Here is a 54391-nt window from a genome sequence, read left to right on the forward strand (position 1 = left end):
ACAAGGCGGATCTGCGCATCGAAAACGGCGTCATCGCGGAAATCGGCCCGAATCTGACCGGCGATCAGGAACTGGACGCCACCGGATGTTACGTGATGCCGGGGGGGATCGACCCGCATACGCATCTGGAAATGCCCTTTATGGGCACCTATTCCAGCGACGATTTCGAAAGCGGCACCCGCGCGGCTCTGGCCGGGGGAACCACCATGGTGGTGGATTTCGCCCTGCCCAACCCGCAAGAGGGGCTGCTGGACGCGCTGAAGCGCTGGGACAATAAATCGACCCGCGCCAATTGCGACTATTCCTTTCACATGGCGGTGACCTGGTGGGGCGAGCAGGTGTTCAACGAGATGGAAACCGTGGTGCGCGAGCGCGGCATCAACACCTTCAAGCATTTCATGGCCTACAAGGGCGCGCTGATGGTGAATGACGACGAGATGTATGCCTCGTTCCAGCGCCTGGCCGAGCTGGGCGGCATCGCGCTGGTGCATGCCGAGAACGGCGACGTGGTGGCGGAACTGTCGGCCAAGCTGCTGGCCCAGGGCAATACCGGCCCCGAAGCGCATGCCTATTCCCGACCGCCGCAGGTCGAGGGCGAGGCCACCAACCGCGCCATCATGATCGCCGACATGGCCGGCGTGCCGCTCTATGTCGTGCATACCAGTTGCGAGGACAGTCACGAAGCGATCCGCCGGGCGCGGATGCAGGGCAAGCGGGTCTGGGGCGAACCGCTGATCCAGCATCTGACCTTGGATGAAAGCGAGTATTTCAACCCCGACTGGGATCACGCCGCCCGCCGGGTGATGAGCCCGCCCTTCCGCAACAAGCAGCATCAGGACAGCCTGTGGGCCGGGCTGCAATCCGGCAGCCTGTCGGTGGTGGCCACCGATCACTGCGCCTTTACCACCGAACAGAAACGCTTTGGCGTGGGCGATTTCACCAAGATCCCCAATGGCACCGGCGGGCTCGAGGACCGGATGCCGATGCTGTGGACCCATGGCGTGGCCACCGGGCGGCTGACCCCGAACGAATTCGTCGCCGTGACATCAACAAACATCGCCAAGATACTGAATTGCTATCCGAAAAAAGGCGCCGTTCTGGTCGGGGCGGATGCCGATCTGGTGGTGTGGGACCCGGAAAAGGAAAAGACCATCACCGCTGCCAGCCAGCAATCCTCGATCGACTACAACGTGTTTGAGGGCAAGCACGTCAAGGGTCTGCCGCGCTTTACCCTGACGCGTGGCCATGTGGCGGTGCACGACGGCGAGATCCGAACCCAGGAGGGCCATGGCAAATTCATCAAGCGTGAGCCCAATGGTACGGTCAACAGGGCGCTGAGCAGTTGGAAAGAATTGACCGCACCGCGTCCGGTCGAACGGTCGGGTATTCCGGCAACCGGTGTATAGCGCATGACGAGAGCGGCACCGGTCGTGGGGGGCGGCAGCGGCATGGGTGCGGGCGCGGCCCGGCAGTTGCATGCGGACGGTTATCAGATCGGGATCCTGTCGTCGCCAGGTAAGGGCGAGGCGCTTGCCAAGGAATTGGGCGGCATCGGTGTGACCGGATCGCATCGGTCGAACAATGAAATGCAAGGCATTGTTTTAAAGTCCATTCTGGCTGTGATCTGCATCGGTATGTTGGTCAATTCCGCGGGCCATGGGCCGCGCGATGAGATAAATGCCGTGCGCGCAGCCGCGCTGGTGACGCCTGCGATGGCGGCGCAAAAACAGGGGACGATCATCAACTTCTCGACTTTCGCCGCCTTTGAACCAGACCCGGTGTGTCCCATTTCAGCTGTGTTCCGCGCGGGCCTTGCGGCCCATACCAAGTTGTTTGCCGACAAGCATTCGGCCGACAATGTACGCATGAACAATATTCTGCCGGGGTTTATCGACAGTCTTGCAGAGAAAGATGAGGTCCGCGACCGGATCCCGATGCCGCGCTATGGCCGGGTGGATGAGATCGCTGCGACGATCAGCTTTCCGGCATCTGCGGGCGGCGGCTACATCACCGGGCAGAACATCCGTGTCGATGGAGGTATCACAAGATCGGTATGACCAGCCAACCTGTTGTCGAGGCACATGATCTCGATCTGACCTTTCAGACCAATGATGGGCCGGTACAGGCGCTCAAGGACGTGAGCCTGACCATCGGCAAGGGCGATTTTGTCAGTTTCATCGGACCGTCCGGCTGCGGCAAGACCACCTTTCTGCGCGTACTCGCGGCGTTGGAACAGCCGACCGGCGGCACCGTTACGGTCAACGGCATGTCCCCGGACGAGGCGCGGCGGCAGCGCGCCTATGGCTATGTGTTCCAGGCCGCGGGCCTGTATCCTTGGCGCACCATCGCCGGCAATATCAGGCTGCCGCTGGAAATCATGGGGTTTTCCCGCGCGGAACAGGAAAAGCGCGTCCGCGATGTGCTGCAACTTGTTGATCTGGAAGGGTTCGGCAGCAAGTTTCCCTGGCAGTTGTCGGGTGGCATGCAGCAGCGGGCCAGCATCGCGCGGGCCTTGGGATTCGATGCCGGGATCCTGTTGATGGACGAGCCGTTCGGCGCGCTGGACGAGATCGTGCGCGACCATCTGAACGAACAGCTGCTGGCGCTCTGGGCGCGCACCGGCAAGACCATAGGCTTTGTTACCCATTCGATCCCCGAAGCGGTCTATCTGAGCACCCGGATCGTGGTGATGAGTCCGCGCCCGGGGCGGATCACGGACGTGATCGACAGCCCTTTGCCGCGCGAACGGCCGCTGGAGATCCGCGACACGCCGGCCTTTATCGAGATCGCGCACCGGGTGCGCGAGGGGCTGAGGGCGGGCCATGGCGATGATTGAGCGATCTGCGGGGCATTGCACCGGCCAGAGGCGGCCGCGATGAGAGCGGCCGTGCCGGTTTTGACCGTTGTCACTGTGATCGTCGCTCTGTGGTACGCGGCCTGTGTGCCGATGAACATCAAGAGCGTTCTGAACGCGGCCGAACGCGCCGGAACGCCGGTCGCGCCCGAGGGAGCCAAGGCGCGGCGTGACATGTTCTCGATCGGGCTGGTTGCGCGGAACGGGTTCGCCATACCGGCGACCTGGGCACAGGAGCGCCCGCGTCTGCCGGCGCCGCACCAGGTGGCGATCGAGCTGTGGCAGACCACGGTGCTGAAAAAGATCGGCAGCAAGCGCAGTCTGGTCTATCACGGCTGGGTCACGCTCAGTGCCACGTTGCTGGGGTTCGCCATCGGCACCGGGCTGGGTATCCTGCTGGCCGTCGGTATCGTGCATTCCCGCGTCATGGACATGAGTGTGATGCCCTGGGCCATCGTCAGCCAGACCATCCCGATCATCGCGCTGGCGCCGATGATCATTGTGGTACTCTATTCGGTGGGGGTGCAGGGGATCATCCCCAAGGCCGTCATCAGCGCGTATCTCAGTTTTTTTCCGGTGGTCGTGGGCATGGTCAAGGGGTTGCGCAGCCCGGATGCGATGCAGTTGGATCTGTTGCGCACCTATCATGCGAGCAAGACGCAGGGGTTCTGGAAACTGCGACTGCCCGCCTCGATGCCCTATCTGTTTGCCTCGCTCAAGATCGGCATCGCCGCGTCGCTGGTGGGCGCCATCGTCGGCGAGTTGCCGACCGGTGCGGTGGCCGGACTGGGCGCGCGGCTGCTGGCCGGCAGCTATTATGGCCAGACCGTGCAGATCTGGTCGGCCCTGTTTGCCGCGGCCATTCTGGCGGCTGCGCTGGTGGGATTGCTGGGGCTGGTCGAGCGGCTGGTGCTGAAACGGATGGGGATGGCGTGACGGATCGGGTTACAGAATGGGGGCCAGCCCCCGTCGCGCAGGCGCGACTCCCCCGGGATATTTTCAGCAAGAGGAAGGGGGGCATGTCATGGTCATGGTGATGGGCGCGGTTCTCCTGTGGGGGCTGGGGTGGTGGATCAATGCGCGTCTGGCCGGCGGGCGGCACGCCGATGGCCGGGCCGCGCGACTGGCGGTGCCGGTGATCTTTGGACTGACCGTGTTGGCGGGCTGGGAACTTGTGGTGCGCGGGCTGGACGTGCCAATGGTGATCCTGCCGACGCCCAGCCTGATCGCGGCGCGGTTCGCGGACAGCTTGCCGGTGTTGTGGCAGGATTTCGTTCAGACCATTCTGAAAGGTGCGTTGTCAGGTTATGTGATCGGCTGTCTGTCCGCGGTTCTGGTGGCGGTTCTGGTGGATCGCAGCGACTTTCTGCGCCGCGGCCTGTTGCCGGTCGGCAGTTTTGTCGCCGCGTTGCCCATTGTCGGCACCGCGCCGATCCTGGTGATGTGGTTCGGCTTTGACTGGCACAGCAAGGCGGCCGTCGTGGTGGTGATGGTGTTCTTTCCGATGCTGATCAACACCGTCGCCGGGCTGGGCGAGGCCGGCGCCATGCAGCGCGACCTGATGCACACCTATGCGGCCAGTTATTGGCAGAGCTTTTTCAAGCTGCGCCTGCCGGCAGCGATGCCGTTCATTTTCAACGGTCTGAAAGTCTGTTCGACGCTGGCCCTGATCGGCGCGATCGTTGCCGAGTTTTTCGGATCACCCATCGTCGGGATGGGGTTTCGGATCTCGACCAGCGTCGGGCAGCTTGCGCTGGACATGGTATGGTCGGAGATCGTTGTCGCTGCCTTGGCGGGCACGCTGTTTTACGGCGCGATTGCCCTGGCAGAGCGAGCGGTAACATTCTGGCATCCGTCACAACGATAAAACCGGAGAATGGACGGGTGCGAATAACCAAGTTCAACAAGGAGTATCAACCATGAAAAAGACGATCGTAGGGGGCTTGCTTGCGCTGTCGCTGGGCAGTGTGCCGGCGCTGGCTGCGGATCAGGTTACGCTGCAGTTAAAATGGGTCACGCAGGCGCAGTTTGCCGGGTATTTCGTGGCTGAAGCCCGGGGGTTTTATGACGAAGAAGGGCTGGATGTAACGATCAAGTCCGGCGGCCCGGATATCGCGCCGGAACAGGTGATCGCGGGGGGCGGGGCGGATGTCATCACCACCTGGATGGCAGCAGGGCTGGCCGTGCGCGAACGCGGTGTGGCGCTGGTGAACATTGCCCAGCCGTTCAAGACCGGCGGGTTGCAGGTCAACTGCCTGAAATCCACCGGCGTACAGAGCCCCGACGATTTTCCCGGCCGAACCATGGGGGTCTGGTTCTATGGCAACGAATACCCGTTCTATGCCTGGATGGCGTCACTGGGGATCGGGACGGATGGGGCGGGCGACAACAGCGTGACCGTTCTGAAACAGGCGTTTTCGGCCGATCCGCTGATCCAAGGGCAGGCCGACTGCATCTCGACCATGACCTATAACGAGTATCGCCAGATTTTGCAGTCCGGAATTACCCCTGATGAGCTCGTAACCTTCAATTACCTCGACATGGGATTTGGGATGCTCGAGGATGGTCTATATGTGCTGGAGGAGCAACTGGAAGACCCGGCTTTTGTCGACAAGATGGTCCGTTTTGTACGGGCCAGCATGAAAGGGTGGAAATATGCCGAGGAAAACCAGGAAGAAGCGGCGGAAATCGTTCTGGATTTCGATGCGACCGGCGCGCAGACATTGGACCACCAGGTTTACATGATGGGAGAGGTGGCCAAGCTGACCGCGGGCAGCAATGGAGAGCTGGACCCGGCGGATTACGAGCAAACGGTCAAGACATTGCTGTCGGCGGTGTCTCCGGACAATCCGGCGATCACCAAGGAACCCGAAGGCGCCTGGACGCATCTGATCACGGATCAGGCGCTCAAGTGATCTGACACTGGCCGCTGGCCTGGTGTGGCGCGGCTCCCGATTGGGGGCCGCCATTTTTTCGCCGGCCCCGGTTTCGCCACGGGCCGGTTTTTGCGGATGACGCTGGCAATATTCTGTGACATAGTCCTGCATAAGATACGGAATTTACTCAAAAACAGAAAATAATGCAGGATTTTGCGCAAGAATTCATGATCGCGTTCGGCCTGATCCTGTACGGCGATTCCGAGTTGTGGGCCATCGTGCTGCTGTCGCTGCGGGTGTCACTGCTGGCGGTTCTGATCGCGGCCCTGATCGGGCTGCCGCTGGGGGCGGCGCTGGCGGTCGGGCGGTTCCCGGGGCGCCGTTTGGCGATCGTTCTGGTGAACGCGCTGATGGGGCTGCCACCGGTGGTGGTGGGCCTGATGGTCTATCTGATGCTGTCGCGCGCCGGGCCTCTGGGCCTGCTGGAGTTGCTTTATACCCCGGCGGCGATGATCGTGGCGCAGGTGGTGCTGGTGACGCCGATCATCGCGGCGCTGACTCGCCAGGCGGTCGAGACGCTGCAGGCGGAATATTCCGAACAGCTGCGTTCGCTGGGGGTGTCGCGGCTGGCGTCGGTGCCGACCCTGCTGTGGGACGGGCGCCTTGCGCTGCTGACGGCGCTGCTGGCCGGGTTCGGCCGCGCCATCGCCGAGGTCGGTGCGGTGATCATCGTCGGCGGCAATATCAACCACGTCACCCGGCTGATGACCACGACCATTGCGCTGGAAACCTCCAAGGGCAACCTGGCGCTGGCCCTGGCGCTGGGGGTGATCCTGATCGGTGTGGCTATCGGCGTCACCGGACTGGTCAGCCTGCTGACCCTGCGGGACGAGCGCGAGGCCCTGCGCCATGCGTGACCTCACCGAATTCGCGGCACAAACGCAGCCACTGCTCGAGGTCGAGGGGCTGCGGATCGGGCGCAGCGGGGGATCCCTGCTGGATGTGCCGCATCTGTTGTTGGGCGGGCCGGGTCCGACCGTGATCCTGGGCCCCAACGGGGCCGGCAAAAGCCTGTTGTTGCGCTGTCTGCACGGGCTGATCGCACCGGATCGGGGGCAGGTGCTGCAGGATGGCCGCGCCCTGGGCACAGCGGAACGCTCGGGGCAGGCCATGGTGTTCCAGAAACCGGTGCTGCTGCGCCGGTCGGTCGCGGCCAACCTGGATTTTGTTCTGCGACGGCAGCGTCTGGACCGGCGCAGCCGCAGGGCGCGGATTGCGGCGTTGCTGGCCGAGGCCGGTCTACAGGGCAAGGCCCGCCAGCCTGCGCGCAGCCTGTCCGGCGGCGAGGCGCAGCGTCTGGCGATCCTGCGGGCGCTGGCCTGTGCGCCGCGGATCCTGTTTCTGGATGAGCCGACCAGCGCGCTGGATCCGGCGGCGACGCAGCAGATCGAGGCGATGATCCTGTGCGCCGCCCGCCGCGGTACCCGCATCGTGATGGTCACTCATGACGTCGGCCAGGCCTATCGGCTGGGTCGCGACATCGTGCTGATGCAGGGCGGTCGGGTGGTCGAACAGGGGCTGGTTCCGGATTTCTTTGACGCGCCCCAAAGCCGCGCCGGACGGCAGTTTCTGGCCGGGGCGCTGGTTATTCAACGCGACAGGGAACGGAACGACCTCGCATGATCGGCGCATGGATCCGCTGTTTTGCCGTGGTGCTTGGCCTGGGGTTGGCCGGTTCGGTGCGGGCGTCCGAGCCGTTCATCGTGCTGCAATCGACCACATCGACGCAGAATTCCGGCCTGCTGGATGCGATCCTGCCGGAATTCCGCGCCCGCACCGGGATCGAGGTGCGGGTGGTCGCGGTCGGGACCGGGCAGGCGATCCGCAATGCCATGAACGGCGATGGTGACGTGTTGCTGGTGCATGCGCGGTCCGCCGAAGAGGCGTTTGTCGCCCAGGGCTGGGGCGTGTCGCGCCGGGATGTCATGTATAACGATTTCGTGCTGATCGGTCCCCGGGCGGATCCGGCCAGCGTGGCGGGAGGCACCGACATTGTGGCGGCGCTGCAAGCCGTCGCCCGGACCCGGGCGACGTTTGCGTCACGTGGCGACGACAGCGGTACCCACAAGGCCGAATTGGGTTTGTGGGCCGAGGCCGGGTTGGACGTGGCCGCAGAGTCCGGCGGCTGGTATCGCGAAACCGGGTCCGGCATGGGGGCGACGCTGAATGTTGCCGCGGGCATGCAAGCCTATGTGCTGAGCGACCGCGCGACCTGGCTGGCCTTTGGCAACAAGACGGGCATGGAAGTGCTGGTGCAGGGCGATCCGCGCCTGTTCAACCAGTATGGCGTGATCCTGGTGAACCCAGAGAGGCATGCCGGCGTGCGCGCCGCCGAGGCACAGACATTCATCGACTGGCTGACCGGTGCGGACGGCCAGGCGGCAATCGCGGGTTTTCTGCTGCAGGGGGAACAGCTGTTCTTTCCGAATGCGCAATAAATTTGCCCTGTCAGGGCAAATTGCCTGACCGGTTTCTTTGTTCCGGGCCGGAAGGGCAAGGGGCGGCGGGAGGTGAGTGGCCCGCCGCCCTATTGGTTTGGCGCCACTCGCCTGTGCCGGTTGCGGTTGGGGGTGCGGCGGCGCAGCGTTTCGGCGATGCCCGGCTCAGCCGCTGGCGCCGTTGTGATGTACGGTGCCCAACCCGCTCAGGTCATAGCCGGGCAATTCGGCGGCACGCGCAGCACAGGCCGGCGAGTCCAGAAACGCCATCAGTTTTTGCAGCGGCGGTTCGAACCAGGCGCGGCGCCAGACCGCCAGATCGAACCGTTCCACGCCGAGCGGTACGAATTCCAGCCCGTAAAGCCCGGCCAGCGCCCCCAGACCGAACCCGGCTTCGGCCTTGCCGTCATGCAGCGCGATTGCCAGTTCCTCTTCCGTACGGGCGCGGGTCGGCAGGGCGAGAATATCGTCATGTGACAGGCCGGCAGCCCCCAGCTGGGCGTCGAATTCGCGCTGGCTGGCGGCGCTGGACTGGCGCAGCACCACCCGCCGCCCGGCCAAATCGGCAAAGCCGTTGATCCCGCTCAGCCCCGGCGCCAGCAGCAGGCCACGCTGGCGCTGGGTGATCTCGACCAGCACGATGGCCGCTTCGCCGACGGCGGCGCGCAGGGCCGCCCGGTTCCAACCGCCGTCCTCGCGGATATGCACCCCGGCAGCCTGTGCCGATCGGGCGGCCAGCCGGTCGATGCCGTCATACGAGCCGTCATAGAAACTGGCCAGTCCCGACCGGCTTTCGCGCAGCGCCCAGTCCAGCAGTGGATCATGGCTGCCGGCGATGATCGGCGGCAGCGGCGGCTCGGCCACTTCGGGTCCGGTGCGCGAGGCCGCCAGCCAGGCGGTGATTTCGGCACGGGGAAACAACAGCTTGCCGACGGCGCGTACGCAGGGCACGTCGCCGCTGGCAGCCAGGTCATAGACCTTTCGTTCGCCGATGCGCAGCAATTCGGCCAGTTCACGGGTGGTCAGATATCCGGCCATTGTCAGGGCCGCCGGACCGAAAGGGCCAGCCCGTGCGGTGCCGGCCGGAACGATGCGCCGGCATTCTCATCGCGCCGCCACTGGCGCGGGGAAAAGGATTGCCGTCCGGTTACCATCCGCAAAGCTCCTCGCTCGTCTGCGCGTCCGGCCCGGGCGATGGACGCGCCGGACCGTATAAAGAACCCATGCGCCCGGCCGAATGTGCCAAACGCGTTTTCGCAATCATTGCCCCGATGCACTGGCGACCGCTCAGAGCGGCGGCGGGGCGGTCTCAGCCCCGCTGACCGGCAAAGCGGCTTTCCCAGTCTTCGCGCTGTTCGTCGCTGATCTTGGCGAACAGTACCTCGGGCACGGTGAATTCATGTCCCGCGGGCAGGGCGGTCAGGGCCGCGGCGACATCGTCGGGCCAGCTTGTGTCCAGCGTGTTCATGGCGCTCAGCATCCGGGCCGCCGCCTCGGGGACAAAGGGCGCGCCCAGCACCGCATAAAGACGGATCAGGTTCAGCCCCAGCCGCACCTGCGCGGCGGCGCGCTCGGGCTCGGTCTTGAATGTTGCCCAGGGGGCGGCGCTTTGCAGATACTCGTTGCCGGCAACCCAGATCGCGCGCAGTTCCTGCGCCGATTTGCGGACTTCCATGGCCTGCATATGGCCCTCATAGGCGCGGATACGTCCCGTCAGAGTTTCGATCAGCGCGGTCTCGTCAGGGCCAAACTCGCCGCCCGCAGGCACGGTCTCGCCGAACTTGCTGCGGCAGAACTTGGTGATCCGGCTGACGAAATTGCCCAGCACATCGGCCAGATCCTTGTTCACCGACTGCTGGAAATTCTCCCAGGTGAATTCGCTGTCGCTGCTTTCGGGCGCATGGCTCAACAGCCACCAGCGCCAGTAATCCGCCGGCAGGATGTCCAGCGCCTGATCCATGAACACGCCGCGCCCCTGGCTGGTGCTGAACTGGCCGCCGTCATAGTTGAGATAGTTAAAGGATTTCAGGTGATCGACCATCTTCCACGGTTCGCGCGAGCCCAGGATCGTGGCCGGAAAGGACAGGGTGTGGAACGGCACGTTGTCCTTGCCCATGAACTGGACATAGCGCACGTCATCCGCGCCCTTGTCGGTGCGCCACCAGCGTTCCCAGTCATTGCCGGTGGCCTCGGCCCATTCGGCGGCGCAGGCGATATATTCGATCGGCGCATCGAACCAGACATAGAACACCTTGCCCTGCATGCCCGGCCAGTCCTGATCGCCCTTTTTCACCGGAATGCCCCAGTCCAGATCGCGGGTAATGCCGCGGTCCTGCAGCCCGTCGCCGTCATGCAGCCATTTCTTGGCGATCGAGGTGGTCAGCACCGGCCAGTCGGATTTGGAGTCGATCCATTGGTCCAGATCGTCGCGCAGGGCGGACTGGCACAGATACAGATGCTTGGTCTCGCGCACCTCCAGGTCGGTGCTGCCCGACACGGCGCTGCGCGGCTCGATCAGGTCGGTCGGTTCCAGCTGTTTGGTGCAGTTCTCGCATTGATCGCCGCGGGCGCGCTCGTAGCCGCAATTCGGGCAGGTGCCCTCGATATAACGATCCGGCAGGAACCGGCCGTCTGCGTTGGAATAGACCTGTTTTTCGGTGACCTCTCGGATCAGCCCGTTTTCCGCCAGCTTGCCGGCAAAATGCTGGGTCAGCCTGTGGTTCTGCGGACTGGAAGAGCGGCCGAAATGATCGAAGCTCAGCCCGAACCGGCGGGCGATTTCGGCCTGCACCTCGTGCAGTTCGGCGCAGTATTCCGCCACCGGCTGACCGGTCTTTGCTGCCGCCAGTTCGGCCGGGGTGCCATGTTCGTCGGTGGCACAGAGAAATAGTACCTCGTGGCCGCGCGCGCGCATGTACCGGGCAAAGAGATCGGCGGGCAGCTGGCTGCCTACCAGATTGCCCAGATGTTTGATCCCGTTGATATAGGGAAGCGCCGAGGTGATGAGAATGCGTGCCATGTGGGTCTTGCCTTTGGTCGGTGTCCGCCTCGTTTAGATCATCGCGCGCGTCAGCGCCAGACAGAGTGCGCCGATCCCGCCTGCCTGCCGCGCCGCGGATGCCGGGCGGCCTTGGAAGGACCCGCAAATGACCGTTTTCGCGTCCGATTTCCGTCACGATCCGGCACCAGTGTCGCGGATGTCCGAGCAAGACCGATTGGGAGCCAGCATGTCCTTGGAAAGCAACCCGGCGATACGCCCCGAACCGGACCGGCCCGGGGCTGGTTTTGCCACCGGCAGCGGTGCCGCCGCCGCCGCCGAAACCGTCCGCCAGCAGGGCGCGCTTGGCCCGCTCAAGGCTGCCATCGCCGCGCAACAGCAGAAGAACCCGCAATTGCGCGCGCGCATCACGGGCCACGATCTAACGGAGCACCTTCTGACGACGTTGCCCGCCGGGCAGGCCGAAAGGGTCGATACTGTGCTGGCTGTGCTGGGGTCGCTGGCCGGGTTTTCAACCGTCTATGCGCTGGTCTTGCGGATCGAGGAGGGGGCGCCGGGGCTGCAGCCTCCCGAGATGCTGGAAATGACGCTGCCGGATGGCTCAAAGCGCTTTTTCGGCGGTTTTCTCACCGGGCGTCTGGCAGAGCAGCCGATTTCACTGTTCAATCTGACCGCCGGCATGGCGCAGCGCATGGGGGCGACCGAGTTTCCCGACCTGCACGAGCTGTTTGCGCGGGTGGCCAAATCGGTGCCATCCGCGGCCTTCGGGCAGCCGCGGCTGCCGGCCGGGGTGTGCATCGGTGACGGGCCGCAAGATTTCGTGCAGCGCCTTTTTGCCGGCTGCCTGCCGGTTCTGCGGCGCTATGATCTGCATCCGGACGACTATTTCGCCGCCTTTGGCCTGGCCATCCAGCAGGTGATCGGTCGCGCCGGTTCCCGGATCGATCCGGCGCTGGCGGTGTCCATCGTGATGGAATGCGCGGTGCCGATGTCCAAGCTCGATCCGCGCGACGTACTGGACGACCTTTAGGGCGCGGGCCGGGAGTCATCCGACCGGCGTCCGGTATCGCGTTGCCGGCGCGTCAGCCGTCCGATCAGGAACGAGGTTCTGGGGGAATAGACGTAGCGGGTGCGCCGGTCCGGGGCCGGACGGGCGCGCATGCGGGTCAGGCCAAAGACGACCAGCACCAGATGGCCGGCGGCGATCATGGTGAACATTGCGTGCGGACCGTAGCGTTCGATCAGGGTCGAGGCGACCGACGGCGCGGCAATGGCGCCGACCGCAAAAAAGAACATCAGCGCCGCCGAGAGTTCAACCCGTTCGCTGCTGTCGGCGAAATCATGGGCATGGGCCGCGGCCACCGAATAGATCGGAAAGGTGGTCGCGCCAAAGATCAGCGCACTGATCATCACGCCGCCTTGCCCCAGGCCCGGTGCCCCCAGGGTCAGCATCGAAGACAGGATCGCCGCCACCGACAGCCAGATCAGCACCCAGCGCCGGTCGAACCGGTCCGCCAGTCCGCCCACCGGGTATTGCGCCAGCGCCCCGCCCAGAACGAAGACGGCAAGAAACCAGCCGATCTGCCCGGCCGACAGGCCGACCTCCTGGCCATAGACCGGCCCGACCATCCGGAAACTGGCCGAGGACAGCGCCGCGACCACCACACCGGCTGCCGCCAGCGGTGATTTCTCGATTGCCAGCATCGGGCGCAGCCGCGGCGCCCCGTTGGTTTCGGGCTGTTGGACCCGGGTCAGGGCCATGGGGATCAGCGCCGCACAGCACAGGATGGCCAGCAGGTTGTAGCTGACATAGCTGGCCGGGGGCAGGACCGCGATCAGCAGCTGCGCCACCAGCGATCCGCTCATGTCCACGACCCGGTAGACCCCCATGGCCCGGCCGCGGGTCTCGTTGGTCACCTTGGCCTGCAGCCAGGCTTCGATCACCGTGTAACAGCCGGCCACGCACAGGCCGGACATCACCCGCATCAGGGCCCAGGCATAGGGATCGATCACCAGCATATGCGCCAGCAGCCCGATCGCGCCGGCGGCGGTAAAGGCGGCAAAGGCGCGGGAATGGCCGACGCTGCCCATCAGCCGCGGTGCCCACCAGCAGCCGATGAAGAACCCCAAAAAATGCGCCGAGCCCAGCAATCCGATCTGCGCCTTGGTAAAGGACAGATCCAGTCCCGACAGCGCATCCAGGGGGCCGACACCGCCGGTGGACAATTGCAGCAGGATTACGGACAGGAACAGGGCGGCAAAGGAAATCAACATGCGCATGACCGGCCCAGCATGACCGGTGCCGTGGGCGGGGCTTGGCCATTTTCGACGCGCGGGTGTCGTTTTCGTCCGGTGCTAACCGGCAACCCGGATCAGCGCGGTGATATCCAGCGTCACCCGGTCGCCGACCAGACGCGGGTATCCGGCGGCGCCATAGGCGGTCCGGCTGAGCTGTCCGCTGAGGCGGACGGTCAGAATGTCCAGGTCATCCGCCCTGGTGCCGCGGGGACGGTAGAGGCCGGCGTTCAGGGTGATCGGACGAGTCACCCCGCGCAGGGTCAGATGGCCACGGATACGCGCGCCGCCCGACAGGCGCCCGTCCCTGGACAACAGGATGGTTTTCGAGACGAAGCGGATCGTGGGAAAGCGCGCGGCGTCCAGCACTTCGGGGCTGAGCAACGCCTGTGTCGCAAAGCCCAAAGGCGTGCGGGCGCCGGCGACGTCCAGGGTGACATCGACGCGCGATGCCGCCAGGTTGGCGGGGTCGATGAAGATATCCGCGCGCTGCACCGGCATCGATCCGGTCTGGGAAACCCCGTTCAGAATGAACCGGAACCCGACAGTGGAGGCCGCCCGGTCCAGCGCATAGCGGGTGGGGGCGGCGGCTGACCGGGTCCCCAGTGCAAGGCAAGCAAGCGCGACCAGCATGTCGCGTCGGGTCGGCTGGATCATTTGGACCTCCTGGCACCGGTATAGGCTGTGTATTGTCAGGCGGTCGAGGTTTTTGCCGGTTTCACCGGATTGTCAGGCGCGTGAGAGCTGCATGCACGGGCACTTGTCGTTCGCAGCATGCCACGGGTGACGATCCAGCCCTGTGGCGCTCGGGTGCGGGCGCGGCGGCGTTCCAGCCGCCATTCCTGCGCGGTGCCGGAATGCGCCGGGACCATGTGCCAGCGGGTCCCGATCCCGTGGGCACCGCCCTCACAGGGGGTCGGCAACTGGCCGATCGGGCGATGCCCGCCCTGCGTCGGGCCGGGCCGCAGACCTCGTGCACGCAGGCCTGCGGCAGCGAGATTTCGGGGTGGGGCGTCAGGGCTGGCCGGTCGTGCTCCGGCGCGCGCGAAAGCAGGTGAGTCGGCCTGGTTCGAATATATTTGTTTGCCATTTGTTCTCAGCGGCAGTTTCGAATTGCCCCCGGCCGACCAGCCGCTAGGGTGCCAGAGGGCGAAGGACAAGGAGCAAACCGATGAAGATGAACCCGCTGGGCCGCACCGGCTTGACCGTCTCGGAACTGTGCCTGGGCACCATGACCTTTGGTACTCAGACCGACGAGGCCGAGGCGCATGCCCAGATCGAGCGGGCGCTGGCGGCGGAGATCAATTTTGTCGATACCGCCGAAATGTACCCGGTGAATCCGGTGCGCAAAGCGACCGTCGGACGCACCGAAGAGATCATCGGCGCCTGGAACGCGGCCAACCCGGCGCGCCGCGGCGATTACATCCTGGCCACCAAGCATTCCGGCGAAGGGCAGAAATTCGTGCGTGACGGCGCGCCGATCTCGTCGGCGACCATTCCCGCCACCATCGAAGGCTCGCTGCGGCGGCTGCGCACGGACTATATCGACCTCTACCAGCTGCACTGGCCCAATCGCGGCAGCTACATGTTTCGCCAGAACTGGAGCTATGACCCGTCGCGGCAGAACCGGGCCGAGACCCTCGCCAACATGCAGGATTGTCTGGGCGCGCTGCAGCAACAGGTGGACAAGGGCAATATCCGCCATTTCGGCCTGAGCAACGAAAGCGCCTGGGGCACGGCGCAGTGGCTGCGGCTGGCCGATGAGAGCGGCGGGCCGCGCGTGGCGTCGATCCAGAACGAATATTCGCTGCTCTGCCGGCTCTATGACACCGATCTGGCCGAGCTGAGCGTCAACGAAGACGTCGGGCTGCTGGCGTTCTCGCCGCTGGCGGCGGGGTTGCTGACCGGCAAGTATCAGGGGGGCGCCGTGCCGCCCGGATCGCGCAAGTCGCTCACCCCCAAGCTGGGGGGGCGCGAATCGCCGCGCGTGCATGGCGCGGTCGATGCCTATCTGGACATCGCCCGCCGGCACGGTCTGGACCCGGTGCACATGGCGCTGGCCTGGTGCCGCACCCGGCCGTTCATGACCTCGGCGATATTCGGCGCTACCCATCTGGATCAGCTCGACCGGGCGCTGGGCTCGGTCGAAACGGATCTGGACGACACGGTTCTGGCCGAGATCAACGCTGCGCACCGGGCGCATCCGATGCCCTACTGAGCGCCGTCCCGTCGCAGGCGGCGCGCGGAACAGCCATGCGCGGCCCGAAAGGCGCGGGCAAAGCCGGCCGCCGAGGCAAAGCCGGTGGCCAGGGCGATGTCCAGAACCGGCATGTCGGTATCGGTGATCAGGCGCCGGGCCTCGGCCAGGCGCAGCGCCAGGTAATGTGCCTTGGGCGTGGTGTTCAGATATCGGCGGAACTGCGCCTGCAGGGCGCGCGGGCTGGACCCGGCGCGGCGGGCCAGGTCCGGGATCGGCAGGGGCGCGTCCAGCGTCTGTTCCATCAGCCCGCTGACCCGGGCGGTCAGGCGGCTGTGCCCCGGGTCGCCGCCCCGGGTCTGGGCGCGCGCCGGATCGGCGGTGCTGTCATGGATAAAAGCGCCGGCGACACGGGCCGCCAGGGTCGCGCCGTGGCGGGCCCGGATCAGGTGCAGCATCATGTCGATGGCCGGCATCGCGCCGCCGCAGGTCATGCAGGCACCATCCACATGGAACCGGTCGCGCAAGGCAATGACCGCGGGAAACCGGGTGGCAAAGGTCTCCAGATCCTCCCAATGGGTGGTGGCGCGGTGCCCGTCCAGCAACCCGGCCTCGGCCAACAGCCAGGGTCCGCCGTCGATCCCGGCCAGCGACGCCCCGGTGGCGGCGATGCGGCGCAGGCTGGCGCGCAGCGCCGGGGTGGCATGCGATCGCAGCCCGAACCCGGCGACGACAAGCAACAGATCGCATCCCGGCAGGTGCCGCAGCGCCGGGCCGGGAACGCTGATACCGCTGGTCAGCCGCGCTGGCGCGCCGGTCGCGGTGATGAATTGCCAGTCGAACAACCGCTGCCCCGCCATGCGGTTGGCGGCGCGCATCGGATCGACCCCGGCGGCAAAGCTGAGCGTGTTGCAATCGCTCAGCACCAACACCGCGACGCGCAGCGTTCCGGTGGCGGGCTGCCAGATGTTTTTTGCGGGTTTCATCAAGTAACCGACATAAAGTGCAAATTCTGTTCTGCCAAGACGCGGCATGCTGCGGATCAGCAACCCGGAGGACCCGCAGATGCCACTGACCATGAACAAAGAGGTTTTCATCACCTGCGCGGTGACCGGTTCGGGCAGCACCCAGGACCGCAGCCCGCATGTGCCGCGCAGCCCGGCGCAGATCGCCGACAGCGCGATCGCCGCTGCCAAGGCCGGCGCGGCGGTGGTGCATTGTCATGTGCGCGATCCCGAGACCGGCGCCCCCAGTCGCCGGCTGGATCTCTATCGCGAGGTGACCGACCGCATCCGCGACGCCGATGTCGACGTGGTTCTGAACCTGACCGCCGGCATGGGCGGGGATATCGTCTTTGGCAGTCCCGACAGCCCGTTTCCGGTGGCCGAGGGCACCGACATGATCGGCGCCGCCGAACGGGTGGCGCATATCGCCGAATGCCGGCCCGAGATCTGCACCCTGGATTGCGGCACGATGAATTTCGCCGAGGCCGATTACGTGATGACCAACACGCCGGGCATGCTGACGGCGATGGGTGGCATGATGACCGAACTGGGCGTCAAACCCGAGATCGAGGCCTTTGACACCGGGCATCTGTGGTACGCCAAACAGCTGGTCGCCGATGGCGTGCTGGACGGCCCGGCGCTGGTGCAGCTGTGCATGGGGGTGCCGTGGGGGGCGCCGGACGATCTGAACACTTTCATGGCGATGGTCAACAACGTGCCCGAGGATTGGACCTTTTCGGCCTTTGCGCTGGGGCGCAACCAGATGGCCTATGTCGCCGCCGCGGTTCTGGCAGGCGGCAATGTGCGGGTCGGGCTTGAGGACAATCTGTGGCTGGACAAGGGCGTTCTGGCCGAGAACTGGCAACTGGTCGAGCGCGCCGGCAGCATCATTGAGAATATGGGCGCACGGGTGATCGGCCCCGACGAAGTGCGCACCAGGCTGGGGCTGGTGAAACGGGAACCGCAGTGAAGGCTGCGGCGCTGCTCCGGATGCGCCGGGGACCGCTGCGGCCCGTCCTTGCGCTGCTGGTCGGGGCGTTGGCGGTGTCGGCTTGCGCGGTTCCGTCCGGGTTTCGCGATCCGCGGGCGCCGTTTTCGGCCAGTACCCGGTTTGATGCGGCGCAGATGCGCGGCACCTGGGTCGTGCGGGCGCGGTTCGCCGCCGCCGATGACGATCTGGGCGGCAATCCCGAACGGTTCGAGATCGGCACGGTCAGCGGTGATGGCTTTGCCGTGACGTGGCACCACCTGACCTGCAATGCCTGGGAGTGCGTCGGCCTGACCGACGATCTGGTGGCCCGGATCACCGGACCCGGGCGGTTCACGCTGCCGCGCGGCGCTGACCCGGCGGCGGAACACTGGGTTTTGTGGACGGATTCGGGGTTTCGGGTGGCGGCTATCGGCACACCGAACGGGGATTTTGGCTGGATCATGACGCGCGGCGCCGTGCGCGACGACCTGATGGCGGCGGCGCGCGAGATTTTCGAATGGAACGGGTATGACCTGACCCGGTTGCAAGGAGTGCAGGAATGATTGCAGCAATCATTGGCGGCGGGGTGATCGGCGGCGGCTGGGCGGCGCGGTTCCTGCTGAACGGCTGGGACGTGCGGGTCTGTGACCCGGATGCCGAGGCCGCCCGCAAGGTCGGAGAGGTGCTGGACAATGCCCGCCGATCGCTGCCGGGACTCAGCGATGCGCCTCTGCCGCCCGAGGGCGCGCTGAGCTTTCACGGCGATCTGGCCGAGGCGGTACGGGGCGCGGCCTGGATTCAGGAAAGCGTGCCTGAACGGCTGGACCTGAAACGCAGCGTCTATGCGGAGATTCAGCGCGCCTGCGATGCGGATGCAATCATCGGCTCGTCCACCAGTGGTTTCAAACCGTCGGAGTTGCAGGAAAGCAGCGCCTGCCCGGAACAGATCGTGGTGGCGCACCCGTTCAACCCGGTCTACCTGTTGCCGCTGGTCGAACTGGTGGCCAGCGACGCGACCGGGGCGGACCGGATCGCTCGCGCCCGTGAAATCCTGACCGGCCTCGGGATGTATCCGCTGCATGTGAAACAGGAAATCGACGCGCATATCGCCGACCGGTTGCTGGAAGCGGTCTGGCGCGAGGCGCTGTGGCTGGTCCGGGATGGCGTCGCCAGCACCGGTGAGATCGACGACGCGATCCGCTATGGGTTCGGCATCCGCTGGGCGCAGATGGGCCTGTTCGAGACCTATCGCGTTGCCGGCGGCGAGGCAGGCATGAAGCATTTCATCGCCCAGTTCGGCCCGGCGCTGAAATGGCCCTGGACCAGGCTGATGGATGTGCCCGATCTGACCGACGATCTGGTGCAGCGCATCGCCGATCAGTCGGATGCGCAATCCGGTGCACATTCGATCCGCGAACTGGAACGCATCCGCGACAACAATCTTGTCGCCATGATGCGCGCGCTCAAGGGGCAGGATTGGGGCGCCGGGGCGCTGTTGAACGCGCAGGACCGGCGCCTGCGCGACGGCGGGCCGCTGGCCGGTGGGGTCGACGCGATCGCGGATCCGGCGCAGCCGATCCTGACCCTGGCGCGCGCGGTGCCGCTGGACTGGACGGACTATAACGGCCACATGAACGAGGCGAAATATCTCGAAGCCTTTGCGGCGGCGACCGACCGGTTCATGGAGATGATCGGCTGCGACGCCGACTATATCGCGCAGGGCGGCAGCTATTTCACCGCCGAAACCCATATCCGGCACCTGGACGAAGTGCATGCGGGGGCGCGGATTCGGGTCGAGACCCGGATGCTGCTGGGGCAGGGCAAGAAACTGCACCTGTTCCATTTCATGTATGAACAGGACCGGCTGCTGGCCACCGGCGAACATTTTCTGCTGCATGTCAGCCTGGCCAGCCGCAAGCCCTGTCCGCCGGGACCGGCGATCGAGGCGGCGCTGGCGCGGCTGACGCAGGCGCAGGCCGGCTTGCCCTGGCCCGAAGGGGCCGGCGCCGCGATCCGCAGACCGGCATGAGCCGTCGGGTTCTGATCACCGGCGGGGCATCGGGGATCGGGCTGGCCATGGGGCAGGGATTTGCCGCGGCGGGCTACCGGGTCTGGGTCAGCGATGTGGATGCGCTGGCGCTGACGCGGCTGCCGCCGGACTGGCGGAGCAGCCGGGTCGACGTCACCGACGCCGATGCCATGGCCGATCTGTTCACCTGTGTCGCCACGGATTGGGGCGGGCTGGACGTGCTCTGCGCCAATGCCGGAACCGCCGGGCCGACCGCGCCGGTCCAGGACGTGACGCCACAGGACTGGCGCGCCTGTCTGGCGGTGAATCTGGACGGCGCGTTTCTGGCGGCGAAACACGCCGCGCCGATGATGCAGCGCCAGCGGTCCGGCGCGATGATTCTGACCTCGTCCACCGCCGGGCAGCATGGCTATCCCAACCGTGCACCCTATGCGGCGGCGAAATGGGCGGTGATCGGGCTGATGAAAACGCTGGCGATGGAACTGGGGCCGCATGGGGTGCGCGCCAACGCGATCTGTCCCGGCGCGGTCGAAGGCCCGCGGATGGAGGCGGTTCTGGCGCGCGAGGCGGCCGTCAAGGGCATGACGCGCGATGCGGTCTATGCCGGCTATGCCGCAGGCACGTCGCTGCGCCGGTTCGTGACCGCGCGCGAGATCGCCGACATGGCGGTGTTTCTGGCCTCGGACGCGGCCCGGATGGTATCGGGCCAGGCGATCGCGGTGGATGGCCACACGGTCAATCCCGACCCCTGAAAGCCCGCAAATTGCGCCGCCTCCCTGTGTCAAACGATCCCGATTTGCGCGCAACGATTGCCATCTGCGAAACAATGCGCAACGTTTGGACCGTGAAGATCGAGGGAGAACAGGCTCGGATTGGGGGCGCCGGCGCGTCCGGCACAATCCTTTGTCGCCGCATCGGCGTCGCCACTCTGAGCCACATCGCTTTTGGCCCCTGTCCGGATCACGGCGCATTTCGGTATGCGCCGGGGCTGCGGTCGTTCCATTTCCTAAAGGCCCGATGAAAGGCGCCGGGTTCGCTATAACCCAGATCCGCGGCGATATCGGCGACCGGCAGTTCGGTTTGCCGCAACAGCGCCTGGGCGCGCCGGTTTCTGAGGTCGTCCTTGATCGCCGAATAGCTCTGACCCTCTTCGCGCAGACGCCGGCGCAAGGTCGCCGGGGCTATTCCCAGCGCTGTTGCCAGGGTTTCGAATACCGGCCAGCTCTGCGGCGGTGTCGCGCGCAGCAGCGTGCGGATGCGGCCCGCCCAGCCTTCGTCATGGCGATACCGGACCAGAATGTTCGCCGGGGCTTGGCGCAGGAACTCGACCAGCCCCTGTTCGGTGCGGATCGTCGGCAGATGCAGATAGGCGGCATCAAAGACCAGCCGGCTCTGCGGCCGGTCAAACTGTACGGGGGCGCCAAAGAACTGGCGGTAGTCGACACGGCTTTCCGGTTCCGCGCAGGCGAAATCGACATGGCGCAGGGCGATGCGCCGACCGATCAGCCAGCAGGAAATGCCCATCACGAACAACCAGAAGGTACGGTGCGCAAAGGCCCGGCGCGGTGTGTCGCGGTCCGTCAGCACGACATGGGCCTGGCCGTCCTGCACGATCAGCTTGCCGCTGGGATCGTCCAGCAGCACGCGAAAGAACCGCAGGATCTGGCGCAGGGCCTTTTCCAGCGTACCGGCATGCAATACCGCGTGGCAGACCAGATCGAAACTGCCCGGCCGCATCCGTCGCGTGCCCAGACCAAAGAATTCGTCGCCCGAGACCCGGGCCATTTCGCGCCACAACGCGCCATAGGCCTGATTGCTGATCGGTTCGGTTATGGACGCAGGCAAGCCCGCGGCGGCCAGAACCGGGATCTGATCGATGCCCTGGTCGCGCAGGCAGGCCAGGGCATCCTCGACAAAGCCGGGCGAGATCATGCGGTGTTCCATTTCGGCATAATGGCATTTTCGATCAGAAAGATCGACTTGGAATGTCATTGTTCGCCATGTTGCCTGCGTCTATCTACGGGGCATCGCGTTTTCCGACCCGAAGCCGCTTCCAGAAGGAGGAACCAGCCATGACAACCGCCCCGAATGCACAAGCCCGTACCCCTTATCAGCAGGCCGTCGATCTGTTTCGCATCGAGCACGCAATTGCCGATCTGCATGGCGATCTGGAGGCCGGGCTGAACGCCTGTGTCGAATGCTGCGACCGTCATGCGGGGCAGAACCGTGTTGCGCTGCGCTGGGTCTCGGCCGAGGGCAAGCGGCAGGATTTCACCTTTGAGCAGTTGCAGGAGATGTCCGCCCGGGCCGCCAACATGATGGCCGAGAACGGCGTGGGGCCGGGCGATGTGGTGTCGGGCCTGCTGCCGCGCCGGCCGGAGCTGTTTGCGACGATCCTGGGCGCCTGGCGGCTGGGCGCGGTCTATCAGCCGCTGTTCACCGCCTTTGGGCCCAAGGCGATCGAGCACCGCCTGAAGACCAGCAACGCCAAGCTGGTCGTGACCAACACCGGGCAACGGCCCAAGCTGGACGACGTGCCGAATTGTCCGGCGGTCGCTACGGTTCTGGCCGACGGCGAGACCCTGCCGGCGGGCGATATCGATTTCGAGGCGGCGCTGGCCGCCGCCGCGCCGGAATTCACGCCGGTGATGCGACAGGGGTCGGATCTGTTGATGATGATGTCCACCTCGGGCACGACCGGGCTGCCCAAGGGTGTGCCGGTGCCGTTGCGGGCGCTGCTGTCCTTTGCCGTCTACATGCGCGACGCGGTCGAACTGCGCCCGGATGACGTGTTCTGGAACATCGCCGATCCGGGCTGGGCCTATGGCATGTATTACATGGTCGCCGGCCCGCTTCTGCTGGGCCAGGCCACGACGATGTACGAGGGCGGTTTCACTGCCGAATCGACCTATGACATCATCGAGCGGCTGGGCGTGACCAACATGGCCGGGTCGCCCACCGCCTATCGCCTGCTGATCGCCGCAGGTCCTGAGATGGCCGAACGCCACAAGGGACGGCTGCGCGTGGTGTCCAGCGCTGGCGAGCCGTTGAACCCCGAGGTGATTCGCTGGTTTGAGGCCCATCTGGGGGCGCCGATCCACGACCATTACGGCCAGACCGAAACGGGCATGGTCGTCAATAACCACCACGGGCTGGACCACCCGGTGCGCGCCGGCTCGGCGGGCTATGCCATGCCCGGCTACCGCATCGCGGTTCTGGACGAGGCCGGCAAAGAGGTGGGGCCGAACCAGCCCGGCATCATGGCCGTGGATATCGAGAACTCGCCGCTCTTGTGGTTCACCGGCTATTGGCAGACCGAGACCAAGGCGATCGCGGACGGCTATTACCTGACCGGAGACAGCGTCGAGTTCGAACCCGACGGCTCGATCAGCTTTATCGGGCGGTCCGATGACGTGATCACCTCCTCCGGCTACCGCATCGGCCCGTTCGACGTGGAAAGCGCGCTGATGGAACACTCCTCGGTGACCGAGGTGGCCGTGGTCGGTGTGCCCGACCCCGAGCGGACCGAGAACGTCAAGGCCTTTGTCGTGCTGGCCAGCGGATACGAAGGCAGCGACACCCTGGCCGACACGCTGCGCCAGCACGTGCGCAAGCGGATGTCGGCGCATGCCTACCCGCGGGAAATCGATTTTGTCACCGACCTGCCCAAGACCCCCAGCGGCAAGATCCAGCGGTTCCTGCTGCGCAAGGCCGAAATCGAAAAACAGAACAACAGCTGAGAGGAGAGAACGACATGCAGATCAAGGACCGTGTGTTTCTGATAACCGGAGGCGGCTCCGGACTGGGGGCGGCCGTGGCCGACATGGTGGTGGCGCAGGGCGGCAAGGCCGTGCTGCTGGACGTGAACGCCGAGGCCGGCGAAGCCAAGGCGGCCGAATTGGGCGGGTCGGCCCTGTTCGTCAAGACCGACGTGACCGATGGCGCCGAAGGCGAAGCGGCGGTTGCGGCCGCGGTAAAGACCTTTGGCCAGGTCAACGCGATGATCAACTGCGCCGGCATCGCACCGGGCGAAAAGATCGCCGGCCGCGAGGGGCCGCACCGGCTGGACAGTTTTGCCCGCGCCGTCAGCATCAACCTGGTCGGCACGTTCAACATGCTGCGGCTGGCGGCCGACGCCATGGTCAAGCAGGAACCGGATGCCAGCGGCGAGCGCGGCGTGATCGTCAACACCGCCTCGATCGCGGCCTATGACGGGCAGATCGGCCAGGCGGCCTATGCCGCGTCCAAGGGCGGCGTGGTGTCGCTGACACTGCCGGCAGCGCGCGAACTGGCGCGGTTCGGCGTGCGCGTGGTGACCATCGCGCCGGGCATTTTCGGCACCCCGATGATGGCCGGACTGCCGCAAGAAGTGCAGGACTCGCTGGGCGCCAGCGTGCCGTTCCCGTCGCGTCTGGGCGATCCGGCGGAATATGCGAATCTGGTGCGCCATATCGTCGAAAACCAGATGCTGAATGGCGAGGTGATCCGTATCGACGGCGCGCTGCGCATGGCGGCCAAGTGATTGCGAAAGGAATTGAGCTATGAGTGAACATGATCCGATTGTCATCGTCGGCGCCTCGCGCACGGCCATGGGGGGATTTCAGGGAGCCTTTGACAGTGTCAACGCCAGCGATCTGGGCGCGGCCGCGATCAGGGCGGCCGTGACCGAGGCCGGCGTGGCGCCGGATGCGGTGGACGAGACCGTGTTTGGCTGCGTCCTGCCCGCGGGCCAGGGCCAGGCACCGGCGCGTCAGGCAGCCTTGGGCGCCGGGCTGTCGCTGGGTGTCGGCTGCACCACAATCAACAAGATGTGCGGCTCGGGCATGCGGGCGGCGATGTTCGCCCATGACATGCTGCTGGCCGGTACCGGTGACGTGATGGTCGCGGGCGGCATGGAAAGCATGTCGCGCGCCCCGTACCTGATGCCCAAGGCGCGCAGCGGCTATCGCATGGGACATGGTCAGGTCATTGACCACATGTTCCTGGACGGGCTCGAAGATGCCTATGACAAGGGCCGCCTGATGGGCACCTTTGCCGAGGATTGCGCGCAGAACTATCAGTTCACCCGCGAAGAACAGGACAATTTCGCCATCACCTCGCTGACCCGGGCGCAACAGGCAATCAATGACGGCAAGTTCGCCGGTCAGATCACCCCGGTCACCGTTCCGGGCCGCCGCGGCGATACCGTGGTCGAGATCGACGAACAGCCGGGCAAGGCGCAACTGGACAAGATCCCCGGTTTGCGCCCGGCCTTCCGCAAGGACGGCACGGTGACGGCGGCGAACTCGTCCTCGATCTCGGACGGGGCCGCGGCGATGGTTCTGATGCGCCGCTCGCAGGCCGAAAAGCTTGGCCTGACGCCGCGCGCGGTGATCGCCGGCCACACCACCCATGCCGACAAGCCCAACCTGTTTCCCACCGCGCCGATCGGCTCGATGGAAAAACTGGCCGACAAGACCGGCTGGTCGCTGAAGGACGTGGACCTGTTCGAGATCAACGAGGCCTTTGCGGTCGTCACCATGGCGGCGATGCGCGATCTGGACCTGCCGCATGACAAGGTCAACGTGCATGGCGGCGCCTGCGCGCTGGGTCACCCGATCGGGGCGTCCGGCGCCCGGATCATGGTGACGCTGCTGGCGGCGCTGGAAACCTATGACCTGAAACGCGGCGTTGCCTCGCTGTGTATCGGCGGTGGCGAAGCGACCGCAATTGCCATCGAAAGGGTATCGTGATGCTGCTGACCGAAGAACAGGAACAGATCCGCGACACCGCCCGCGATTTCGCCCGCGAACGGCTGGCGCCGGGGGCGGCGCAGCGCGACGCCGAGCATGCCTTTCCGCGCGAGGAACTGACCGAGATGGGCCAGCTGGGGTTCCTGGGCATGCTGATGCCCGAGGCCCATGGCGGCTCGGATACCGGCATGGTCTCGTATGCGCTGGCGCTGGAAGAGATCGCCGCCGGCGACGGCGCCTGCTCGACCATCCTGAGCGTGCACAGTTCGGTCGGTTGCGTGCCGATCCTGCGGTTCGGCAATGACGCGCAGAAACAGCGTTTTCTGCCGAAGATGTCCGCCGGGGAATGGATCGGCGGCTTTGCCTTGACCGAACCGCATGCGGGGTCCGATGCCGGGGCGCTGAAAACCCGCGCGGTGCGCGACGGCGACCATTACGTGCTGAACGGTGCCAAGCAGTTCATCACCTCGGGCAAGAACGGAAACGTGATCATCACCTTTGCGGTGACCGATCCCGAGGCCGGCAAGAAAGGCATCTCGGCCTTTATCGTGCCGACCGACACCCCGGGCTATGATGTGGTTACGGTCGAAAACAAGCTGGGGCAGCACAGTTCGGACACCTGCGCGCTGGCGTTCAACGACATGCGCATCCCGGTTGAGAACCGGCTGGGCGACGAGGGCGCGGGCTATCGTATCGCGCTGGCCAATCTCGAAGGCGGGCGCATCGGCATTGCCGCGCAATCGGTCGGGATGGCGCGCGCCGCCCTCGAGGCCGCCTGCGCCTATGCCCACGAGCGCACCAGTTTTGGCAAGCCGATCATGGAGCACCAGGCGGTCGGGTTCCGCCTGGCCGACATGGCCACCCGGGTCGAGGCCGCGCGGCAGATGTATCTGCACGCCGCCGCCCTGCGCGAGGCCGGGCGCCCCTGCCTGACCGAGGCGTCGATGGCCAAGCTGTTTGCCTCGGAAACCGCCGAAGCGGTCTGTTCGGCGGCGATCCAGACGCTAGGCGGTTATGGCTATCTGTCCGATTATCCGGTCGAGCGCATCTATCGCGACGTGCGGGTCTGCCAGATCTATGAAGGCACCAGCGACATCCAGCGTCTGGTGATCGCCCGCGGTCTCTGACAGCCGCTGGCACCTGTGCTTGCCCGTTCCGCCTGTGGCGGGGCGGGCCCGGGGCCGCTGATGTGCCTTCTGGTGGCTGCCTCAGGGGCAGTAACGTGATCGCACACCGGTCTGCAGATAGATCGTCGACCGGTTCGGTTGGGCCGGATCGGCCGTTCCGGGCGGTGCCGGCTCGCCCAGCAGAAAGGGCGCGCCGCCGGGCGGCCCAAAACGCGCGCGACCGCCGGTCGATTGGCCGCTGTGCGGTTGCGGATCCCGCACCAGTCGGGTGCGCAGCGACTGACAGATGAACAGGTCGGTGACCCAGACCGGTGCCTTGTCCCCGGCGGATCGAATTTCCACCAGATGTCCGGCCTTGATGCCGGGACCGCGCAGCGCAAAGGTCAGTGGCCGGGTCAGTTCGAGTGCGTCTGCACCAGCCCCGTCGCCGGGCGAAAAGCGCAGTCGGAACCGGCCCGGCGGGACCAGAACCCGAAAGAACGCGCCTCCCGCGACATAGGCCGCCAGCGCGGCATCCCCGGTTTCGGCATCGATCAGCGTCAGGACGAAATCCTGCCCGGCCGGAGACTTGACCTGCAGCGGAAAAACCGCGGGCAGGCCGCTGCGGTTCCAGATCAGCCCGGCCTGCCGGGCCGCCGGCGGATCGCCCGTTTCCATCGGAGCGGCCAGCACCGGCAGCGCGCAGATCAGCGCCAGCAGCAGCGGCCAGGCCGCGCGGCCTCCGATCCGGCCGGCACAGGTGCGATATGGTCGCGGCATCGGCTACCTCCTGTGATAGCGCGGAAAGTTTAGCACGCGTGCGGACCAAGCGCAGAGCTATAAAAAAGGGGCCGCAGATGCAGCCCCTTTCACCGGATCAATTGCCCAGGTCCTAGAACAGAAAATCGTTGGCCTGCAGGCTGGCTTCGGTGACGCCGGTCAGGGTCAGGGTGTTGCCTTGCCCGTCATCGATCACCAGGTTTCCGGCCACGTCTTCGGTGTGGTTGGCCCGCAGATCCGCATAGCTGGTGATGCTGGTGGACGCGCGCATGTCGATGCGGTCTGCCGTGTTGAAATCGGTGATCGTGTCGGTACCGGTCGAGAACACGAACGTGTCCGAACCCAGCCCGCCGGTCAGGATGTCGTTATGGGCGCCGCCATCCAGCCGGTCGTTGCCGCCGCCGCCCTTGAGCTGGTCATTGCCGTTGCCGCCCTTGACATCGTCCGCACCGTGCACGTTGTTCTGGCTGTGGTCATAAAAGATGTCGTCGCCATCGCCCAACCGCACGATGTCCTTGCCCTTGCCGCCCCAGACCTTGTCGTTGCCGTCACCACCATAGATCGTGTCGTAGCCGTCGCCCCCGTACAGGCGATCATTGCCGACACCGCCGCGGATCAGATCCATGCCGGCTTCGCCGTAAAAGATGTCGGCACCGCCGCCGCCATTGATCGTGTCATTGCCATTGCCGCCCCGGACGGTATCGGCGCCATGCACATTGTTCTGGCTATGGTCATAGAACGTGTCGTTGCCATCGCCCAGGAACGCCGTGTCCTTGCCCTTGCCGCCCCAGACCTTGTCATCGCCGGCCTCGCCATGGATGGTGTCGTATTCATCGCCGCCATACAGCTTGTCATTGCCGACACCGCCCCGGATCAGGTCCTCGCCACCTTCGCCATAAAAGATGTCAGCACCGCCGCCGCCANGTTGCCGTCACCACCATAGATCGTGTCGTAGCCGTCGCCCCCGTACAGGCGATCATTGCCGACACCGCCGCGGATCAGATCCATGCCGGCTTCGCCGTAAAAGATGTCGGCACCGCCGCCGCCATTGATCGTGTCATTGCCATTGCCGCCCCGGACGGTATCGGCGCCATGCACATTGTTCTGGCTATGGTCATAGAACGTGTCGTTGCCATCGCCCAGGAACGCCGTGTCCTTGCCCTTGCCGCCCCAGACCTTGTCATCGCCGGCCTCGCCATGGATGGTGTCGTATTCATCGCCGCCATACAGCTTGTCATTGCCGACACCGCCCCGGATCAGGTCCTCGCCACCTTCGCCATAAAAGATGTCAGCACCGCCGCCGCCATTGAACGTGTCATTGCCGTTGCCGCCCCGGACGGTAGCGCCGCCATGCACGTCGTTCTGGGCATTGTCGTGGAAGACGTCGTTACCGTCGCCCAGAAACACCTTGTCTTTGCCGTCGCCGCCCCGGACGGTAGCGCCGCCATGCACGTCGTTCTGGGCATTGTCGTGGAAGACGTCGTTACCGTCGCCCAGAAACACCTTGTCTTTGCCGTCGCCGCCCCGGACGGTAGCGCCGCCATGCACGTCGTTCTGGGCATTGTCGTTGAAGACGTCGTTACCGTCGCCCAGAAACACCTTGTCCTTGCCGTCGCCGCCCCAGACCTGGTCGTTGCCGGCCTCGCCATAGATCGTGTCGTACTAGCCGCCGCCATACAGCTTGTCCTTGCCGACACCGCCGCGGACCAGGTCCTCGCCAGCCTCGCCATAAAAGATGTCGGCACCGCCGCCGCCATTGAACGTGTCCTTGCCGTTGCCGCCCCGGACGGTAGCGCCGCCATGCACGTTGTTCTGGGCATTGTCGTGGAAGACGTCGTTACCGTCGCCCAGAAACACCTTGTCCTTGCCGTCGCCGCCCCAGACCTGGTCGTTGCCGGCCTCGCCATAGATCGTGTCGTACTGGCCGCCGCCATACAGCTTGTCATTGCCGACACCGCCGCGGATCAGGTCCTCGCCAGCCTCGCCGTAAAAGATGTCGGCACCGCCACCGCCATTGAAGGTGTCATTGCCGTTGCCGCCCCGGACGGTGTCGCCGCCATGCACGTTGTTCTGGGCATTGTCGTTGAAGACATCATCGCCATTGCCCAGGAACACCTTGTCTTTGCCGTTGCCGCCCCAGACCTGGTCGTTGCCGTCGCCGCCATGGATGGTGTCGTAGTCGTCGCCGCCATACAGCTTGTCATTGCCGGCCTCGCCCCGGATCGTGTCCCGGCCCGCGTCGCCGCGCAGCTGATCCGCGCCGGCCAGACCGTTGATCACGTCATTGCCCGCGCCGCCACTCAGCGTGTCATTGCCAGGCGTTCCGGTGATCACATCGTTTTCGGTCGAGCTGGAATTGGGCAGTCCGGCAAAGGAAATCGTCGCGCCCGGCGCAAAGGNACCGCCATTGAAGGTGTCATTGCCGTTGCCGCCCCAGACCTGGTCGTTGCCGGCGCCGCCATGGATGGTGTCGGAGTCGTCGCCGCCATACAGCTCGTCATTGCCGACACCGCCGCGGATCAGGTCCTCGCCAGCTTCGCCGTAAAAGATGTCGGCACCGCCACCGCCATTGAAGGTGTCATTGCCGTTGCCGCCCCAGACCTGGTCGTTGCCGGCGCCGCCATGGATGGTGTCGGAGTCGTCGCCGCCATACAGCTTGTCATTGCCGGCCTCGCCCCGGATCGTGTCCCGGCCCGCGTCGCCGCGCAGCTGATCCGCGCCGGCCAGACCGTTGATCACGTCATTGCCCGCGCCGCCACTCAGCGTGTCATTGCCAGGCGTTCCGGTGATCACATCGTTTTCGGTCGAGCTGGAATTGGGCAGTCCGGCAAAGGAAATCGTCGCGCCCGGCGCAAAGGGTCCGGACGTGACCGGCCCGATCGACGTGGCAGATTGCTCGAAATTCGCAAAGGCCTGGACCGGGTCGGCCTGGTTGGCGAAATCGGGCAGGGTGGCGCCGCCCAGCTGGAAATACCAGTCGGTCGGGGCCACCCCGATCGGCGGGTCGCTGGCAAAGGCCAGGATGACGCTGGTCTTGCCGTTCCAGACCACCTGACCCAGTTCGCTGATCGTGGAATCGGCGATGGCGCTGCCATCAATCGTGGCGTCGATAAAGTCACTGGCGGTGATGTCCACCTCGGGGATGTCATCGGGCGGGTTGGTTTCCAGCGAATACGTAAAGGTTCCATCGCTGGCCCCACCCAGGATGACTTTCAACGTCGTCGTGGTGATGCTCGCGATATCGTCGTTCAGGTCGTAGTTCACCCGGGTTCCCTGAAGCGTATATGTCGTCATGATTGCATCATCCTCTGCATGAATATCGTCACTGATCGTGGCTGCGGGCAAAACCCTAACGGGAGGTTAGCGAACAGGCAATTCTGAACTGGGATGCCCAAAAAAACCACCGCTTGGGTGAAATCGCGGGGTTCAAAAGCGATCTGGACCTGATGGCCCGGCCCGTCCGGTGCCGCACAGAGTACCGGATCGGGCTGGCCGAGGCCAGCGGCACGGCGGTGCGCCTGGCCGATTGCACTCAGTCCGAGCGGGGCAGCCGGTCGGCCTTTTTGCGCACCAGAACGCTGCGCAGATCGTGCATTGCCAGCAGCAGCGCGTCGGTGACCTGTTCCAGTTCGGCATCGCTGGCCCGGGACTGGGCCCAGTGCGCGGTGGCGTTCAGATGGTCCACCGTGCGGTGAATATCGTCGATGTCGCGCCGGGCCAGCAATGTCCGGCGCTCGTCCATCCAGTCCTTGATCCGGCTCTGATCGGCGTCGGTCAGGATACGGTCACCATGGGGTTTGATCTCGCCATTGCGGATATTCACCACGGCAATCTGATCCAGCGCGATCCGGCGCTGGCGGTTTTCGGTGTCGACGCGATAGACAAAGGCGCCATTGTCACGCACGCGAAAATAATAGTCGGGCAGTTCTGCGGTCATGGGCGATCCCCCCGAGATGAGGCGTCGCCGGTCACGTCAGCGCGGCGCAAAAGGACTGGATGCGGCGACAGGCTTCGGTCAGCGCCGTGTCCGACGTGGCATAGCTGACCCGGAAATTCGGGCTGAGACCGAAGGCCGCGCCAAACACCACCGCGACATTCGCTTCGTCCAGCAAGGCGGTGGCAAAGACTTCGTCGTCGCTGATGACCGTGCCCTTGGGGCTGGTCTTGCCGATCAGCCCGGCAATGGACGGATAGACGTAAAAGGCCCCCTCGGGCGTCGGACATTCGATGCCGTCGATTTGGGACAGCATCGACACCACCAGATCGCGACGCCGCTTGAACACCGCATTGTTGGCGGGCAGGAAATCCTGCGGCCCGTTCAGCGCCTCGACGGCAGCCCATTGGCTGACCGAGCAGGGGTTGGATGTGCTTTGGCTCTGGATCTTGCGCATCGCGGCGATCAGCGGTTCGGGGCCAGCAGCATAGCCGATGCGCCACCCGGTCATGGCATAGGCTTTCGAGACCCCGTTGCAGGTCAGGGTGCGATCGTACAGGCCCGGCTCGACCTGGGCCGGGGTAACGAATTCGAACCCGTCATAGGACAGGTGTTCATACATGTCGTCCGTCATGACCCAGACATGCGGATGCCGCATCAGAACATCGGTCAGTTCCTTTAACTCCTCGCGGGAATATCCCGCACCGGTGGGGTTGGACGGCGAATTAAAGATGAACCACTTGGTTTTCGGCGTGATCGCCGCGTCCAGCTGATCGGCGGTCAGCTTGAACCCGGTCTGGATCGATGTTTCGGCCACCACGGGCTCGCCGCCGGCCAGCAGCACCATGTCGGGATAGCTGACCCAATAGGGCGCGGGAATCACCACCTCGTCGCCGGGGTTCAGCGTCGCCATCAGGGCGTTGTACAGAATCTGCTTGCCACCGGTGCCGACACTGACCTGCGCCGGGACATAGTCCAGCCCGTTGTCGCGCCGCAGCTTGGTACAGATTGCCTGTTTCAGCTCGGGGATGCCATCGACGGCGGTGTATTTCGTGTGACCGGCCTCGATGGCGCGCACCGCGGCCGCCTTGATGTTGTCCGGCGTGTCGAAATCCGGTTCGCCCGCGCCCAGGCCGATGACATCGCGCCCGGCCTCCCTGAGTTCGCGCGCTTTGTTGGTCACCGCGATGGTCGGCGACGGTTTGACGCGGGACAGTGTCGCAGACAGAAAACTCATGGCGTCCTCGGTTTGTATCTTGGGTCCGACTGTCATAGGTTGCCGCCGACAACCGATCAAGCAGGATCGGGCTCGACGGAAAGGAGAGCGAACATGAATGACCAAGACACCGACTGGTACGGACCCGATGCGGCCACCTTTGGTGACCGGGTGGCCGGCGCGCGCGAAGCGGCGGGCATGAGCCAAACCCAGCTGGCGCGCCGGCTGGGCGTCAAGAAAGCGACCCTGACCGCCTGGGAGGACGACCTGTCCGAACCCCGCGCCAACAAGCTGTCGATGCTGGCGGGGTTGTTGAACGTCTCGATCAAATGGCTGTTGACCGGCGAAGGCGACGGCATGACGGCCCCCGTGGATGTTTCCGACACGCCGTCGGATTTTGCCGCCATCCTGTCCGAACTGCGCGAGATTCGCGCCGCCATGCGCACCAATGCCGAACGCGCCGCATTGGTCGAGAAAAAGCTGCGCCTGCTGGTGCAGGCCGAGGCATGAGCGAATCGCACGAACACCGCATCAAGCGTCTGAAAATGCGCTCGATGCGGCGGGGCATCAAAGAGATGGACCTGATTCTGGCGGCCTTTGCCGAGGCCAATCTTGCCGCGATGAACAGCGCCGAACTGGACCGCTATGACGCGCTGCTGCAGGAAAATGACCAGGATCTCTACCAATGGGTCACAGGGCGTGGAGATATCCCGGCACGCTATGCCGATCTGCTGTGTGACATCTCGCAAACGTTTCAAAAACAATAACAATTCCGTTTAACTGATTATTCGGTTTTTATCGTCAGTCTCAGGCTCAAGCAGTTCGAGTCGGAGAAACGGATGAGTATGGAAATGCAGATGGGTCCGGTGACCCGCAAAGGGTTCATGACCGGGTATCTTGAGGCGCTGGCGCTGGTGGAACGCCTGCATCGCCTGTTGCTGGATGTGATCAAGGACGAATTCGAGCGGGTTGGTGTGCTGGAGATCAACGCGGTTCAGGCGTTGCTGCTGTTCAATATCGGCGAGAATGAGGTGACCGCCGGTGAATTGAAGAGCCGCGGCTATTACCAGGGCAGCAATGTCAGCTACAACCTCAAGAAGCTGGTCGAGATGGGCTATATGCATCATCAGCGCTGCGAGATCGACCGCCGGTCGGTACGGGTCAAGCTGACTGCGCGGGGGCGCGAAATCCGCGATATCGTGGCTGCGCTGTTCTCGCGTCATGCCGAAGGGCTGGAAGGCAAGGGTGTGATCAGCGCCGAGGGGATCGAGGATATCACCGGCTCGCTGAAACGGGTCGAACGCTATTGGACCGATCAGATCCGTTATATCTATTAGAGATCCATTTGCGGTCGCCAGGCCGGGCCGGACCACCTGAAAGGGCGGGTATCCTCGGTACAGGCAGCAGGCTTTCGAGCAGAACGGGCGATACGGGCTCGTCAGGGTGTGAACCGCAAGGGTTCGCACCCTTTTCTCGGGTCGTGTACCGGGCGGTGGGTCACGAGCGACGGCGCTGCGGCGCAAAACATGTCGGACACGCGGTTTGGCCAGCTCTTGTGCCGTATGTGATGCGCTGAGCGTTTCGCGAATTCGGGCAAACGGTTTTGCGCCGCTGCTGGCGCAAAACTTTTCTGGACCCAGATCCCGCTTGCCACAGTTGCCGCATGTACCCTTTCCCGCATGTTCAACAGGGGGCCGTACCGCAACGCCGAACCGGGCTGGGCAGCGGCGCTGACTCTGCGATTGCTGGTCGGTCTGGCCGGACGCGCCGCGCCCTGAGGTCGGCCAAAGACACCGGATCACGGCGGAGCGGCATCTCCGATCACCTGAAAGGACAATTCGCGCTCGAGCTTGCGGCGCATTGCGCGTTCGAAATCCTCGAACCCCTGTGCGATTTCGAGAAAGGCACCGGGGCCGTGCAGCACTTCGGTGCGGTAGAACTCGATCAGATCGACCTCGGCCTCGAATTCGCCGGCATTGACCACCAGCCCGTTGACGGTCACGCCGGCAAAAGGAAATTCGGCATAGGCCCGGTCCGGGGCAAAGCCCTCGTTGTTGCGCCCGTCGCCGGCGATATCGAGCGTCCGGAACAGGCAGGACGGTGCGCGTTGCAAAAGCCCGGCACCATAGCCCAGGGCATAGCCCACCGCGGTCGGATGGTCGTTGTGGCGCCGCCGTGATCGGGCAATGGTCTCGGCCGCGTCCAAAAGGGCCGCGCGGCTGTCGATCATCCGCCAGTCCAGCAACAAAACCTGATTGTACCGGCCGCTCCATTCATAGACGGCCAGAGCCACCGGCAGGTCGCTGGCAAAGAACGCGTCTGCGACCCGGGGCGCGATCAGGGCCGCCGCCAGGCCGTTGCGCTGCAGGCTGTCCTCGGCGGCATTCACCGACGAGGACACGTCCAGCGCCAGGGCCAGCGCCAGCCGGCATTCCGCGGCGGCCGGACCGGCGCAGACCCCGCACAGCGCCAACAGGCGCAACAGTGGCAAAAGCCAAATCCTTTGCACCGAACCCCTTTCTGCTACCAGTGGCCGGCGTTTTCCATGCTGACCCAGGGCTCGGCCGGGGGCAGGGGATCGCCTGCCTGCAGCAGCTCGATCGAGATATTGTCGGGTGAGCGGACAAAGGCCATGCGTCCGTCCCGGGGCGGGCGGTTGATGGTGACGCCATTGTCCATCAGGTGCCGGCACAGGTCATAGATATGGTCGGTGCGATAGGCCAGATGCCCGAAATGCCGGCTGTCACTGGGCAGGCCGTCATCGCCATCCCAGTTCCAGGTCAGTTCTATGGGACATTCCTCTTGCCCGGGGGCGGCCATGAAAACCAGGGAATATCGGCCGGCCTCATCGTCGCGTCGCCGGATCTCTTGCAGCCCCAGCAACTGGAAAAAGGCGATGGACCGGTTCAGGTCGGTGACGCGCACCATCGCGTGAAGATATCTTATGGCCATGCTCCCTCCGATCTGCGCCAAAGCTTAGCGCGTTCGCGGCATGGAACCAGAGGCAAGGCGGACACCCGGTCAGAATTTCGATCCGACGCCCAGCGACAAGGACAGATCGCGCGACGAGAAACGGCTGAAATTCGAGTTTTTCCGCCCGGTCCGCAGGCGCAGCGTCGGTACGAAACCGGCATAGTCATAGCGGTCGAAAATCAGCGTCAGATCGCCATACAGGGATGTGTCGGTGCGCCGGGTCGGCGGAATGAACAGGCTGGCGATATAACGGTCATAGCGCGTATAGCCCATGACCAGCCCCATCGACAGCCGCGCCGGGCCGACCGCCCGGGCCAGCGTGTAGGTGGCGCGCATCGAGGCCGAACTGTAGGTGCCGTTGACACTGTTTGCATCGGCATCGCGCAGCGCCAGTTCCAGCCCCAGCACGTTGCCGTTGCCCAGGGTTCGGAAATAGTCGACCCCCAACCCCAGAATCCGGGCGTCGTTGGCGTCAGACTGCGCCTTGTATCGCTGTTCGGCATCGGCCCGCAGCGCCAGCCGGGCGCCATCGTTCAGCCGCCAATGACGCCGCCCCGCGAGTCGCGCAAAACGATAGCTGCGCTCGCCGCCATACCAGCTTTCGCCCAGGGACAGCGACACTGACGCGCCGCCGGACTGTTCGGCAGGCCCCACGGCAAAGGCATGGGTCAGCGTCACCGCGCCATAGGTCGAGGCGAAATCCGAGCCGGTGGCCTGAGGTGCCCGGCTTTTGGCATCCGAGGACAGGGCCACGCGCTCGACATAGAACCGGGCGCCCAGCGACGTGGTGCTGTTCTGGGTCCTGTGCAGCCGGTAGGACGGCGCCAGATCCAGCGTCCCGATCAGGCCCGACAGGGCCAGGGCGCCGCCGCTGATCGTGCCGCCGTCGGGCACGCCGTCGATGATGTTCAACGACGTGTCCGAACCGTTGTTGACATTGTTGGAGGGGCGCAGATCGGCTCTAAGACGCAGCGACCAGGGGTTGACCCGACGCAACAGCCGATAGTCGCGCGCCACCAGCTTTTCGTCGGCCTCGGTCGGGGCATGGATGGCGGTGCGGCGCAGCCACAGCTGCGCCAGGCTATACCGGTGGGCCTGAAAGGCCATGCGCGAGGCCAACTGCGCGGCCTCGAACCGGGCCGGACCCGGATCGGCATAGCGATAGGACAGGGCGGCCGCGCGCCGCGCCAGATCAAAATCGTTCAGCCGGGCATGCCCCCTGGCGATGATGAAATAGGCCAACGCATCCTTTGGATCGGCCTGCAGCAGGCCCTTGGCCAGACGAATGGCCAGCCGCGGCTCGTCGTCTTCAAGGGCCCGGATGGCCAGGCCACGGGCCTGTTCAAGGGTCAGTTCGACCCGGTCATGCGCTTGCGCGGCGACAGGCGGCGCGGCGGCAATAGCCAGCAGGGCCGCCAGCCATATCGTGATCGCAAGGGATCCGAACCAGGTTCGGGCGTCGGCCCCTGCACGGCAGATCGGCATTGAGCAAGCCTTTAGTTGCTGCGTTCAAGGACGAACAGCCCGTATTCTTCTTCATTATCCAGCCCGTCGACGTGATCCTTGGCAAACAGCCCGCCGGCCACGGCATTGGACTGCGTTCCGCCAAAGGTGCCGCCATATTCGCCCTTGTTCTGCTTGGCGACGGTCACGCTGCCGGAAAAGGTGCCATCCTCGCCGATGTCCGTTGGCGCGATTTCCAGTTCTTCCAAGTCGAGATCCCGATCCACGTATTTGCGGTTGTAGATCAGACCCTTGACCCGGTTGTTGGAAAAGTCCGCATCAATGCGGGCGTCGCCATGGACCCGTGCGGCCTGACCCGGGGTGATCGCCGGATCGGTGCCCGGGGGCACCGGCAGCAGAACCGATCCGTTGTCCGGATAATTCATCAACCCGATATACTCGCCGTCATACCGGATATCGGCATTCTGTGTGTTGGCCGCAGGACGGTCGAACCCGCCAGAGCGGGAATAGGTGGCGCCGCCGTTGTAATAGCCGTCCAGCCCGCCGGTCACCACCAGCACGCCCTGGGTGCCGCCGATATCGCGGGCATAGGCGGTGGAATGGGTGCTCAGCGCATCCGGCTGGCGGGTAAAGGCCTGATACTGGCCGCCGGGCGTGTCCAGGCTGTCCGTGCGGGTATAGGCGACCGGCAGGGGGGTGCCGTTGAACGCCACACCGGTTACCACCAGCGTCGAATTGTTGGGATCGTTGGGGTCGGGAACGTAGGTGGCCGCGTCCAGATCGCTGGAAACGGCCGCCGGAATGTTCGATCCGCCGCCGGGTGTGGAATCCGGGTCTTCGGTATCCAGAAACGGGTTGGGTCCGCTGCCGCAAGCCGACAGGACGGATGCCGCCGCAATGCCTATCCAGATCCTCTGCATGTTCCTTGCCCCTCGCGCCGATTTTTTTCCGCCAGCGTCCCCGGTTCGGTAAAGAAAGTCAACGCAAATACACGCAAAACGAGAATTCAGTAGCCGGGCGCGGCCACGATATGGCAGTTTCCGTGGGCTGCAACCCAAGATATAGTAAGTGGCACAACAGATTCTGCCGGGGAAAGGAACGCCTATGCCGCTGTCGTCTGAACAACAGGCCGAAATCGAGGAACTGCGCGCCGACCCGCAGCCGACTCTGCGCGTGGTTGCGCCGGGGATGGAGCAGCACCTGTATCAGGCGCGGCCGGTGCTGGACCACGGATTCGTGCGTGTGATCGACTATATGGGCGACGATGCGGCGATCTGCCAGGCGGCACGGGTCAGCTATGGCAAGGGCACCAAGAGCGTGCAGAATGACGAGGGCCTGATCCGGTACCTGATGCGGCACTGGCATTCGACCCCGTTTGAAATGTGCGAGATCAAGCTGCATGTAAAGCTGCCGGTTTTCGTGGCGCGGCAGTGGATTCGCCACCGCACCGCCAATGTCAACGAATACTCGGCCCGCTATTCGATTCTGGACCGCGAGTTCTATATTCCAGCGCCGGAAAACATCAACGCGCAGTCCGTGGTAAACAATCAGGGCCGGGGCGACGTGTTGCAGGGCGCGGATGCCGATCGGGTTCTGCAGATCCTCAAGGCGGACTCGGCGCGCTGTTACGACAATTACGAGACGATGATCGATGAGGATGGTGTCGGTCTCGCCCGTGAACTGGCGCGGATGAACCTGCCGGCCAATATCTACACGCAATGGTACTGGAAAGTGGACCTGCACAATCTGTTCCACTTTCTGCGGCTGCGCGCGGACGCCCATGCGCAATACGAGATCCGCGTCTATGCAGAGGCGATCTGCGAGATGGTGGCCGATTGGGTGCCGGCGGCCTATCGCGCATTCGAGGATTACCGCATGGGCGCCGTGTCGATGTCGGCCCAGATGGTCGAATGTCTGCGCCGGATGCTGGCGGGCGAGACTGTGACTCAGGAAAACTCTGGTATGTCGGCTCGGGAATGGCGGGAATTCGAAGCTGTGATCCGCTAGGCCGTGCACCCGCGCCGCCGGATCGGCCACTGGCCCGGCTCTGTGCGAGCGGCTGCTTTTCCCGGTGGAACCGGAGTTCTCTCGGGGGTTGTGCGGATGGGTTCTCAAAGCAATTATTAAGTGAAACCAAGCTGATAAAGCACAATTTAATGAGGGATAAGGTCAGTTTTCGACCTTTCTGGTCTGGACACGACTCGAGATAGGCGAAAGAATTCACGCATTGGTGACTATGCCTGTCGTGAGTGGTGGGCTGAATTTTTTAGCATGATATTTCGGCGGCCTGACGGGTGTTGCGTCAAGCGGTGCAGGGACGGGAAATCGTTCGCGCTGCGACAACGGAACGAAACCGAGGGTCGCCGAATATTCCGCGCCGTCGCCCGGACATCCTAACCTGTACAGAGATTGACAAAAGCAGATCGACACCGATGTCGCTCTGGCGAGCGATGTTCCATGGCATCACGATGCTGCGTTCAACGGCGCGGCGATCCGTTCCGTTCCGGTATCACGCGGCCCGTGTCAGCCCACTCGTTTTCCCAGTCGCTGCAGCAACTGACACCCGCCGCCGCGCGGGCGCGGCAGGCATCCGAATGTCGGTCGGCCGATCTGGCCGACGCCCTGTCTTTTTATCTGCGTCCCCTTGTGCAGACCCGGTTCAAGTCAGACACCGAACCGGGCGCGGCAGGGAATGTGGTTACAACAGCTTGAGATTTCCGGCCATTTCCCGGCCGTCCCGGCCCTCTTCCAGATCATAATTGACCTTTTGATTGTCCGCCAGGCCGGTGAGGCCCGACCGCTCTACGGCCGAAATATGTACAAAGACGTCTTTGCCGCCGGTGTCAGGGGCGATGAATCCGTAGCCTTTTGTCGTGTTAAACCATTTCACGGTGCCAGTCGGCATTTCCCGTGTCTCCTTCTACTTTTCTTTCCGCCCCGAAATCGCGAGGCCCGTGCCAGCACGATCTTCGATCCTGCGTCCGGGCCAATTGAGTGGAACGGTCACACAATGGAAGGTTGTACTGCGACCTAGGATCGCATGACGCGGTGAAAAATCAAGAAAAAGGGGCTGCATCGCCGGCAAATCACCGATAATTTCCCATCTGGAAACGGAGTTCTGCATGATCATCTATGGTCTAAAAAACTGCGATACATGTCGCAAGGCCCTGAAAAAGCTTACAAATGCGAGTTTTGTCGATATCCGCGCACAGGGTGTGCCGCCGGATGTGATGCGCGCAGCGCACGAGCGGTTCGGCGACGCGCTGCTCAACCGGCGCTCGACCACCTGGCGCGGGTTGGATGCGGATCAGCGCGCCCGCGCGCCTCTGGAACTGATGCGCGATCACCCGACGCTGATGAAAAGACCTCTGATACAGGTTGAGGGGGAATTGTTTCTGGGCTTTGGCAAGGACGTGCAGGCGGCCCTTGGCGGGGCCTGATCCGGTGCCTATGTCCAAGCGGTCAACAGGAGAACGCATATGCGCAACGCCGCACTGGTATTAGGAGTGATTGCCGGGGTCGTCGGCATGGTGATCGGGTTTTTCAGCTATGGCTATACGGCGGCAATCGAGCAGTGGGGCGAGATTGACGGACTGGCCGTGCAGGTCGCCGATGTCGATCTGATCCGGGCGACGTCGGTGATCGCGCCGATGCTGGCCATCGCCGGCGGTGCGATGGCGCGGGCACGGGCCCTTTGGGGCGGCATTCTGCTGCTCCTGTCCGCGGCGGGGATGTATCACGCCTTTGGCTTCAACGTCTTCACCATGTTCCCGATCGCCTTTGCCGGGGTGGCCGGTCTGCTGGCCGTGGCGGCGGGCAAACCGGACGAGGAAAAGGCGCATTTCTGACCCGATGGCGGCTGTGCCCCCGGGCGCAGCGGTCAGGACAGGCGGCCCAGGTACCGGTCCAGCGACAGCGGCCCGGCGCCCTTGATGACGATGATCAGCAGGACCGTGACCCACAGCAGGCGCTGGTCCAGGATCACGCTGTCGGGCACGCCATCAAACCACGCGCCCAGGGTCTTGGCATCGGTGGCGCCATGCCCGACGATGTCGGTGGCGGACTGAACAATGACGAAACCGATCATGCCCAGCGCGGCCAGGCGGCTGAACAGGCCCAGCACGATCAGCGCTGGCAGGATGAATTCGGCATAGGTTCCGGCCATGGCGACCAGCCAGTGGAACACGCCCAGCTGCGAGCTGTCATAGCCCACGGCCTCCATGGCACGGGGAAAAATCTGGACATAGGCGCCGTCCGAGGGCGAGAACAGCCCGAATATTCCGCCGCCCAGTTTCGTCGCCGCCGATTTCCAGAAATAGATCAGCATGACCGTGGCAAAGGTGAACCGCGCCAGCGTCGGCAGGACAATCCCGGACACCCGCTCGAGGCGGTCAAAAAGGGCATTGTGCAGGGAAATCAGGGTGTTCATGGGTCAGTCTTTCGTCTGGAGTGAGGTCAGTGCCTGTCCGGCCAGCAGCAGCGACAGCGTTGCGGTCAGGTCGAAATCGGCGGCTTTGGCCTGGGCGTCGTCCAACGCCGCCGTCAGGGTCGATCCGGCGCCGAGCGCCGCGATCAGGGCTGCCCCCCCCGGCGGCAGCAGATGCGGTTCCGGGTCGAATTCGGGACGGGTGATCACCACATCCTGCGCCACATGCGCCGGTTTCGGCGCATCCGGCTGGGTGTTGAACCGCCAGATGTCAAAGAGCGGCCAGTCCGAGCGCAGCACCTGCAGCGCCGGGGCCAGCGTCACGGTGCTGCGCATCAAGACGTCCGGCGCGGTGCTTGCCAGGCAGTCGGGCGCGATGGCGCGACTGTCAGCGGCGTGATAGGAGCGGCGCAGGGCCAGTTCCAGCCGCGCGACATCGGGTAGATAACCCAGATGCGCCAGTTGCGGCAATCCGGCCAGATAGTCGGGCAGGGCCTGCCCGTAATGCATCAGCAACGGCGATCGCGGCGGATGCGCGCGCAGGAACTGACGCGCCAGCGTTGCCATGTTCTGCCGGCCCAACAGCTTGGTCAGGATCGGAAAGCCGGTCTGCAGCGCCTCGGTCAGAGAAACCGTGACGTTGTTGCGATAGACGTCGAACCGGGCCTGCGCGGCCTGTTTGCGGCCATCGACCAGCCCCGCCGGGGCCGGACGTGCCGGGTCCATCAGGGCGGCGGCGAAAAGGTCCTGGGATACTTTCATGCGGCCACGCGATCAAGGGCACGGGCCGCGCGGGCGGCTTCGTCACGCAGAACCGGCCAGTCGGGCACGTCATTGTCCCATTCCACCAGAACCGGCTTGGCGCCGCTGCGCGCCAGCGTGTAGTCCAACAGTGCCCAGACCGGATCGGCCACGGGATGGCCATGACTGTCGATCAGCAGCGGCGCGCCGTGTTCGTCGCTGTCCTTGTCATGCCCGCCCACGTGGATCTCGCCGACATGCTGCAAGGCAAAGGCGTCAATATAGTCCTGCGGTTGTGTCGCAAGGTTGGTGGCCGAGACGAATACATTGTTCACGTCCAGCAACAGACCGCAGCCGGTGCGCCGGACCAGTTCGGCCAGAAAGTCGGTTTCCGCCCAGCTGCTGTCCTGAAACGCCAGATAGCTGGACGGGTTTTCCAGCAGCATGCGCCGGCCCAGGGTGGTCTGTACCTGATCGATATGCGCGGCCACGCGGGTCAGGGTGGCGTTGGTATAGGGCAGGGGCAACAGGTCGTTCAGAAACGCCGCGCCGTGGCTGGACCAGGCCAGATGTTCGGAAAAGCTGGCCGGGTTCAGCCAGCCAATCAGGTGTTCCAGCCGCGCCAGGTGATCGCCGTCCAGCGGGCCTTCGCCGCCGATGGACAGGCCGACGCCATGAACCGATATGGCGAATTCTTCGGCCAGGGCGCGCAGCTGGGCCAGCGGCCGGCCGCCATCGCCCATATAGTTCTCGGCATGGATTTCCAGCCAGGCCACCGGATCGGGGGCCGCGCGCAGCGCCGCGAAATGCTGGGGTTTGTAACCGACGCCGGGCAGGGCGGGCAGCGACCTGTAGCTGTGCGCGGAATCCTTCATGGCGGACCTGTCGGTTCAGAGCGGAGACGGCGGGCCGGGATCGGCCCGCCAATGCGTTGGCTCAGGCCGGGATGTCGCGGTCCAGCGCGGTCAGCGAACCCTTGCGCGGTGTGCCGTCGGCGGTTGCCGGCAAATCCATGCTCTCGCAGGTTCCGGCTTCGACCAGCGACCAGGCGTTGCCTTGATAATCGACCGTCGATGTACCGGCGCAGGTCGTACCGGGACCGGCGGCACAGTCGTTCTGGCCGGCAAGGGAAACACCATAGCATTTCTCTTTGGACTGGGCGCTGACCGTCGTGGCGGTAGCGGCCAGAGCGGCAGCAACGGCGCTGGCGACGGCCAGGGACTTGGCGGTGTGGGACATCAGAAAACTCCTGTTGAACGATGGCTGGTTACGGTTCGCATTACCGAAAAGGTACGTGCTGCCGGGCGTGCGGTGAAGTCACGAGCCCGTGTTTCACGTCCCCGTCAGGCAGTGTTACGGCCGGACAGGCAATCAGGGTCCTAAATCACCCGCTTTTTGTCAAATGTTTCAATCCGGCCCCTGTGGCGGAGCCGGATTGTTACATCCGCAAGGGACAAATGTTACGCCAACAGATCCGGTGCCGTCGCTTCGCGGCTCAGGGTGGCGGTCACCTCGGCCAGGGGCTGCACGCTGGTACGCTTTTCGCCCAGCCGGCGCAGCGACACGGTGCGCTCTTCGACCTCGCGCTGTCCGACGGCCAGGATCACCGGAACCTTGCCCACCGAATGCTCACGCACCTTGTAATTGATCTTTTCGTTGCGGATATCGGCCTCGGCACGTACGCCGGCGGCCTGCAATTCAGCCACGACCTCGTGCACATAGTCGTCGGCCTCTGACGTGATCGAGGCCACGACCACCTGCCTGGGCGCCATCCAGAATGGCAGCTTGCCGGCATGCTGTTCGATCAGGATGCCGATGAAGCGTTCGAAACTGCCCAGGATCGCCCGGTGCAGCATGACCGGCCGGTGCTTGGCCCCATCGGCGCCGATATAGGTGGCGTCCAGACGTTCGGGCAGCACGAAATCGGCCTGGAACGTGCCCAACTGCCATTCGCGGCCGATCGCGTCGGTCAGCTTGAAGTCCAGTTTCGGCCCATAGAATGCGCCTTCGCCGGGATCCAGTTCGAAATCGTCGGTCACGGTGCGGATTGCCGCCTCCAGCGCGGCCTCGGCCTTGTCCCAGATTTCATCCGAGCCGGCGCGCACCTCGGGACGGGTCGAGAACTTGATGTCGAAACTCTCGAACCCGAGATCGCGATAGACCGCCGACAGCATCTGGATGAACCGCGCAGTTTCGTCCTTGATCTGATCCTCGGTGCAAAAAATATGCGCGTCGTCCTGGGTAAAGCCGCGCACCCGCATCAGCCCGTGCAGCGCGCCCGAGGGTTCGTAGCGGTTGCACGAGCCGAACTCGGCCATGCGCAGGGGCAGGTCGCGATAGGATTTCAGCCCGTGATTGTAGATCTGCACGTGGCAGGGACAGTTCATCGGCTTCAGCGCGTTGATCGACTTTTCGCGGGCATGTTCCTCGTCGACTTCGACGATGAACATGTTCTCCTGGTATTTCTCCCAGTGCCCCGAGGCTTCCCACAGCTTGCGGTCGACGACCTGCGGGGTGTTCACCTCGACATAGCCGTGCCGGCGCTGCTGGCGGCGCATGTAATCCTGCAGCGAGGTATAGACGGTCCAGCCGGCCGGATGCCAGAACACCTGGCCCGGCGCCTCTTCCTGCATGTGGAACAGGTCCATCTCGCGGCCCAGCTTGCGGTGGTCGCGCTTGGCGGCCTCTTCCAGCATGTTCAGATAGGCCCGCAGCTTTTCCTTGCCGGTAAAGGCCACGCCATAGATGCGCTGCAGCATGGCGCGGTCGCTGTCGCCGCGCCAATAGGCCCCGGCGATGCTCATCAGCTTGAACGCGTCGCCGGGCACCTGGCCGGTATGCTGCAGATGCGGCCCGCGGCACAGATCCTGCCAGTGGCCGTGCCAGTACATGCGCAGAGGCTCGTCGCCGGGAATGGCGTCGATCAGCTCGACCTTGTACGGCTCGTTGTTGGCCTTGTAGAATTCGATCGCCCGTTCGCGCTCCCAGACCTCGGTGGTCACTGGCTCGCGCTTGTTGATGATCTCTTTCATCTTCTTTTCGATCAGCCCCAGATCCTCGGGGGTGAACGGTTCGGCGCGGTCGAAATCGTAGTACCAGCCGTTTTCGATCACCGGGCCGATGGTCACCTTGGTGGCGGGCCAGATTTCCTGCACGGCGCGGGCCATGATATGGGCCAGGTCGTGACGCACCAGCTCGTTGGCCTGGGCCTCGTCTTTCATCGTGTGAATGGCGATGCTGGCATCGGCCTCGATCGGCCAGGCCAGATCCCAGTGGCGGCCGTTGACGGTGGCGCTGATCGCCTTTTTGGCCAGCGAGTTGGAAATGTCAGCGGCGACCTGGGCGGCGGTGATGCCGGCCTCGTAGCTGCGTGCATTGCCATCGGGAAAAGTGAGAGAGATTTGAGCCATGTCGGCCTCCTCGTCGGTTTGGCGCCCACTGAACGCCCGGTTGCGGGTTATGTACAAAGGTCTGTTTGGCGAGGCTCCTTGGCCAAGTCAACCGCTGAACGCGGGCGCTGAATACGGTCGTTGCGACCTGTCACACTTGCGAAACAGCGGGCACCCTTTCTGGTCGGCGCAAAGTCCCGCGCCATCGGGAACTTGCCAATATGGACAGTCCCTTTTCTTTGCGGCTAGATGCGACGATGCATTTTGATCGGTATCGAACCGGGAGTTTTTCGAGATGAAATCTGCGCCAGTTCGTCTATTGGCCTGTCTTGCGGTATGCAGCCTCGTTGTCTCCTGCGGCCGCGATCCTGACCTGGTCGGCATCGACAATGCCGAGACGCCTGTCGCCCAGCAGCGCGAGGCTGTGAAACGCAAGGTCTTTATCGCCACAACGCGCGAAGCCTCTGAAGTCACGGCCGTTTTTTATTCCAGGGACCGGGCACCAGAACTGGGATTTGCCTCGGTGGTCGTGTCGATCCCGCCGAACCACCAGCCGGGGCAGTTGGAGCGTCCAAAGCGGCTGCCACCCGACCCGCAGTCCGAATTTGCCGTGGTCGAACCGACGGTCTACGGGACCAGCAATGCCTTTGTGGCGAACATCAACCGCGAACTGGCCAAGCTGCCGCCGCGGGACCGCAAGGTTTTGCTGTTCGTGCATGGCTACAACAACACGGTCAGCGACTCGATCCTGCGCATGGCGCAATTTGTCGAGGATACCAATTTCACCGGGGTGCCGGTGTTGTTCTCCTGGGCCTCGGCCGCCAAGGCGACCCTCTATGTCTATGACCTGAACAGTGCCCTGACGGCCCGTCCGCGTTTGCTGGAAACTGCCAGCGTTTTGAGCAGGACCAACGCGTCTGGCTTTGATCTGTTCGCACATTCCATGGGGTCGATGCTGACCGTCGAGGCGATCGTTCAGGCCAGCATCGCCGGCAAGTACGATGCCAAGAGCCGACTGGACAACGTCATGCTGGCATCGCCGGACATCGACCTGGACCTGTTCAAGTCGCAGCTTGAGCATCTGGCCGAGAAGGACCGGAATTTCTATATCTTCGTGTCAAAGGACGACAAGGCACTGGGTTTTGCCCGACGCATTTCCGGTGGTGTGACGCGGGTCGGTGCGGCGGATGCACAGACGTTGGCACCGCTGGGGGTGACGGTCATCGATCTCAGCCTGATCGAGGATTCGACCTCGGGCACGCATTCCAAATTCGCCGGGTCGCCCGAAGTCGTGCAACTGATCGGCAAAAGTCTGAAGGCCGATCACTACAAGGAGCCGCGCAATCAATCGACCCTGATCGAGGTGCTGGACGGGGTTCCCGTCCTGCATGTTCTGGTGCCCGACTGATCTGATGCGGCTGCGCCCGCCTAGCGGGCTGGGACCGGAACACCCGCGCGGATGGCCTGAGAAAATCCTGAGACCAGCCCGACGGCCCTGGCCTGGGGCGCGATCCGGCCCAGAGCGCGCAGTTCGGCCATCGTATGGCGCCTGTCCAGCGCGCCACGCTCATAGGCATAGTCCGGCAGATAACCGTTCGCCAGCAGCCGCCAATCCAACGGCAGGCCGTTGCCGATGGCATCCATCATCCTGAGTACGACCGTGGTGCAATTGGTGCTGATCGAGTTGTAGAATTCGGGTTGCGCTGCCAGGGCATTGGCATCGCGCACATACTCCCTCAGCAGGGCACGGGCCATTTCCATGGGCACGGACAGACGAAACAGCTGCACATCCTCGCCCCGGACGTTGCTGCGCACACCGACCACATCCTGCTCGACACTGGCAATGATGACCAGCGTATTGGTCTTGAAGAAATCGGCGATTGGCGAGAACCCCCCGCCGACCTCGCGCCGCACCTCGACCGACCAGGCTAGGTACTGACCTTCGGCAAAGCCGAAACTGACGATGAAATGCGCCATGGCCGGTCCCGCCCAATAGGACAGGAACATGTCCACTGATTGCAGCTGACTCAGATCGTAGCGGCGCGTCGTCCAGTTGACGGAATAGTCGTCATCGCTGCGCCAGTCGAATTCCCGGATATTGGTCAACGTCAGCAGATCGCCGTCGATCCGGCCGGTGACCTGGCGGGCGACATCGGGCGACCAGTTGCCCGTGGCCGGGGGGGGGATCGACAGCCACCAGGTCAGCAGGCCGGCAAAGACCAGTGCGAACAGGCCCAGAGCACCGATGCGGCGCGCGCCGAACTGTGCCAGCACGATGGCAGCACCGAACAGGCCAAAGCCGCCGCTGACGGCCATCCGCCAGGTCTCCGGGCCGGGCAGGCGGAACCACAGGGCCAGCGCGCCCCACGCCGTTGCGACCATCACGATCAGGATGACGATTGCGATGGCGGTGTATCTGAAGAGCCTGAGCATGGCCTGCCTGCATTGCGATGCCTCCGGTCTAGATGGGCCCAGGTGGCAGTTCAATCCCGCCGTTCGTCGGGTGTTGCGGCGTCAGGCTTTTCACCGGCTGCGCGGATCGGTAATTGCAGCTTTGGCCCCGGCGTGCATGATCGGCGCAAATCAAGGAGACGACATGACCGAAGCCACATATCTGGACAGTCCGCAGGGACGGCGCATCGCCTATCACTACAGCCCCGGCGCCGGACCCTGCATCGTGTTTTTAGGCGGATTGAAATCGGACATGCAGGGCACCAAGGCGGTGCATCTGGAAACCTGGGCGCGGGCGCGCGGTCAGGCCTTTTTGCGTTTCGACTATTCCGGACATGGCGAAAGCAGCGGCCGGTTCAAGGATGGCTGTATCGGCGACTGGGCCGAGGACAGCCTGGCCGCCGTCAGCGCCCTGACCCAGGGGCCGCTGTTGCTGGTCGGCTCGTCCATGGGCGGCTGGCAGGCGCTGTTGCTGGCCCGCGCGATCCCCGAGCGGATCGTCGGCATGGTCACCATCGCCGCCGCGCCGGATTTCACCGAGGATGGCTATTGGGCAAATTTCACCCCGGCGCAGAAACAGGCGCTGGAGACGGTAGGTCATGTGGAACTGCCTTCGGACTATATGGAACCCTATATCATCACCAGACGCATGATCGAGGACGGGCGGCGGCAATTGGTATTGCGCGCGCCGCTGGCGCTGCCCTTTCCGGTGCGCTGCCTGCAGGGCACCGCCGACACTGCGGTCAGCACAGAAACCGCGCTGCGCCTGCTGGGGCACGCCACCTGTCCCGACATGCGCCTGACGCTGGTCAAGGATGCCGATCACCGGTTCTCGGACGGCCCCTGCCTGGAGCTGATCGAGGCGGCGGTTGCCGACATTCTGTCCGGCCACACCGGCGCGGGCTGAACTTACAACTTGGGGCGCGTCATTTGCGCCGGCCGATCGGAGGCAGGACATGGATCAAAGAATCAGCCTGATCACGCTGGGGGTCGCGGACCCGGCCAGGGCCGCGGTTTTTTACGAGGCGCTGGGCTGGCAGAGGGTCGAAACGCCGGACGGGGTGATCGCCTTTGACCTGATCGGTCAGACGCTGGGACTGTATCCACTGAATAATCTGGCCGAGGATATCGGGGTGCCGGCAGACACGCTCGGCCAGGGGGCGGTGACCCTCGGCTATAACTGCCGGGAAAAATCAGAGGTCGCGACGGTGCTGGCCGCCGCAAAGGCGGCCGGTGCCGACATCCTGAAACCGGCCAGCGACGTGTTCTGGGGCGGGCATCACGGCTATTTCCGGGCGCCGGATGGCAGCATCTGGGAGGTCGCGTTCAACCCCTTTTCACCACTGTCGCCCGAGGGCGCATTTCGCTGGAACGGCTACAGCTGATGCGCCGCCCGGCCAGCATGCGCGGCCTTGAAAATCTGGGCCGGGTGCGCCTGTCGCGGCATTTCTTCATGCGCGATTTCCTGTATTCCGAAATCGGCAATTTTCACACGCTGCAGAACATTCCCGACAATCCGGATCTGGCGATCGAGACCGGGCGGGCCTTTTGCGAAACCCTGATGGACCCGCTGGAAGAGACCTTTGGCCGGGTGGCCGTGCGGTCGGGCTATCGCTCGGCGGCGCTGAACCGGTTCGGCAACGAGAACCGTCTGAACTGCGCGCGCAACGAACACCCGCTGGAATGCCATATCTGGGATCGCGGCACCGGAGAAGCGCGCATTGCCGGGGCGTCGCTGGTCATTCCGTGGTTTGCCGATCAATACGCGCGGGGGCGCGACTGGCGTGACCTGGCCTGGTGGCTGCACGACCATCTGGATTATTCCGAGATCTGGTTCTTTCCCAGGCTCTGCGCCTTTAACCTGGCCTGGCGGCCACAGCCGCTGCGGCGCATCGACAGCTATATCGCGCCCCGGGGCCGGTTGCTGGTCGCCGGGCAGACGCCCGATGAAACGACGGATCAGCGGCGCGCGCGCTATGCCGATTTCCCACCCTTTCGGGGCACGGCGTCACCCATGGCCAGGCGGTGATCAGTAAAGCTTGGCGCGCTCTTCCTTGCTGAGCAGGTGTATGGGGGCCACCGGTGCGCCGCTGGCCGCGTCAAAGAACGGCGTTTGCCGCCAGCGGCCCGACAGGCGCGCCGCGCCCATGCGGGTCAACAGGTTCCAGGCCAGCCGGCCAGCGCCGCGGTGTTTGGACGCACCGCCCGGTTGCGGGATGAAGCAATGCGCCTGGATCGGCCCCAGTTTGGCGGCATCGTCAAGTCGCGCCACACGCACGGCGGCAAAGGGCAGGCCCGGTCGGGCCAGCGTGTTGAACAGCGGCACCTTGCAGCAACCGGCATACCAGCGCAGCGGCCCCTTTGGCCCCAAGCGCAGCACGGCCAGATGTTCCGCGCCGCTGTCCACATGCACCGTGTCGGGTGTGGTCTGATACAGATCGACCCCCTCGGGGCCCGGATCCGGCTGGTTCAGATACAGTTCCGCCGCGCGGCAATCGCGGCAATGGCAGATCAGATGCGTCCCGGCCCTGGGGCCGGCCGGCGAGATGTGCCCACGGATTTGCCCGCATTCGCAGGCAAATCCGATAGTCGCCGGGTCCGCCATCTAACGGCGGCCTTATTCGGCCGCGACGTTGGTGTTGGCGGCTTTCTTGCCGCGCGCCTTGCCGCTGTTGGCGTTCATGAATTCAAACACCAGCGGGCGGATATTGTCGCGCCAGGACTTGCCGGCAAAGATGCCGTAATGGCCGGCGCCGGGCTCGACATGGCTGGCCTTCATGCTGTCGGGCAGGCCGGTGCACAGATCCAGCGCGGCGATACACTGGCCGGGGGCCGAGATATCGTCCTTGGCGCCTTCGACGGTCTTGACGGCGACCTTGGTGATCTTGCCGATATCGACCTTGTGTCCGTCGACGACAAATTCGTTCCGTGCGATCTCGCGCTGCTTGAAGATGCGTTCGACGGTGGACAGGTAGAACTCGGCCGGCATGTCCATGACCGCCAGATATTCGTCGTAGAACCGGTTGTGCGCATCGTGATCCGAGGCTTCGCCGCGCGCCACCCGCAGAATCTGATCGTAGAACGCCATGCCGTGGCGTTCCGCATTCATCGACATGAACGACTGCAGTTGCAGCAGGCCGGGATAGACCATGCGCCCGACACCGGGATATTTGAACCCGACGCGCTGAATCATGGTTTCCTCAAGCTGACCCATGGTAACGCGCCGGCCGAAATCGGTGACGTCGGTCGGGGTGGCGTCCGGATCGACCGGGCCGCCGATCAGGGTCAGGCTGCGCGGCTGCGCGTCCGGGTCCTGCTCGGCCAGATAGGCGGTTGCCGCCAGGGTCAGCGGCGCCGGCTGACAGACCGCGATGACGTGAATGTCGGGACCCAGGGCGCGCATGAAATCGACCAGGTAAAGGGTATAATCCTCGATGTCGAACTTGCCGGCCGAAACCGGGATGTCGCGGGCGTTGTGCCAGTCGGTCGTGTAGACATCGCAATCGACCAGCAGGGATTTCACCGTGCTGCGCATGAGTGTGGCATAGTGTCCCGACATCGGCGCAACCAAGAGAACCTTGCGTTCCTTTGTCTCGCGGCCGGGCACGGAAAAGCTGATCAGATCGCCGAACGGACGCTCGACGACGGTCTCGATATTCACCAGATGGTCCTTGCCATCCGTGCAGGTAAAGGTGCGGATGCCCCAGTCTGGCTTCGCCACCATGCGTGAAAACGTGCGCTCCGTCACTTCGCCCCAAGCCGCCATCCAGTTGAGTGCGGGGTTTGGAATCATGCTGAAAATCGGGTACGATGCCAAGGCAAGGGCAGAGGCGCCCATCCATTGGTTGGTGTTGCGCGCCGTTTCCATCAGGTCGTAGGTCATCATGTAGCGCATTTCGGGACTCCATCCGTTCATTTTCGATCCTGAGGATCGGACCAACCGTCGCTTTGCCCCCCGAAACCGGCGACGATATTCTGCATAGCAGCAAGATTACGAGGAATTCATAAAAATGACAACTCCCCAAGACAGTGTATCGGAACTGTCAGGCGAAAACGTTGAGCGCCTAAAAGAAAATCTGAACAAGATAGAAAGCCTGTCCAAGCGCCTGGTCGAGGTCATGTCGAAAAAGAGCGCCCCGAACGCAGCGCTGGCCAGCCCGAAGCCGGAGTTGTTTGCTAAGGCAGCAACGGCGTATTGGACCGAGGCGATCCAGAATCCCAGCAAACTGATTGAACAGCAGATCGCCTATTGGGGAGAGTCGGTTAAGCATTTTGCCGAGGTGCAGGAGACCCTGGCCAAGGGGCGTCTGGAGGCGCCCGAGGACACCGGTCCAAAGGATCGCCGTTTCGCCAATCCGCTCTGGAACAGTCATCCCTATTTCAACTTCCTCAAGCAGCAATACCAGATCAACTCCGAGGCGATCAAACGCGCCGTGGACAGCGTCGAGGACATGGACAGCAAGGAGAAGCAGCGGCTGTCCTATTTTGCGAACCAGATCGTCGACATGATGGCGCCGACCAACTTTTTGGCGACCAATCCGGACGCGCTGGAAAAAGCGCTGGAAACCGACGGCAGATCGCTGGTCAAGGGCCTTGAGAACCTGATCTCGGATCTCGAGGCAAACAATGGCGAACTGGTTGTGCGTCTGGCCGATGAAAAGGCGTTTGAGCTGGGCCGCAACATCGCCACGACGCCGGGCGAGGTGGTGTATCGCAACAAGATGATCGAGCTGATCCAGTACAAGCCCACCACCGAAAAAGTTCACGAGATCCCGATGGTGGTTTTCCCGCCCTGGATCAATAAGTTCTACATCCTTGATCTCAAGGAGCAGAACAGCCTGATCAAATGGATCACGGATCAGGGTTATACCCTATTCGTGGTCAGCTGGATCAACCCGGATGCCAGCTATGCCGATATCGGCATGGAGGACTATATAGAAGAGGGCTATCTGACGGCCATTCGCGAAGCCAAGGCGATCTGCAAGGTCAAGCAGGTCAACACCATCGGCTATTGCATCGCCGGCACCACGCTGGCCCTGACCGCGGCGCTGCTGAAGAAACGTGGTGACAAGTCGATCAAGTCGGCAACCTTTTTCACCGCGCTGACGGATTTCAGCGATCAGGGCGAGTTCACGCCGTTCCTGACCGACGACTTTCTGGACGGGATCGAATCCGAGGTCGAGGAAAAGGGCGTTCTGCAGTCCTTTATCATGTCCCGGACCTTCAGCTTCCTGCGCTCCAACGATCTGGTCTATTCGCCGGCGATCCGCAGCTACATGATGGGCGAGGCGCCGCCGGCTTTCGATCTGCTGTATTGGAACGGCGACGGAACGAACCTGCCGGCCAAGATGTCCAAACAGTATTTGCGCGGACTGTGTCAGGCCAACCAGTTCGCCGGCGAGGGGTTCGAACTGTTTGGCGAAAAGCTGAGCGTCAAGGATGTCGATGTGCCGCTGTGCTCGATTGCCTGCGAGGCGGATCACATTGCCGCCTGGAAGGATTGTTACCGGGGCGTGCAGATGATGGGGTCCAAGAACAAGACCTTTATCGTCTCCGAATCCGGTCATATCGCCGGCATCGTCAACCCGCCCAGCAAGAACAAGTACGGGCACTATATCAATGACGATCTGTCACTGGATCATGCGGACTGGCTGAAATCGGCAGAGCGTCACGACGGATCGTGGTGGCCGCGCTGGCAGACCTGGCTCAAAGCGCGTTCGGGCAAGCAGGTTCCGGCCCGCGAACCGGGCGATTCGACTCACCCTGTGCTTGCGCCAGCCCCCGGAACCTATGTGAACATGAAGCCAACCCTCGGAAAATCCTAGGTTTTTAAAAATATGCTGCGGCGCAGCAAAAATTACTTGAAATGCCGCGTCGCAGCATGCATATTCTCCTCATCACCGAAACACGGGGCTGGCCCGGATCGGAAAACGAGGAAAAAGCAAATGGCTAAAGCACAAGATTTCACCGCCGTCGTCAAAGATGTCATGGGTTCCTTCCCGGTTGACACCAAAGCCTTTGAAGAGGCCTTCAAGACCCAAGCGACCCTGAACGAGAAACTGTCGGGCGTTGCTCTGGAAGCTGCTGAGAAATCCACCGAGATCTCCAGCAAATGGACCAAAGACACCATCGCCAAACTGGCCGAGATGTCGAAAGCCAAAGCAGAGCCTGCCGACTATGCCAAGTCGGTCACCGACTTCGCATCGGCTGCTGCCGAAGTTGCCGCCGAGAACATGGCTGCCTTCGCTGAAGTTGCCAAGAAAGTTCAGATGGACACCGTCGAGCTGCTGATGGCTGCTGGCAAAGACATCACCGAAGATGCAACCGCCGCTGTCAAAAAAGCCACCAACGAGGTGACTTCGGCCGCCAAGAAGGCTGCTGCCAAGTAAGGCACCAATGACCGAATTTGCGCTATCTCCTCCCAAACGGCGCAAAGACGGGGGCAGGTCGAAAGACCT

The 54391-nt window shown here is 64.1% G+C and carries 56 protein-coding genes and 1 pseudogene (1 of these 57 cut by a window edge); 31 read left to right on the forward strand and 26 right to left on the reverse strand.

What is annotated here, in order from left to right; translation table 11 throughout:
• The 9 genes from hydA to ACFMPD_RS04350 form a co-directional block, all read left to right on the forward strand.
• Window positions 1–1406, forward strand: partial view of a dihydropyrimidinase gene (gene hydA, locus ACFMPD_RS04310; protein WP_380992155.1) — the 3' portion only. 46 nt of this gene lie to the left of the window's left edge; 1406 of the gene's 1452 nt are visible here — the last part of the coding sequence; its start codon lies beyond the left edge, outside the window; the stop codon is at window positions 1404–1406.
• 3 nt (window positions 1407–1409) lie between these two features.
• Window positions 1410–2057: an SDR family oxidoreductase gene (locus ACFMPD_RS04315; RefSeq protein ID WP_380992157.1), complete on the forward strand. Its 648-nt coding sequence runs from the start codon at window positions 1410–1412 to the stop codon at window positions 2055–2057.
• Entirely contained in the window at window positions 2054–2836 is a 783-nt protein-coding gene (locus tag ACFMPD_RS04320; RefSeq protein ID WP_380992159.1) for an ABC transporter ATP-binding protein, read from the forward strand. The genes ACFMPD_RS04315 and ACFMPD_RS04320 overlap by 4 nt, the downstream gene beginning before the upstream one ends.
• 39 nt (window positions 2837–2875) lie before the next feature.
• On the forward strand, window positions 2876–3790 hold the full coding sequence (locus tag ACFMPD_RS04325; protein WP_380992161.1) for an ABC transporter permease: 915 nt from the start codon (window positions 2876–2878) through the stop codon (window positions 3788–3790).
• Between the two features lie 88 nt (window positions 3791–3878).
• A complete protein-coding gene (locus ACFMPD_RS04330) occupies window positions 3879–4721 on the forward strand; it encodes an ABC transporter permease (RefSeq protein ID WP_380992163.1) in 843 nt (280 codons plus the stop codon).
• 52 nt (window positions 4722–4773) lie between these two features.
• Entirely contained in the window at window positions 4774–5769 is a 996-nt protein-coding gene (locus ACFMPD_RS04335) for an ABC transporter substrate-binding protein (RefSeq protein WP_380992165.1), read from the forward strand.
• Between the two features lie 164 nt (window positions 5770–5933).
• Window positions 5934–6647, forward strand: a complete 714-nt coding sequence (locus tag ACFMPD_RS04340) for an ABC transporter permease (RefSeq protein WP_380992167.1) — start codon at window positions 5934–5936, stop codon at window positions 6645–6647.
• Window positions 6640–7413 (forward strand): ATP-binding cassette domain-containing protein, encoded by a 774-nt coding sequence (locus tag ACFMPD_RS04345; RefSeq protein ID WP_380992169.1) that lies wholly within the window; start codon window positions 6640–6642, stop codon window positions 7411–7413. The genes ACFMPD_RS04340 and ACFMPD_RS04345 overlap by 8 nt, the downstream gene beginning before the upstream one ends.
• Window positions 7410–8228 (forward strand): ABC transporter substrate-binding protein, encoded by an 819-nt coding sequence (locus ACFMPD_RS04350; protein ID WP_380992171.1) that lies wholly within the window; start codon window positions 7410–7412, stop codon window positions 8226–8228. The genes ACFMPD_RS04345 and ACFMPD_RS04350 overlap by 4 nt, the downstream gene beginning before the upstream one ends.
• 165 nt (window positions 8229–8393) lie before the next feature.
• Here the strand turns inward: ACFMPD_RS04350 and ACFMPD_RS04355 are convergent, their stop codons facing one another.
• Window positions 8394–9266: a substrate-binding domain-containing protein gene (locus ACFMPD_RS04355; RefSeq protein ID WP_380992173.1), complete on the reverse strand. Its 873-nt coding sequence runs from the start codon at window positions 9264–9266 to the stop codon at window positions 8394–8396.
• Between the two features lie 271 nt (window positions 9267–9537).
• Window positions 9538–11247 (reverse strand): methionine--tRNA ligase, encoded by a 1710-nt coding sequence (gene metG / locus ACFMPD_RS04360; protein ID WP_380992175.1) that lies wholly within the window; start codon window positions 11245–11247, stop codon window positions 9538–9540.
• Between the two features lie 127 nt (window positions 11248–11374).
• Between metG and ACFMPD_RS04365 the strand changes: the two genes are divergently transcribed.
• Window positions 11375–12256: a hypothetical protein gene (locus tag ACFMPD_RS04365; RefSeq protein WP_380992177.1), complete on the forward strand. Its 882-nt coding sequence runs from the start codon at window positions 11375–11377 to the stop codon at window positions 12254–12256.
• Here ACFMPD_RS04365 and ACFMPD_RS04370 read toward each other — a convergent pair.
• Both ACFMPD_RS04370 and ACFMPD_RS04375 read right to left on the reverse strand, forming a co-directional pair.
• On the reverse strand, window positions 12253–13506 hold the full coding sequence (locus ACFMPD_RS04370) for an MFS transporter (protein ID WP_380992179.1): 1254 nt from the start codon (window positions 13504–13506) through the stop codon (window positions 12253–12255). The genes ACFMPD_RS04365 and ACFMPD_RS04370 overlap by 4 nt on opposite strands.
• A 75-nt stretch (window positions 13507–13581) precedes the next feature.
• Window positions 13582–14178 (reverse strand): YceI family protein, encoded by a 597-nt coding sequence (locus tag ACFMPD_RS04375; RefSeq protein WP_380992181.1) that lies wholly within the window; start codon window positions 14176–14178, stop codon window positions 13582–13584.
• Between the two features lie 514 nt (window positions 14179–14692).
• Here ACFMPD_RS04375 and ACFMPD_RS04380 point away from each other — a divergent pair.
• On the forward strand, window positions 14693–15739 hold the full coding sequence (locus ACFMPD_RS04380; RefSeq protein ID WP_380992183.1) for an aldo/keto reductase: 1047 nt from the start codon (window positions 14693–14695) through the stop codon (window positions 15737–15739).
• Here the strand turns inward: ACFMPD_RS04380 and ACFMPD_RS04385 are convergent.
• Window positions 15733–16704 carry a GlxA family transcriptional regulator gene (locus ACFMPD_RS04385; protein ID WP_380992185.1) on the reverse strand — a complete coding sequence of 324 codons (972 nt, stop codon included), beginning with the start codon at window positions 16702–16704 and terminating at the stop codon, window positions 15733–15735. The two genes, ACFMPD_RS04380 and ACFMPD_RS04385, sit on opposite strands and share 7 nt — an antisense overlap.
• Window positions 16705–16783: 79 nt before the next feature.
• On the opposite strand from ACFMPD_RS04385, the gene bcoG reads away from it, so the two are divergent.
• Genes bcoG through ACFMPD_RS04405 form a run of 4 tightly spaced genes read left to right on the forward strand, consistent with a single transcriptional unit; the run spans window position 16784 to window position 20473 of the window.
• Complete coding sequence (bcoG, locus tag ACFMPD_RS04390) at window positions 16784–17692, forward strand: 3-dehydrocarnitine:acetyl-CoA trimethylamine transferase BcoG (RefSeq protein WP_380992187.1); 909 nt, start codon at window positions 16784–16786, stop codon at window positions 17690–17692.
• A gap of 20 nt (window positions 17693–17712) precedes the next feature.
• Window positions 17713–18255 carry a lipocalin family protein gene (locus ACFMPD_RS04395; protein WP_380992189.1) on the forward strand — a complete coding sequence of 181 codons (543 nt, stop codon included), beginning with the start codon at window positions 17713–17715 and terminating at the stop codon, window positions 18253–18255.
• Window positions 18252–19721, forward strand: coding sequence for a carnitine 3-dehydrogenase (locus ACFMPD_RS04400; protein WP_380992191.1), 1470 nt, complete (start codon window positions 18252–18254; stop codon window positions 19719–19721). Before ACFMPD_RS04395 ends, ACFMPD_RS04400 begins: the two co-directional genes overlap by 4 nt.
• Complete coding sequence (locus ACFMPD_RS04405) at window positions 19718–20473, forward strand: SDR family oxidoreductase (RefSeq protein ID WP_380992193.1); 756 nt, start codon at window positions 19718–19720, stop codon at window positions 20471–20473. The genes ACFMPD_RS04400 and ACFMPD_RS04405 overlap by 4 nt, the downstream gene beginning before the upstream one ends.
• Before the next feature lie 208 nt (window positions 20474–20681).
• Here ACFMPD_RS04405 and ACFMPD_RS04410 read toward each other — a convergent pair whose 3' ends face one another.
• Window positions 20682–21713, reverse strand: coding sequence for an AraC family transcriptional regulator (locus ACFMPD_RS04410; protein ID WP_380992195.1), 1032 nt, complete (start codon window positions 21711–21713; stop codon window positions 20682–20684).
• Between the two features lie 80 nt (window positions 21714–21793).
• Here ACFMPD_RS04410 and ACFMPD_RS04415 point away from each other — a divergent pair, with 80 nt between their 5' ends.
• Genes ACFMPD_RS04415 through ACFMPD_RS04430 form a run of 4 tightly spaced genes read left to right on the forward strand, consistent with a single transcriptional unit; the run spans window position 21794 to window position 26580 of the window.
• On the forward strand, window positions 21794–23461 hold the full coding sequence (locus tag ACFMPD_RS04415) for an acyl-CoA synthetase (RefSeq protein WP_380992197.1): 1668 nt from the start codon (window positions 21794–21796) through the stop codon (window positions 23459–23461).
• A 14-nt stretch (window positions 23462–23475) separates the two neighbouring features.
• On the forward strand, window positions 23476–24243 hold the full coding sequence (locus ACFMPD_RS04420; protein WP_380992199.1) for an SDR family NAD(P)-dependent oxidoreductase: 768 nt from the start codon (window positions 23476–23478) through the stop codon (window positions 24241–24243).
• A gap of 19 nt (window positions 24244–24262) precedes the next feature.
• Complete coding sequence (locus ACFMPD_RS04425) at window positions 24263–25453, forward strand: acetyl-CoA C-acyltransferase (RefSeq protein ID WP_380992201.1); 1191 nt, start codon at window positions 24263–24265, stop codon at window positions 25451–25453.
• Entirely contained in the window at window positions 25453–26580 is a 1128-nt protein-coding gene (locus ACFMPD_RS04430; RefSeq protein WP_380992203.1) for an acyl-CoA dehydrogenase family protein, read from the forward strand. The genes ACFMPD_RS04425 and ACFMPD_RS04430 overlap by 1 nt, the downstream gene beginning before the upstream one ends.
• 81 nt (window positions 26581–26661) lie before the next feature.
• Here ACFMPD_RS04430 and ACFMPD_RS04435 read toward each other — a convergent pair whose 3' ends face one another.
• From ACFMPD_RS04435 to ACFMPD_RS04465, 7 genes and pseudogenes are all read right to left on the reverse strand, one after another.
• Window positions 26662–27339: a hypothetical protein gene (locus ACFMPD_RS04435; protein ID WP_380992205.1), complete on the reverse strand. Its 678-nt coding sequence runs from the start codon at window positions 27337–27339 to the stop codon at window positions 26662–26664.
• Window positions 27340–27451: 112 nt separating this feature from the next.
• Window positions 27452–28054 carry a calcium-binding protein gene (locus ACFMPD_RS04440; RefSeq protein ID WP_380992207.1) on the reverse strand — a complete coding sequence of 201 codons (603 nt, stop codon included), beginning with the start codon at window positions 28052–28054 and terminating at the stop codon, window positions 27452–27454.
• 36 nt (window positions 28055–28090) lie between these two features.
• Window positions 28091–28243: pseudogene (locus ACFMPD_RS04445) on the reverse strand (calcium-binding protein); the annotation flags it as partial.
• On the reverse strand, window positions 28213–28992 hold the full coding sequence (locus tag ACFMPD_RS04450; RefSeq protein WP_380992323.1) for a calcium-binding protein: 780 nt from the start codon (window positions 28990–28992) through the stop codon (window positions 28213–28215). The pseudogene ACFMPD_RS04445 and the gene ACFMPD_RS04450, both read right to left, overlap by 31 nt.
• A 9-nt stretch (window positions 28993–29001) precedes the next feature.
• Complete coding sequence (locus ACFMPD_RS04455) at window positions 29002–30633, reverse strand: calcium-binding protein (protein WP_380992209.1); 1632 nt, start codon at window positions 30631–30633, stop codon at window positions 29002–29004.
• A 238-nt stretch (window positions 30634–30871) separates the two neighbouring features.
• Window positions 30872–31276 (reverse strand): hypothetical protein, encoded by a 405-nt coding sequence (locus ACFMPD_RS04460; RefSeq protein ID WP_380992211.1) that lies wholly within the window; start codon window positions 31274–31276, stop codon window positions 30872–30874.
• 31 nt (window positions 31277–31307) lie between these two features.
• Window positions 31308–32510, reverse strand: coding sequence for a pyridoxal phosphate-dependent aminotransferase (locus ACFMPD_RS04465; RefSeq protein WP_380992213.1), 1203 nt, complete (start codon window positions 32508–32510; stop codon window positions 31308–31310).
• A gap of 93 nt (window positions 32511–32603) precedes the next feature.
• Between ACFMPD_RS04465 and ACFMPD_RS04470 the strand changes: the two genes are divergently transcribed.
• The 3 genes from ACFMPD_RS04470 to ACFMPD_RS04480 all read left to right on the forward strand — a co-directional run bounded on the left by ACFMPD_RS04470 (window position 32604) and on the right by ACFMPD_RS04480 (window position 33826).
• On the forward strand, window positions 32604–32999 hold the full coding sequence (locus tag ACFMPD_RS04470; protein WP_380992215.1) for a helix-turn-helix domain-containing protein: 396 nt from the start codon (window positions 32604–32606) through the stop codon (window positions 32997–32999).
• Complete coding sequence (locus ACFMPD_RS04475; RefSeq protein ID WP_380992216.1) at window positions 32996–33256, forward strand: succinate dehydrogenase assembly factor 2; 261 nt, start codon at window positions 32996–32998, stop codon at window positions 33254–33256. Before ACFMPD_RS04470 ends, ACFMPD_RS04475 begins: the two co-directional genes overlap by 4 nt.
• Before the next feature lie 72 nt (window positions 33257–33328).
• A complete protein-coding gene (locus ACFMPD_RS04480) occupies window positions 33329–33826 on the forward strand; it encodes a MarR family winged helix-turn-helix transcriptional regulator (protein WP_380992218.1) in 498 nt (165 codons plus the stop codon).
• 461 nt (window positions 33827–34287) lie between these two features.
• Here ACFMPD_RS04480 and ACFMPD_RS04485 read toward each other — a convergent pair whose 3' ends face one another.
• From ACFMPD_RS04485 to ACFMPD_RS04500, 4 genes are all read right to left on the reverse strand, one after another.
• Window positions 34288–34974: a DUF1194 domain-containing protein gene (locus ACFMPD_RS04485; RefSeq protein WP_380992325.1), complete on the reverse strand. Its 687-nt coding sequence runs from the start codon at window positions 34972–34974 to the stop codon at window positions 34288–34290.
• 38 nt (window positions 34975–35012) lie between these two features.
• Window positions 35013–35441 (reverse strand): VOC family protein, encoded by a 429-nt coding sequence (locus tag ACFMPD_RS04490; RefSeq protein WP_380992220.1) that lies wholly within the window; start codon window positions 35439–35441, stop codon window positions 35013–35015.
• A 69-nt stretch (window positions 35442–35510) separates the two neighbouring features.
• Entirely contained in the window at window positions 35511–36947 is a 1437-nt protein-coding gene (locus ACFMPD_RS04495; RefSeq protein ID WP_380992222.1) for a tetratricopeptide repeat protein, read from the reverse strand.
• An 11-nt stretch (window positions 36948–36958) separates the two neighbouring features.
• The gene (locus ACFMPD_RS04500; RefSeq protein WP_380992224.1) at window positions 36959–37846 is read right to left on the reverse strand and encodes a thymidylate synthase; all 888 of its coding nucleotides are present in this window, start codon (window positions 37844–37846) and stop codon (window positions 36959–36961) included.
• Window positions 37847–38030: 184 nt separating this feature from the next.
• On the opposite strand from ACFMPD_RS04500, the gene thyX reads away from it, so the two are divergent.
• Entirely contained in the window at window positions 38031–38933 is a 903-nt protein-coding gene (gene thyX / locus ACFMPD_RS04505) for an FAD-dependent thymidylate synthase (RefSeq protein ID WP_380992226.1), read from the forward strand.
• Window positions 38934–39624: 691 nt separating this feature from the next.
• Here the strand turns inward: thyX and ACFMPD_RS04510 are convergent.
• Window positions 39625–39831 carry a cold-shock protein gene (locus ACFMPD_RS04510; RefSeq protein ID WP_380992228.1) on the reverse strand — a complete coding sequence of 69 codons (207 nt, stop codon included), beginning with the start codon at window positions 39829–39831 and terminating at the stop codon, window positions 39625–39627.
• A 217-nt stretch (window positions 39832–40048) separates the two neighbouring features.
• Between ACFMPD_RS04510 and ACFMPD_RS04515 the strand changes: the two genes are divergently transcribed.
• Both ACFMPD_RS04515 and ACFMPD_RS04520 read left to right on the forward strand, forming a co-directional pair.
• Window positions 40049–40366, forward strand: a complete 318-nt coding sequence (locus ACFMPD_RS04515) for an ArsC/Spx/MgsR family protein (RefSeq protein WP_380992230.1) — start codon at window positions 40049–40051, stop codon at window positions 40364–40366.
• A 39-nt stretch (window positions 40367–40405) separates the two neighbouring features.
• A complete protein-coding gene (locus ACFMPD_RS04520) occupies window positions 40406–40774 on the forward strand; it encodes a hypothetical protein (RefSeq protein ID WP_380992232.1) in 369 nt (122 codons plus the stop codon).
• A 32-nt stretch (window positions 40775–40806) separates the two neighbouring features.
• Here the strand turns inward: ACFMPD_RS04520 and ACFMPD_RS04525 are convergent, their stop codons facing one another.
• The 5 genes from ACFMPD_RS04525 to thrS all read right to left on the reverse strand — a co-directional run bounded on the left by ACFMPD_RS04525 (window position 40807) and on the right by thrS (window position 45503).
• Entirely contained in the window at window positions 40807–41355 is a 549-nt protein-coding gene (locus tag ACFMPD_RS04525) for a DoxX family protein (protein WP_380992234.1), read from the reverse strand.
• Window positions 41356–41358: 3 nt separating this feature from the next.
• Window positions 41359–42114, reverse strand: a complete 756-nt coding sequence (locus tag ACFMPD_RS04530) for an HvfC/BufC family peptide modification chaperone (RefSeq protein ID WP_380992236.1) — start codon at window positions 42112–42114, stop codon at window positions 41359–41361.
• Window positions 42111–42968, reverse strand: coding sequence for an MNIO family bufferin maturase (bufB, locus tag ACFMPD_RS04535; RefSeq protein ID WP_380992238.1), 858 nt, complete (start codon window positions 42966–42968; stop codon window positions 42111–42113). The genes ACFMPD_RS04530 and bufB overlap by 4 nt, the downstream gene beginning before the upstream one ends.
• A gap of 61 nt (window positions 42969–43029) precedes the next feature.
• Entirely contained in the window at window positions 43030–43332 is a 303-nt protein-coding gene (locus ACFMPD_RS04540; protein ID WP_380992240.1) for a BufA1 family periplasmic bufferin-type metallophore, read from the reverse strand.
• Between the two features lie 221 nt (window positions 43333–43553).
• Window positions 43554–45503 carry a threonine--tRNA ligase gene (gene thrS / locus ACFMPD_RS04545; RefSeq protein ID WP_380992242.1) on the reverse strand — a complete coding sequence of 650 codons (1950 nt, stop codon included), beginning with the start codon at window positions 45501–45503 and terminating at the stop codon, window positions 43554–43556.
• 274 nt (window positions 45504–45777) lie between these two features.
• On the opposite strand from thrS, the gene ACFMPD_RS04550 reads away from it, so the two are divergent.
• Window positions 45778–46890, forward strand: coding sequence for an alpha/beta hydrolase (locus tag ACFMPD_RS04550; protein ID WP_380992244.1), 1113 nt, complete (start codon window positions 45778–45780; stop codon window positions 46888–46890).
• 20 nt (window positions 46891–46910) lie between these two features.
• Here ACFMPD_RS04550 and ACFMPD_RS04555 read toward each other — a convergent pair whose 3' ends face one another.
• Window positions 46911–47915 (reverse strand): Lnb N-terminal periplasmic domain-containing protein, encoded by a 1005-nt coding sequence (locus tag ACFMPD_RS04555; protein ID WP_380992246.1) that lies wholly within the window; start codon window positions 47913–47915, stop codon window positions 46911–46913.
• A gap of 163 nt (window positions 47916–48078) precedes the next feature.
• Here ACFMPD_RS04555 and ACFMPD_RS04560 point away from each other — a divergent pair, with 163 nt between their 5' ends.
• From ACFMPD_RS04560 to ACFMPD_RS04570, 3 genes are read left to right on the forward strand one after another with little or no spacing between them, the layout of a single operon-like run.
• Window positions 48079–48840 carry an alpha/beta hydrolase gene (locus ACFMPD_RS04560; protein WP_380992248.1) on the forward strand — a complete coding sequence of 254 codons (762 nt, stop codon included), beginning with the start codon at window positions 48079–48081 and terminating at the stop codon, window positions 48838–48840.
• A gap of 49 nt (window positions 48841–48889) precedes the next feature.
• The gene (locus tag ACFMPD_RS04565) at window positions 48890–49318 is read left to right on the forward strand and encodes a VOC family protein (protein WP_380992250.1); all 429 of its coding nucleotides are present in this window, start codon (window positions 48890–48892) and stop codon (window positions 49316–49318) included.
• 17 nt (window positions 49319–49335) lie between these two features.
• Entirely contained in the window at window positions 49336–49962 is a 627-nt protein-coding gene (locus ACFMPD_RS04570) for a hypothetical protein (protein WP_380992252.1), read from the forward strand.
• Here the strand turns inward: ACFMPD_RS04570 and ACFMPD_RS04575 are convergent, their stop codons facing one another.
• The gene (locus ACFMPD_RS04575) at window positions 49963–50538 is read right to left on the reverse strand and encodes a DUF6151 family protein (RefSeq protein ID WP_380992254.1); all 576 of its coding nucleotides are present in this window, start codon (window positions 50536–50538) and stop codon (window positions 49963–49965) included. It abuts the gene before it with no gap.
• A gap of 12 nt (window positions 50539–50550) precedes the next feature.
• Window positions 50551–51828, reverse strand: a complete 1278-nt coding sequence (gene phaZ, locus ACFMPD_RS04580; RefSeq protein ID WP_380992327.1) for a polyhydroxyalkanoate depolymerase — start codon at window positions 51826–51828, stop codon at window positions 50551–50553.
• A 115-nt stretch (window positions 51829–51943) separates the two neighbouring features.
• Here phaZ and phaC point away from each other — a divergent pair, with 115 nt between their 5' ends.
• A complete protein-coding gene (phaC, locus tag ACFMPD_RS04585; protein ID WP_380992256.1) occupies window positions 51944–53758 on the forward strand; it encodes a class I poly(R)-hydroxyalkanoic acid synthase in 1815 nt (604 codons plus the stop codon).
• 120 nt (window positions 53759–53878) lie between these two features.
• Window positions 53879–54322, forward strand: a complete 444-nt coding sequence (locus tag ACFMPD_RS04590; RefSeq protein ID WP_380992258.1) for a phasin, PhaP — start codon at window positions 53879–53881, stop codon at window positions 54320–54322.
• Window positions 54323–54391 lie beyond the last annotated feature (69 nt).

The sequence above is a fragment of the Sedimentitalea sediminis genome (assembly GCF_042687825.1).
Taxonomy (GTDB): domain Bacteria; phylum Pseudomonadota; class Alphaproteobacteria; order Rhodobacterales; family Rhodobacteraceae; genus Sedimentitalea.

Coding starts and splice junctions, on each gene's coding strand:
- ACFMPD_RS04350 (WP_380992171.1), top strand. CDS start 7,410: ATGATCGGCGCATGGATCCGCTGTTTTGCCGTGGTGCTTGGCCTGGGG.
- ACFMPD_RS04340 (WP_380992167.1), top strand. CDS start 5,934: ATGCAGGATTTTGCGCAAGAATTCATGATCGCGTTCGGCCTGATCCTG.
- ACFMPD_RS04480 (WP_380992218.1), top strand. CDS start 33,329: ATGAGTATGGAAATGCAGATGGGTCCGGTGACCCGCAAAGGGTTCATG.
- ACFMPD_RS04395 (WP_380992189.1), top strand. CDS start 17,713: ATGCGCCGGGGACCGCTGCGGCCCGTCCTTGCGCTGCTGGTCGGGGCG.
- bcoG (WP_380992187.1), top strand. CDS start 16,784: ATGCCACTGACCATGAACAAAGAGGTTTTCATCACCTGCGCGGTGACC.
- metG (WP_380992175.1), bottom strand. CDS start 11,247: ATGGCACGCATTCTCATCACCTCGGCGCTTCCCTATATCAACGGGATC.
- ACFMPD_RS04575 (WP_380992254.1), bottom strand. CDS start 50,538: ATGGCGGACCCGGCGACTATCGGATTTGCCTGCGAATGCGGGCAAATC.
- ACFMPD_RS04355 (WP_380992173.1), bottom strand. CDS start 9,266: ATGGCCGGATATCTGACCACCCGTGAACTGGCCGAATTGCTGCGCATC.
- ACFMPD_RS04415 (WP_380992197.1), top strand. CDS start 21,794: ATGACAACCGCCCCGAATGCACAAGCCCGTACCCCTTATCAGCAGGCC.
- phaZ (WP_380992327.1), bottom strand. CDS start 51,828: ATGCGCTACATGATGACCTACGACCTGATGGAAACGGCGCGCAACACC.
- ACFMPD_RS04490 (WP_380992220.1), bottom strand. CDS start 35,441: ATGGCCATAAGATATCTTCACGCGATGGTGCGCGTCACCGACCTGAAC.
- ACFMPD_RS04405 (WP_380992193.1), top strand. CDS start 19,718: ATGAGCCGTCGGGTTCTGATCACCGGCGGGGCATCGGGGATCGGGCTG.
- ACFMPD_RS04500 (WP_380992224.1), bottom strand. CDS start 37,846: ATGCAGAGGATCTGGATAGGCATTGCGGCGGCATCCGTCCTGTCGGCT.
- ACFMPD_RS04530 (WP_380992236.1), bottom strand. CDS start 42,114: ATGAAAGTATCCCAGGACCTTTTCGCCGCCGCCCTGATGGACCCGGCA.
- ACFMPD_RS04560 (WP_380992248.1), top strand. CDS start 48,079: ATGACCGAAGCCACATATCTGGACAGTCCGCAGGGACGGCGCATCGCC.
- bufB (WP_380992238.1), bottom strand. CDS start 42,968: ATGAAGGATTCCGCGCACAGCTACAGGTCGCTGCCCGCCCTGCCCGGC.
- ACFMPD_RS04510 (WP_380992228.1), bottom strand. CDS start 39,831: ATGCCGACTGGCACCGTGAAATGGTTTAACACGACAAAAGGCTACGGA.
- thrS (WP_380992242.1), bottom strand. CDS start 45,503: ATGGCTCAAATCTCTCTCACTTTTCCCGATGGCAATGCACGCAGCTAC.
- ACFMPD_RS04465 (WP_380992213.1), bottom strand. CDS start 32,510: ATGAGTTTTCTGTCTGCGACACTGTCCCGCGTCAAACCGTCGCCGACC.
- ACFMPD_RS04345 (WP_380992169.1), top strand. CDS start 6,640: ATGCGTGACCTCACCGAATTCGCGGCACAAACGCAGCCACTGCTCGAG.
- ACFMPD_RS04540 (WP_380992240.1), bottom strand. CDS start 43,332: ATGTCCCACACCGCCAAGTCCCTGGCCGTCGCCAGCGCCGTTGCTGCC.
- ACFMPD_RS04335 (WP_380992165.1), top strand. CDS start 4,774: ATGAAAAAGACGATCGTAGGGGGCTTGCTTGCGCTGTCGCTGGGCAGT.
- ACFMPD_RS04520 (WP_380992232.1), top strand. CDS start 40,406: ATGCGCAACGCCGCACTGGTATTAGGAGTGATTGCCGGGGTCGTCGGC.
- ACFMPD_RS04420 (WP_380992199.1), top strand. CDS start 23,476: ATGCAGATCAAGGACCGTGTGTTTCTGATAACCGGAGGCGGCTCCGGA.
- ACFMPD_RS04315 (WP_380992157.1), top strand. CDS start 1,410: ATGACGAGAGCGGCACCGGTCGTGGGGGGCGGCAGCGGCATGGGTGCG.
- ACFMPD_RS04495 (WP_380992222.1), bottom strand. CDS start 36,947: ATGCCGATCTGCCGTGCAGGGGCCGACGCCCGAACCTGGTTCGGATCC.
- ACFMPD_RS04515 (WP_380992230.1), top strand. CDS start 40,049: ATGATCATCTATGGTCTAAAAAACTGCGATACATGTCGCAAGGCCCTG.
- ACFMPD_RS04525 (WP_380992234.1), bottom strand. CDS start 41,355: ATGAACACCCTGATTTCCCTGCACAATGCCCTTTTTGACCGCCTCGAG.
- thyX (WP_380992226.1), top strand. CDS start 38,031: ATGCCGCTGTCGTCTGAACAACAGGCCGAAATCGAGGAACTGCGCGCC.
- ACFMPD_RS04550 (WP_380992244.1), top strand. CDS start 45,778: ATGAAATCTGCGCCAGTTCGTCTATTGGCCTGTCTTGCGGTATGCAGC.
- ACFMPD_RS04475 (WP_380992216.1), top strand. CDS start 32,996: ATGAGCGAATCGCACGAACACCGCATCAAGCGTCTGAAAATGCGCTCG.
- ACFMPD_RS04370 (WP_380992179.1), bottom strand. CDS start 13,506: ATGCGCATGTTGATTTCCTTTGCCGCCCTGTTCCTGTCCGTAATCCTG.
- ACFMPD_RS04410 (WP_380992195.1), bottom strand. CDS start 21,713: ATGACATTCCAAGTCGATCTTTCTGATCGAAAATGCCATTATGCCGAA.
- ACFMPD_RS04330 (WP_380992163.1), top strand. CDS start 3,879: ATGGTCATGGTGATGGGCGCGGTTCTCCTGTGGGGGCTGGGGTGGTGG.
- ACFMPD_RS04325 (WP_380992161.1), top strand. CDS start 2,876: ATGAGAGCGGCCGTGCCGGTTTTGACCGTTGTCACTGTGATCGTCGCT.
- ACFMPD_RS04590 (WP_380992258.1), top strand. CDS start 53,879: ATGGCTAAAGCACAAGATTTCACCGCCGTCGTCAAAGATGTCATGGGT.
- ACFMPD_RS04435 (WP_380992205.1), bottom strand. CDS start 27,339: ATGCCGCGACCATATCGCACCTGTGCCGGCCGGATCGGAGGCCGCGCG.
- ACFMPD_RS04375 (WP_380992181.1), bottom strand. CDS start 14,178: ATGATCCAGCCGACCCGACGCGACATGCTGGTCGCGCTTGCTTGCCTT.
- ACFMPD_RS04400 (WP_380992191.1), top strand. CDS start 18,252: ATGATTGCAGCAATCATTGGCGGCGGGGTGATCGGCGGCGGCTGGGCG.
- ACFMPD_RS04430 (WP_380992203.1), top strand. CDS start 25,453: ATGCTGCTGACCGAAGAACAGGAACAGATCCGCGACACCGCCCGCGAT.
- ACFMPD_RS04565 (WP_380992250.1), top strand. CDS start 48,890: ATGGATCAAAGAATCAGCCTGATCACGCTGGGGGTCGCGGACCCGGCC.
- ACFMPD_RS04320 (WP_380992159.1), top strand. CDS start 2,054: ATGACCAGCCAACCTGTTGTCGAGGCACATGATCTCGATCTGACCTTT.
- phaC (WP_380992256.1), top strand. CDS start 51,944: ATGACAACTCCCCAAGACAGTGTATCGGAACTGTCAGGCGAAAACGTT.
- ACFMPD_RS04460 (WP_380992211.1), bottom strand. CDS start 31,276: ATGACCGCAGAACTGCCCGACTATTATTTTCGCGTGCGTGACAATGGC.
- ACFMPD_RS04365 (WP_380992177.1), top strand. CDS start 11,375: ATGACCGTTTTCGCGTCCGATTTCCGTCACGATCCGGCACCAGTGTCG.
- ACFMPD_RS04380 (WP_380992183.1), top strand. CDS start 14,693: ATGAAGATGAACCCGCTGGGCCGCACCGGCTTGACCGTCTCGGAACTG.
- ACFMPD_RS04425 (WP_380992201.1), top strand. CDS start 24,263: ATGAGTGAACATGATCCGATTGTCATCGTCGGCGCCTCGCGCACGGCC.
- ACFMPD_RS04555 (WP_380992246.1), bottom strand. CDS start 47,915: ATGCTCAGGCTCTTCAGATACACCGCCATCGCAATCGTCATCCTGATC.
- ACFMPD_RS04570 (WP_380992252.1), top strand. CDS start 49,336: ATGCGCGGCCTTGAAAATCTGGGCCGGGTGCGCCTGTCGCGGCATTTC.
- ACFMPD_RS04470 (WP_380992215.1), top strand. CDS start 32,604: ATGAATGACCAAGACACCGACTGGTACGGACCCGATGCGGCCACCTTT.
- ACFMPD_RS04385 (WP_380992185.1), bottom strand. CDS start 16,704: ATGAAACCCGCAAAAAACATCTGGCAGCCCGCCACCGGAACGCTGCGC.